We start from the raw sequence: 57671 nt of genomic DNA on the forward strand, positions 1-57671 counted from the left end.
ATTCCGGCATCAGGCAGGTCGCGGCGGCTGCACATATTGATCATAATTATTCATCTCTTTTGGAACAAGCGCAAAATTCTGGGGTCGAAGTTATCTGTTACCAGGCCAACATGACAGGAAAAGGGATGGTTTTAGGCGATAAGTTAACTTTTGTACTAAAATGATTAACTTACCGATTCACCTAATATTTGCAGCCAAGTTGTACAAGGTGTAAAGGCATGCAATACATTTGCTTCCACACCATTGTGAAACTAATGGCAGGAACAATTGCCAACCCTTGCTCCATCTGCTATTTATAACGGCCTATTTTTTTCCCCGCTAGGGGTTCGTTTGATAGTGCGTGTGTTAGGAGAAGTATTATGCAAGAAGGGCAAAAACGTAAAACCTCGTCCTTAAGCATTCTCGCCATCGCTGGGGTAGAACCTTACCAAGAGAAGCCAGGTGAAGAATACATGAACGATGCCCAGTTGGCGCATTTCAAGCTAATTCTTGAAGCATGGCGCAATCAACTCAGGGATGAAGTAGATCGTACTGTATCTCATATGCAGGATGAGGCAGCGAACTTCCCTGATCCAGTTGACCGTGCGGCGCAGGAAGAAGAATTCAGTCTTGAATTACGTAACCGCGATCGTGAGCGTAAATTGATTAAGAAGATCGAGAAAACCCTGAAAAAAGTCGAAGATGACGATTTCGGTTTTTGTGAATCCTGCGGCATTGAGATAGGCATCCGTCGTTTGGAAGCCCGTCCAACCGCAGATTTGTGTATTGATTGTAAGACGCTGGCCGAAATCCGTGAAAAACAGATGGCTGGCTAATTAATGGTGTTCCGAATACGGCGTCTTTATGACGCCGTATAAACAACCCCACTGATCTCCACTATGATAAAATCTGAACGTCCCCAGGCTTATATTGGGCGTTTCGCCCCATCACCTTCTGGTGACCTGCATTTTGGTTCATTAATCACTGCCATTGGCAGCTATTTGCAAGCCCGTGCTTGTCAGGGAAAGTGGCTGATACGTATTGATGATATTGATCCGCCCAGAGAAGTTCCCGATGCTGCCAGCCGGATTCTTCACGCACTTGAACATTACGGTTTACATTGGGATGGTGAAATTCTTTATCAATCTCAGCGCCATGAGGCTTACTGTCATGTCCTTAATCAATTGCAACAACAAGGTTTAAGTTATTACTGCACCTGTACCCGTCAACGCATTCACCAGATTAATGGTTTTTATGATAGAAACTGCCGTGAATTAAATTTGCCCATTGATCATGCAGCAATTCGATTCAAGCAGCGTCATCCGGTTTACGGTTTTGAAGATAAATTACAAGGATATCTGAACGCCGATCCGGTCATGGCTGAAGAGGATTTTATTATTCACCGTCGTGACGGTTTATTTGCCTATAATTTAGTGGTTGTTATTGATGATGATTACCAAGGAGTGACTGAGGTGGTAAGAGGGGCAGATTTGATTGAACCAACTGTCCGCCAAATTGCGCTTTATCAGCAGTTAAATCTCAAAATACCTGACTATATTCATTTACCACTCGCTCTGAATAAGGACGGCAATAAACTTTCCAAACAGAATCATGCTCAGCCGATCCCATTGGATGATCCCCGGCCATTACTGATTGAAGCATTATCTTTCCTTAATCAATCTGTTATAGAAAACTGGCAAGATCTTTCTCGTGATCAATTGTTGCAAAAAGCAACAGCACGTTGGGATCTGGATCAAATTCCACGACAAGGTAAAATGCACGTAGATAACATGAATAAAGTTACGGTTAGTCATAACAACCATTCTCAAAAAATACACAGTAGGCTATGATTAGCCGCTGTTTTTTATTTGTTTTATATGATTAGTTACTTATCGAGGTGTACCATTTTTAACCGAGTAGCAAATTTCTGCCGTAACTTATTGATCCGCGAAGGGAAAAATAACCGCGAACTACAGGCAGCCAGTGAAAGGCCAGTCACCGGATCTGACCGTTCTGCTCAGGAAGAGTACATAACTCTTCACTCTAATCGCCAAAACCCTTATCAACCCTTATCCAATGTGGAGACACCAAGGAAGGTTGAACAGGAGAATCCTCATTCGGATTTATCGATAACGATAATTCCACGGGAACAACATTGTATTTCCCGCAGAGATATCAGTGAAAATGCACTGAAAGTCCTTTACCGTTTGAATAAATCCGGTTTTGAAGCCTATCTGGTTGGCGGTGGTGTCCGTGACTTATTACTCGGTACGAAGCCGAAAGATTTTGATATTGCCACCAATGCCACTCCAGAACAGGTGCGTAAATTATTCCGCAACTGCCGTCTGGTTGGACGCCGCTTTCGCTTAGCTCATATTATGTTTGGTCAGGAAGTGATTGAAGTCGCAACATTCCGTGGTCCACATGAACAAACGGGTTCTGATGATAAAAATCAGTCACAACAAGCACAAAGCGGCATGCTACTGCGGGATAACATCTTCGGCTCAATTGAAGAAGATGCTATGCGCCGCGATTTCACCATAAACAGCCTCTATTATGGTATCAATGATTTCTCTCTGCGTGATTATGCCGGTGGCCTTCATGATCTGGAAACCGGTGTTATCCGCTTGATTGGCGATCCTGAAACCCGCTATCGGGAAGATCCAGTAAGAATGCTGCGCGCGATCCGTTTCGCTAGCAAACTGAATATGACCATCAGCGAAGGTACCGCCGAACCTATTTCTCGTTTGGCTTTTCTGCTGAGTAATATTCCACCTGCCCGTCTGTTTGAAGAATCTTTAAAACTTTTACAAACCGGTCAAGGTTACAGCACTTATAAACTTCTGCGCGAATACCGCCTATTTCAACCACTTTTCCCATTGGTTCAACGCTATTTCACCGAAAATAACGATTCGCCAATGGAACGTATACTCAATCAGGTTTTGAAGAATACCGATTACCGGTTACAAAATGATAAACGGGTTAACCCGGCGTTTTTGTTCGCCGCAATGCTCTGGTATCCACTGGTTGAACATGCGGAAAAGCTGTCTCAAGAAGGTGGCCTGGCTTACTACGATGCTTTTGCATTGGCGATGAATGACATTCTGGATGAGCAATGCCACTCCATTGCCATTCCTAAGCGCCTGACAACCATCATGCGTGATATCTGGCAATTACAGTTACGTCTGCCACGCCGTCATGGTAAGCGGGCGAATAAACTGATGGAACACCCTAAATTCCGTGCTGCCTATGACTTACTGGAACTGAGAGCCAATGTTGAAAATCGCAATGAGCTAAAAGATCTTGTCGATTGGTGGGGAGAATTTCAGCAAGTCAATGCATCACAGCAACGGAGTATGATTTCTGAACTGGGCAGTGAGATTGTTCGTCGTCGTACACGGCCTCGCCGTCACTATAAACCAAGACTGAGCAGGAACAGCTAATAAATTATGGCTCGTGTTTATATCGCTGTTGGTAGCAATCTGGCAGAACCTATGCAGCAAGTAAAAAATGCACTTGCTGCATTAAACGATTTACCGGAAACAGAATGTATTGCCTGCTCCTCACTGTATCGTACTAAACCGATGGGGCCGCAGAATCAACCTGATTTTCTGAATGCGGCAGTCGCACTGGAAACCTCGCTAACACCGGAAGAATTACTCAATCACACTCAGGCGATTGAACTGGCCCAAGGACGGGTAAGAAAAGATGAACGCTGGGGGCCAAGAACACTCGATCTGGATATCATGCTATTTGGCGATCAGGTGATTACTACCGAACGATTGACTGTTCCTCACTACGGACTAAAACAGCGCGAATTTATGCTCTACCCGTTAGCTGAAATTGCCCCTGATCTTATATTTCCTGATGGGGAAGCTTTATCTGAAAGACTGAAACACATCCCAGAAAACGGCCTGACACTCTGGCTGCAACCGCAGTCCTCTGATTCTAATCACTACATATAGGGATCTCAGTTCAGTCCGTGGCCGATTTCTGTACATAACAAGAAAAATTGCAGGAGAAGGAAGATAAATAATGAAACCAATAACCATGACTGATCTGAATCAGCTCAAAAAAGAAAAACGTAAATTCGCGACTATTACCGCTTATGACGCCAGCTTTGCTCACGTGTTTGCCGAGCAAGGTATCAATGTCATGCTGGTTGGCGACTCACTGGGTATGACTGTGCAAGGGGCTGATACCACCATTCCAGTGACGGCTGAAGATATTGTCTATCATACTCGTTGCGTCCGTGCCGGAGCACCTTATACTTTTATCATTGCCGATATGCCTTTCATGAGTTATGCCACACCAGAGCAAAGTTGTGAAAACGCAGCCAAGCTTATGCGTGCTGGCGCTAACATGGTGAAACTTGAAGGCGGTAGCTGGTTATACGATACCATTAGCATGCTTACCGAGCGTTCTGTACCTGTTTGCGCTCATTTAGGGCTAACTCCTCAATCAGTCCATATTCTTGGCGGTTATAAAGTTCAAGGACGTGATGAAGTATCAGCGAATCAATTGATAAAAGATGCAATTACCTTAGAAAAAGCAGGCATACAACTGCTGGTGCTAGAATGCGTACCCGTTGATTTAGCTAAACGTATCACCGATGAATTACAGATCCCGGTAATTGGTATTGGCGCTGGTAATGTGACTGATGGGCAAGTTTTAGTGATGCATGACGCACTAGGCATTACCGTAAGCCCCCCTAAATTTGTGAAAAACTTCCTTGAAGAAGCAGGAAATATACGTGATGCCATCCGCTTATATAAAGAACAAGTGGAAAGCGGCGCCTACCCAAGTAAAGAACACTCATTTTATTAATAAATTACCCTTGTTAGCCCGAAGGCTGTATACATTCTAAGGAGTATTAAGCAATGCTGATTGTCGAAACTGTACCGATTCTACGCCGTGAAATCCGCCGCTGGCGTCAGGAAGGAAAACGCATTGCACTGGTGCCAACAATGGGTAACTTGCACGACGGCCATATGACGTTAGTCGATACAGCCAAAGGGCAAGCAGATATTGTGATCGTCTCTATTTTCGTCAACCCGATGCAGTTTAATCGTCAGGATGATCTGGCAAGATATCCCCGCACTTTACAGGAAGATTGCGAAAAACTTCATCAACACGGTGTCGATCTGGTATTTGCTCCTGCTGATAAGGAAATATACCCTGATGGTATGGAACATCAGACTTATGTTGAAGTTCCTGGGCTTTCTACCATGCTGGAAGGGGCCAGTCGTCCCGGTCATTTCCGTGGTGTTTCAACCGTGGTGAGCAAACTATTCAATCTAGTGCAACCAGATTTAACCTACTTTGGCGAAAAAGATTTTCAACAATTACAACTTATTCGCAAAATGATCGCCGACCTGGCTTATGACATTACGCTGGTTTCAGTACCTACTGTGCGCGACAAAAATGGCCTGGCTCTCAGTTCGCGTAATAACAATTTAACAGCCGATGAACGTCGAATCGCCCCAGAACTCAGCAAGATCATGCGATCTATCGCTGAAAAAATGGCACAGGGTGAATGCCACACAGAACAATTGCTCATTCAAGCTTCCGTACAACTACACGAAATGGGTTTTGTACCTGATGAGTTGTTTATCCGTGACGCCGAAACATTGGCGCCGTTAAATACCGAAAGTAAAAAAGCCGTTATTCTAATAGCTGCCTGGTTAGGGCAAACCCGTTTGATCGATAATCAGCAAGTAGATTTAACGCAATAATCGCCGTTGTATCAGGCGTTATTGATGCAAAAAGGTTCTAAGTTGTCATCGAATCAGGAGAAAAACCATGTTGCGTACGATGCTACAGGGGAAATTGCACCGGGTGAAAGTCACTCAGGCAGATTTGCATTATGAAGGTTCTTGTGCAATTGATCAGAATTTCATGGATGCAGCCGGTATTCTGGAATATGAAGCTATTGATATCTATAACGTGGATAACGGCGAGCGTTTTTCCACTTATGCTATCGCCGCTGAACGTGGTTCTAGAATAATTTCAGTTAACGGAGCAGCAGCACGCCGTGCTGCGGTAGGTGATAAGCTAATTATTTGCTCATATGTACAAATCCCTAACGAAGATGCCCGTCATCATAAGCCTAATATCGCTTACTTCGACAGTGATAATATTATGAGCCGTATAACTAAAGCCGTGCCAGTTCAGGTAGCGTAAATATTAATTTAAGCGCCCAATAATGGGTAGGTTGTGAAGACATCGCAAATGAATTCCCCCTACCCATTCATCACCACTTAATAACAAAAAAATCTACAATTAAGTCCTCAATCCCCGCCCTGTTTCAATTAAATACCAGGCAACAAGATAAAAAGCCACAATAAATGCAGTCAAAACACTCAACGTAATTATCAAAGAAACATCAGTAATCCCCAGGAAACCATAACGGAAACCACTAATCATATAAACGATCGGATTCAACTTGGAAACCGCTTGCCAAAATGGGGGTAATAATGTCAATGAATAAAACACCCCACCAAGATAAGTCAGTGGCGTTAATACGAAAGTCGGAATAATGCTGATATCATCAAACGTTTTAGCAAAAATCGAATTCAGCAACCCCCCTAGTGAGAACAAAATGGAGGTCATCAACAACGTGACAACAATCATCCACCACGCATGAATATGAAGCGGCACAAAAAATAGAGAAACCAATGTCACCAGAATACCGACGCAGACACCACGGGCAACACCACCACCAACAAACCCCACAATAACTATGTGTGTCGGAACCGGCGCTACTAATAATTCCTCAATACTGCGCTGGAATTTCGCACCAAAGAAGGAGGAAGAAACATTGGCATAAGAGTTAGTAATCACCGACATCATAATAAGGCCAGGGACAATAAACTGCATATAATCGACACCGCCCATTTCCCCAATACGCGAACCAATCAAGCTACCGAAGATAATAAAATAGAGCGACATGGTAATAACCGGTGGTAATAAAGTCTGTACCCAGATACGACCAAAACGGGTAATTTCTTTAATCCAGATAGTTTTTAGCGCCACCCAGTACAACTGAATCATTTACTATCTCCTTACTTATTGTTCACCAAGCTGACAAATAACTCTTCCAGACGGTTCGCTTTATTACGCATACTTAAAATATGAATACCCTGAGCACTTAATTGGGTAAATACGCTATTTATTCCCTGACCACGCTGAACATCCACTTCCAAAGTAGAGGCATCCAGCAGTCGATAATCATATCCTACTAGTTCAAGAATTGGGTTTTGTGTCGCCAGATCGAAGAAGAATGTTTCAGACTCCACCCGACTGAGTAAATTTTTCATACTGGTGTTTTCCACCAATTCACCATGCTGAATAATGCCAATATTACGGCACAGCATTTCTGCTTCTTCCAGATAGTGAGTCGTTAGAATAATTGTCGTTCCTTGGGCATTCAGCTCTTGCAAAAAATTCCACATAGAGCGACGAAGTTCAATATCAACACCAGCAGTCGGTTCATCAAGGATCAATAACTTAGGCTGATGCATCAACGCTCGTACAATCATCAAGCGTCGTTTCATCCCACCAGACAGACGAATCGCCCGTTGGTTGCGTTTTTCCCACAGATCTAACTGCAACAGATAAGTTTTCGCTCTGGCTTGCGCTACTTTTCGCGGTACACCATAGTAACCGGCCTGATTGAGAACAATCTGCAACACCGTCTCAAACGGGTTAAAGTTAAATTCCTGCGGAACAAGACCTAACTGGCGTTTAGCATTGACAATATCAGTATCAATATCATAGCCAAACACCTTAACCTTACCGCTGCTTTTGTTTACCAGAGAGCTAATAATGCCGATTGTGGTGGATTTCCCTGCACCATTCGGACCTAATAATGCGTAGAAGTCTCCAACTTCCACATTCAGATCTATCCCACGCAGTGCCTTAACACCATCAGTGTAAGTCTTAGTAAGCTGCGTTAACTCCAATGCATAAGTCATAAATTACAAAACACCTTTATTATCTGGTCGCTTTTGCGTGTAATGTGGAAACATAATGCTGTTTTTCTGCCTGACTTGCTTTACAAAAACAGTAGAAAGATTAAAAACAAACAGCAATAAAATATTAAAATTTCAATTGATGTTGTATATGATTCTATCTTAAAGAAACACTACCAGGCTATGAATCATGATGAAAAAAATAGAAGAGCTGCTTGCCAATAACAAGCAGTGGTCAGAATCGGTTAACGAAGAAAATCCAATTTTTTTCAAAGAATTAGCAAAATCACAAAAACCTCATTTCTTATGGATTGGTTGTTCAGACAGCCGGGTACCAGCAGAAAAACTAATTGATGCCGCCCCCGGTGACTTATTTGTTCACAGAAACGTTGCAAACCTGGTTATTCATACTGACTTAAATTGTCTTTCAGTTATTCAATATGCAGTAGATGTACTGGAAGTTGAACATATCATTATCTGCGGACACTACGGTTGTGGTGGTATCGAAGCTGCAATTGATGGCACCGAACTGGGATTGATTAACAACTGGCTGCTACATATTCGTGATCTTTGGTATAAACACAGTTCTATGCTAGGTGAATTACCCCCTAATGAGCGTCTGAACCGTCTGTGCGAAATTAACGTTGTTGAGCAAGTATATAACCTTGGTCACTCAACCATTATGCAAGCAGCATGGAAACGAGGCCAAAAAGTGATGATCCACGGTTGGGTTTACGGTATCCATAATGGTCAATTGCAAGATCTGGAAGTCACGGCTGACAGCCGTGAAAAACTGGAGCTTGCCTATCGCCAGACAATATCCAAACTGACGCATAAGAAGTGATTTTTTAGATCATTCATAAAATACGCTGTAGAAAAGGTTATATTTAACTTTTTCTATAGTGTAATTAAACGAAGATTTTCAATTTATAGATTATAGATTATAGATTATAGATTATAGATTATAGATTATAGATTATAGATTATAGATTATAGATTATAGATTATAGATTATAGATTATAGATTATAGATTATAGATTATAGATTATATTAAAAATATATTTTAATTTTTTCTCAGACTTAAAAATTATATTTTACCCTTTAAACTCATGATAATATTTTTCTCCAGAGATATTATCTAAACTAGAGTGGAAAGTTTACAACATAGGTTCGCGAAGCATTCTCTTTTTGATTTTTTAATGCTCTGTCTGTTAACCAGTTGTCCAGGGTGTCAATTCCTGAAGTAAAACTATTTAAATTGTGATCATCTGTTAACAAGGTTGGATCATTAATCATTCTATCACCACGGTTTTTTCATATTTTCCGTTTTGATAAGACGCTCATTTGGAGCAGCCGGAGCATCAAGTTTAGCAATAAAAACATTAAAAATTTCTGGATATACAACCATAAAGGAGTGTTCCAATAAAGTATTTTCAGCATCACGTTTGATTGTATCAAGGACATATTCAGTAACGGTTTTTCCCTTCACTTTTGCCGCTCTATCTATTAAATCCCGATCCTCTTGCCTAATCCTCAAGTTGAGTGTCTTATTTTTACGATTCTCACTTATTACGTTCATTTCAAATCTCCTTATGCTATAGGTGAGCTAAATAATACACAAACGTAACGCCATTATCATCACATTTCTAGAGGAGAGAATTCCCATTAGGCATAGAGGCTTACATCGGCTTTCGCTAATAAAAATGCAATATACCCGTTATCTTTCAAGTTGCCTCTTTGCTGGCTGCACCTATTCACCCCAGTCATATAGTTCGCTACGCTCCCGGGGATTTGCTCCCTTGCCGTCACGATGCATCTTGAAATCCTAGGGTATATAGCGTAATTAAACGAAAGTTTATGCAAATTTTTATTTTATTAAATCGCTACCTATTTGAATATCAACTATCTATTTTAATTTCTTTATTTTACGAATGTACGAATACGGTAATAAAAAGAAGATTTTTATGAGCGATCAAATCTCATTACCTGTAATAACAATGTTGACACTTAGGCAGAACCACTCTAAAGTGTTAACAATGTGATAACCGTTACTTGCGAGGAAAGTTCTATGCTTACTCATGTCAGAAAAATTGGAAACTCTGTTGGTACTATTATTCCAGCTCAACTATTGAAATCCCTCCACCTGAAAGAAGGTGACCAATTATCAATTGTCGAAGAACAAGGGAAAATCGTAATCTCCGCAGTAAACCATCGTCCCAAGTACAAATTAGCCGATCTACTAGCTCTATGTGACTCAGAAGCACCAATGCCTGAAATCTTAAAAGAATGGGATACCAGTAAACCTGTAGGGAATGAAGTGTAATGGCAACATTTCAACGAGGGGATATTGTTGAGGCGTGCTTAAACCCAGTCGCGGGTCAAGAACTGCAAGGTGACAAAAGGCCATGCTTAGTAATAAGTCCATACAATTTTAACAAATTAGGTTTAACAATTATTATTCCTATAACACAAGGAGGAAATTATGCCAGGTTTGCGGGTTTTGCCGTGACATTGATGGGCACTGGAACACAGACTCAAGGAGTTCTATTAGCGAATGGCATTCGTTCCATCGATCTAAATGTAAGACAAGCAAGAAAAATTGAAGAGGCCCCGACGTCTGTAGTTAATGAAATTTTAGCCGTAGTGTCCAGCATATTGGAATAAATTCTGCTGCTAAGTATGGTTCCACGACTGTAAGCCATATTAAGCACCGTGCCAAAATGTAGATAGGAGCGCAGCTCTATATATCATACCTGAATCACAAAGCAAAAACGGCAACCGAAAGTTGCCGTTTTCAAATACGAGAAAACTACTCTTCTAGCAAAACCACATGGCCGATATAAGGCAGATGACGGTAAAGTTGCGCATAATCGATACCATAACCCACCACAAATTTATCCTCAATTGAGTAACCAATCCACTCAACCGGAACATCAACTTCACGGCGGGAAGGTTTATCCAGCAAGGTACAGATTGCCAGTGATTTTGGCTCACGCAACGCCAAAATTTCACGCACTTTATTCAGGGTATTACCTGAATCAATAATATCTTCCACAATCAGTACATGCTTACCACGAATATCCTCGTCCAGATCTTTCAGGATTTTCACATCACGAGTGGAATTCATACCGCTACCGTAACTGGAAGCCGTCATAAAGTCGACTTGATGAGGGATCTGAATTTCACGGCATAAATCAGCCATAAAAATAAATGAACCTCTCAGCAACCCGACCAATACCAGCCCACTACCACTGTCACAATAGTGTTCAGTAATCTGTTTTCCCAGTTCAGCAATACGTTGTTTAACCTCCTGTTCGGAGATCATAACTTCTACAGTGTGTTTCATTATAAAGTTAACCAATTGTTTTTAATGAATAAATATATAAAAATCAATAAAAGATTATAACCAGTTGATATGCCAATTAATACGCCATTCTTCTAGCAATATTATTGAACAGTTCCTTTCCCTTAGGATATCTCAAGGCAAGTATGGCATAAGATAAGGATATTCATGGGAAACCAATCTATAGATCATACACCAAAACTATTATTCAGTAATAATAGCTCACAGCAGCAAACCAACAGATATTTTAACTTTGGCGGCGTTGTAAAAGGTCAGTGAAGATAAAAAAATCCGCCCTAAAAGATGCGGAAAATCTGTCACCAAAATTAGTCATCAGCTACTCAGTAGAAATCAGATAAGCAACTAACTTGTCACCATCCTTACAACTGGCAGCTATCACATCCAATGGAATCTCTCTATTCTGGTTAGCCGTCATCCAAACACTATCGTGGCTGATATCACGTATTTCTTTAAACGAGAGATTCCCATATTTTTCGATTGCTTCATTTATGCAATCAATATCCGAATCACTAAATACATCTTCATCGAAATCACGCAAAGCACGTATTTGATGATTTCCATGACGTCCCTCTACTGACAACAATGACCGAATGACATCAACATCACACTTATTTGGAATAAAGCGCCCGTCTCCCCTGGCTACTTTTATAATATCATAGGCATTCACTGCAACAGGGCCATCTTTCATTGCAAGATAGTTATCACCCGTAATTAACCGACCATAACGCTCCAAATGCAGCCGGTCAGCAAAATACAGAATTTTACCCACATGATAAACGTCAGAAATTGGCGCTATAGAGGCAACGTACAGAATAGCCTCTATAGCCTTTTCTGAGTCAAATCTTGCACTAATCATCTCAATTACCTTCATTTAAATATACCCGTTATCTTTCAAGTTTCCTCTTTGTTGGCTGCACTCACTCACCCCGGTCACATCGTTATCTATGCTCCCGGGGATTCGCTCCCTTGCCGTCGCGATGCATCTTGAAATCCATTGGGTATAAATAGTATTAATCTGTTATTTTAAAAACCGTTTTTAAATCCTTTAGCGTGATCATTAACGTCATTGGATTTAAAAGCGAATCACTAAAACCCACAGACTTATAAAATGCCTTAGCATTCTCCGAGATAGCATGGACAATCAACCCCCTAACACCCACCAAATCTGCCGCTTGAGCGACACGTATGGAAGCATCTCTAACTAAATAGCGACCAAACCCTCTTCCTTGATAACGCTTATCAACAGCTAAGCGACCCAAAATAATCGTCGGAATAGGATTTGGCATATTACGCTTAAACTTGCTTATCGCCTCTTCTGACATAATTGAGCCGGTCGCTAACGAATAATAAGCAATAACATCTCTGTCTTCGCTTACAACATAGGTTCGTGAAGCATTCTCTTTTTGATTTTTTAATGCTCTGTCTGTTAACCAGTTGTCTAGGGTATCAATTCCTGAAGTAAAACTATTTAAATTGTGATCATCTGTTAACAAGGTTGGATCATTAATCATTTTATCACCACGGTTTTTTCATATTTGCCGTTTTGATAAGACGCTCATTTGGAACAGCCGGAGCATCAAGTTTAGCAATAAAAGCATTAAAAATTTCTGGAGATACAATCATAAATGAATGTTCCAATAACGTGTTTTCAGCATCACGTTTGATTGTATCAAGGACATATTCAGTAACGGTTTTTCCCTTCACTTTTGCTGCTCTATCTATTAAATCCCGATCCTCTTGCCTAATCCTCAAGTTGAGTGTCTTATTTTTACGATTCTCACTTATTACGTTCATTTCAAATCCCCTTATGCTATATATGGTCTAAATAATACACAAATGTAACGCCATTGTCATCACATTTATGGGGGGGAGAGAACTCCCATTAGGCATAGAGGCTTACATCGGCTTTCGCTAATAAAATGCAGTGGTAATATTTCAACAAGGGAACATTGTTGAAGCCCGCTTAAGGCCAAAACGGCAACCCAAAAGTTGCCGTTTCCAAAATATGATAAAAACTACTCTTCCAGCAAAATTACATGGCCGATATAAGGCAGATGACGGTAAAGTTGCGCATAATCGATACCATAACCCACCACAAATTTATCCTCAATTGAGTAACCAATCCACTCCACCGGAACACCAACTTCACGGCGGGAAGGTTTATCCAGCAAGGTACAAATTGCCAGTGATTTTGGCTCACGCAGCGCCAAAATTTCACGTACTTTATTCAGGGTATTACCTGAATCAATAATATCTTCCACAATCAGCACATGCTTACCACGAATATCCTCGTCCAGATCTTTTAGGATTTTCACATCACGAGTGGAATTCATACCGCTACCGTAACTGGAAGCCGTCATAAAGTCGACTTGATGAGGGATCTGAATTTCACGGCATAAATCAGCCATAAAAATAAATGAACCTCTCAGCAACCCGACCAACACCAAATCACTACCACTGTCACGATAATGTTCAGTAATCTGTTTTCCCAGTTCAGCAATACGCTGTTTAACCTCCAGTTCGGAGATCATAACTTCTACAATATGTTTTGGTTTACTCATAACTATATATTTTTAAACGATAACTAAAATAAAATCATGTGTCTTTTTACAAAAAGTGATACACCGATTGATATACCGTTCACCACACAAAGACGCACACACAAAAACATGAGAACAAAATATTTTGCAAAGCATATCAGAATTCACCGCCTACAGTAAAAGAAGGATATATGACTCGTTGCCAGTGAGTAGATAAGTACACTAAACGTTCTGGCCTCGTGATAGAAAGTTGCGACGCATTTCGTCGAAAGGTATTAAAGATTACGGTGATGGATAACCAATTATTCTACCTCATCAATCAAACAACACAGTAGGTAATGAGATGAAGTGAGGTGACTATTTCCCTGATATTTTACGGTATTAGAATAATTATTCTGCTGATTTCTCGCGAACTTTGCTCTCAATAAGATTACTGTCCATATCAAAATAACGACTAGGCCAGATTTCAGATAAATGAATGTTGAGATAATTAGCGATAATCCATTCGCCTTTAGGCCAAGGACGTGACAGCGTGTTGGCTAATGTGGAAGAACTCAGTCCCGCTTCACGGGATACCGCAGCTAAGGTTGGACCACGCTTACGTAGTGCAGCAATAATATCGGCTTGATGCCAGTCATTTCTAACATTATTCATTCCTGCTACCCCTTCCATTAATTGAGAAAATTGATGATGGTGATTCAGACAGGGTTCACAGTACCGGTAGCTACCTTCCGGCAAGGCCGAAGCCTCCCCCGCCTGAACCACCATTACTCTTTCAATCTATAAAATGCCGTGTCAGATTCACTGCGCTGCTAGCAGGCATGAGCCTGTAATCGTCGTACTGCCCTTTTGCTGCGGCGTCAAGTCCGCAAACAGTCAGCAAAAGTGGTGCAAACGTTGAAATACCAACAAGCACAGCAAAACGCCGCAACGTTAAGGATCAAACGGTAGCAATGAGCTAATTATTTAGGTGTAGAGAAGCCGCCCGCTAAATATTTTAAGCAAACATAGCTAGGCATGAGCGAGATGCGCAAAAGCAATCCTGCTCATTGAAGTGAAATGAGATCGAGACGTAGCTCAATCCCATTGTGCGAAAGGCTATCACCTAACGCTAATGTGAAAAGTAAGCGAGCGCATGTTTCATGCCCACTTGAAATCAGATAAAAGTAAAGTGGATCTTCCCCACCTTAAATCCAGCTACGAAAGGCAATGAAAACCATAACCTCACACGCCGAAGTACCGTTGGTACTCTATTAGCTAAAAAGACCGTCATCACCAAACTAGCTAGGATTGTTCATACTAGCAATATATGCTTCCAAAGGTGTGCAGATGTACCGCAATTCTTGCTTTCACTTTCAGGCTACAGAAGTTTTTCTAGTCGTTTAAGCGCTTCCTCTCAGACCTACGGAAACATTGATGACCATCTGTGATGGTAATTAAACAGATTTAGACTAACGAATGCTTTTACTGACAATAAGAGAAAGTAATGACTAAATAAATATATCAATAAGTTTTTATTTATATCATCCAATAGATTTAGCGCATTATCATGATAACTTTAATTATAGTTTCTCTTGAAAAGATTAGAGGTTTAATATTTTCTTTTAAAATTTAATTCATCCCTATATTTTCAAGATGTTAGGATAATTACCACATTTGGTTATTTTATTTATTTAAAAAAAAGACATTGACATAAAAAAAAACAAAAAAATATAATCAAGACAAATCAAAAACCCTATAAAAATAATAAATAAGAATTTATGAAAATAAAAAACCATAAAAACACCTTATTGTACAGAGCCAAAGAAATATCAAAATTATCTAAAAAAACCTTTAAAAAAGAGGCTTTATTTTTTAATTTTTTTATAGTTTATATTGTCTCGGTATTTATACTTAGATTAGACACCCCTATTCTTGAGTATATAGATTACAGTATGTCAATAATTTTATTGATTATCATGTTCAGCACTGCAAATAAAATATCCAATGAATTTTCTTTATTGAAAAAAAGGTTCAAAAAAGAATACTCACATGATAAAAAACCAAATTTTTTTATAAGATATTTACTCTATCTATTATAACTATTTTACTGATATTAGTATCGATTCCTTTTTTGTATATATTAAATCATATCCATTATGATTTTTCGTTAAAATTATTTTTGAATACAATCATAAGTTCTTATATATATTTGATTGTTATTATTTTTAGTAAACCTGAATGAAGGTAAATTTATTATGCGTGAGCTTACCATTCAAGAGTTTGATTTAGTTGCAGGTGCAGGAGCAGGAGAAACCGCTGGTGAAATAGCAGGAGCAGCCGCAGGGGGAGCTGCTGGAAGAGTAGCTGGTAGTGTAGCTGGAGGATATGCTGGAGCCGCAGCTGGTGCAGCAATAGGCTCTGTAATAGCACCGGGCCCAGGTACTGCAGCTGGTGCAGTAATTGGTGTTGTTGTTGGTCGATTTGCAGGTGGTGGTGCTGGAGCTGCCGGAGGAGCTGCAGCTGGCCGCTACATCGGAGGAGAGATAGGAGGTAGAATTGATTCTGGAGGCAATAGCAATGGTGCTGGGACCAATTATTGTAATTCAAGTGGATCTAACTATTGCCACTAATAAACCGTGATATTTTTAGATAAAAATGGGTGTAATTATACACCCATCAACCAAAAAAAAGAGGCTACGTAAACAAAAACCTTTTATTTTAATAACCTCTTAATAAGATAACTTATTACTCACTTATAGAGCCATAATCAACAATCATTAACATTAAATATGAATCCAATTAATTTTCCCATTGATAAAAAAGACTTCCTAGAAAATTTCTTCGAAAAGAAACCGTGTGTTTTTAAACAAATATATGATGATGATTTTATAAAACATAGTGAAATAGAAAATATATTTAATCGTTCCAACCTGCCTTCATTTGAAGGTATTAAATTAATGTACAATGGTATTATTGATAAAGCAGAATATATTGAATCCTATAATGATTTAGGCACCAAACGGTATAGATATATATACTCTAAGTTATATGACTATCTAAACTCAGGTGCAACACTAGGTTGTGTCCCTCAATTAAATAATGACCTTAAGAAATAAGCGGATACAACCTAATTTCACCATAGCGATATAATTTCTTGCTGTCTTTTCATAACGGGTGGCGATGCGACGATGCTCTTTGAGTCGACCAAAACATCTTTCTACAACATTTCTTCTTCGATACGTTTTATGGTCGAATTTAACCCGTCCATCTGACCGCGCTTTTTCGTTTGATTTATAGGGAATTATCACTTTTATTCCCTGACTTTTTAACCGGTTACGTAATATGTGGCTGGAGTAACCTTTATCAGCAATCACCGCTTTTGAACGACGTTTCATAAAACCATTTTTACGCTGAATACCCAGACCATCCAGCAGGCGTACTGCATATTGACTTTCGTGACATTGACCTGCACTGAGTACCACATTCAGTGGATGGCCTTTTCCATCGACAGCCAGATGGATTTTGGAACCATAACCACCCTGAGAGCGACCCAGGCCATGGTCTGCGGTGACATCAGGATGTTTTTTGGGGCGCCAGCCGCACAATGTGCCGCACGAATGTTACTGCCATCCAGTGATATGGCTGACCAATCAACCAAATCTTGTTCATCCAGTATTGACAATAACTTATTGAAAATGAGATTAATGATCCCCGATTTTGACCACCGATTAAAGCGGTTATAGACGGTTTTCCAGGAACCATAACGTTCGGGTAAATCCCGCCAGGGGGCACCGGAACATAGTACCCAAAACATGCCGTTGATAACCCGGCGGTGTTCAACATAAGGATGTCCCGGCCGTTGAGAATGTTCGGGGGGCAATAAGGGGAGCAGTAACTCCCATGCTTCATCAGGAAGGTCGTAACGAGCCATAACAGGTTTTTTCCGAAAGTCAGAGCCAGGGGATTATTCTATCTCAATCTATTGCGGGACACAGCCTAACAATATTGTTGCACAATTCCTTTCCCTTAGGATATCTCAAGGTAAGTACGGCATAAGAATAAGGATGTTTATAGTATCCAGAAGAGAAACCAATCTATATACTCATTATCTTTCAAGTTGCCTCTTTGTTGGCTGCACTCTCTCACCCCAGTCACATCGTTATCTATGCTCCCGGGGATTCGCTCCCTTGCCGTCGCGATCCATCTTGAAATCCATAGGGTATAATCGAATGGTAATTATCAAAAGTTCTTCGAAAATATGGGGTATCTCAAACAAAGATTAAAGATGGTTTCTGATGATCACTATGTCTATGGCAACATCTTTAATTTGGGATTAGGTTGTAACAAAACATTAGCGGCAACTCTGTAAAGCTTAGTTTCTTCATCATAAGTTTTACTTATATTTTTCCCACTCACAAAATATAACGTCATCCCATCAGCACAAGGTAGAATTTCTATTAATTTTTTCCTTTTAAGAGTTCTAAGAGCCTTATGTAAATCATCAATGCTTATTTCCAATGTTTCTGCAAGGATTTCATCGGAACAAATAACCGAACTTTCAATAAAACAGCCAGAATTATATGCCAAAAACGTATATAGTGAGGCTGAGTGAGGATGACTTACTGCTAAAACTTTAAGCTTTTTTTCTTCATCAATGATTCCCTGACTCAAAGCAACACATTCATTGCAGATGTAAACGCTTGGACCAGCAATTAATTTAGCTACTTCATCTTGCTTTTTCCCACAAAAGGAGCAGTACAAACATTTTTCAGTCATGATGCCTCCACCATTCAATAACTCATGACAAACTGAAATACTCCAGGTAGCGCCAGTTGTTACTGCTATTCTTTACTCATAGAAAACGCAAAGTTTCTATATTCTATCTGCCATGTATTGAACAACATTAAAAAAAGAGACTACCAAGTCTATCTTGTTAAATTTCTTCGGACTGATGAACTACAAAACCTATTTGAGACGTTTTACCTCAATTAGATTTATCTTTAATAACTTCCTGGAACTTATCATAGGTTTCAGGATTAAAAAGCGATAGAGACTCTATCTGCTCAAGCGGAAGAACATGACGAAACTGATACACACTCAAAGGCTTTGAAGTTAGTGTAATACCTTCATTCCTGTAATGATCAGCATAATTATGCTCGGCACAAAATGTCAGCGTATCTTTATCTCTGTAACCACTCATAAAAGGAATGATAACGATAGTATCGGTATCCAAATGATGAAATCTCGCTTCATCAACCATTCCAACATAAACTTTTCTCGACTTTAAAGTAATTAACAGCAACAGACCACTTTCAATTGATTCCAAAAGAAGGCTTTCAATAGCACTATTAGATGCAATTTCTTTAAAAATACCATTGCGCTTTTCAGGATTTCTAAAATCTTTCTCTGCGTTATAGGATGCACTGATACTGATCAACACGGTAAAACTTAACAATAACCACAGCTGCCCACATTGATAGTTATCCCTCTTTTTTAGTACTCAACCACTCAACGTTTAAAGCGAAAGCCCGCTGAACATCAGGATTACAACGATTCAGAGTAACCGTTCCAGAACGATTAATGATGAACTTTTCATCTTTCTGATCAGCATCAGAACAAGTTTCTTTATGTGCGCCAACGAGGCGTGCCATCACCCTTTCCGGAGAAACAAGAGCATATCCCATATTCTTGAAAAAACTAGACATTTCACCGCTCCTTCACTGAGTAACAAACAAACAACTGTATCATAGTCTAATACCTGCGGTAATCACTGACAATACTTTGTTGTGTCCATTTACTGCTGATTAAGCATCTATCAACACCAGTTCATAGTAGAAGCAATTGCGTATAACCTTTGTTCTATAATGTACATCCTATAACAATAATTCATTGAAAAGACTACATAACTACGGACTATAAGGCACAGTGAGGCCGACTCTGATAAGCCAAACCAGAGTCAATCTGTTAACAAAATTATTTACTAACAGTAAAACCTAGCATCATACCGGTATCTTCATGTTCTAGTAGATGACAATGCGCCATAAATGGGTGTTTCGCTCCCGCAGTATGCTTGAACTGGACCAGCACTTCGCTCTCCTTACCTTCCACATGAACAATGTCTTTCCAACCACTACGATGAGCAGCAGGCTTGCGGCCATTTTCACTCAAAATACGAAAACGGGTGCCGTGAATATGGAACGGATGCAGCATCATATCGCCAGCTCCTGAAATCACCCAACGCTCATACTGCCCCTGTTTCACATCAAAAGCGGGTTCTGTTATGGAGAAAGCCTGCCCATTAATGGTGTTCGCATGATGGAAATTTAATTCACCACCATGATGCATATCTCCGTGGTTCATATTCTCATGATGCATTCCCATACCCGCCATAGCCCGCTCACCGTAGCGCTGAGACAACATCATCATTCCCTGCATATCCAGACGACTATCCATAGCCAGATGTAAACGACGCTTATTCAAACCGTTAAAAGAAGGCAATGCAGGAAGCGTGACAAGCTGCTCCGATAGTATAGTGCGGCTAGAGAAAAGCTGAGGTCGAATGCGTAAAACAGGCAGTGACCGATCAAATGGCGGTAATGTCATTCCTATCTGAACCACAGGTAACGTCACCAGATCGAAAGATTTGCCATCCGAAGCATCTATCACTACCTCAAAACGTTCTCCCGCCAGAATCGGTAACTCATTAACCGCAACCGGTTCTGCTAACAAACCACCATCACTGGCAACAACATACAATTGACGGCCATCACTGGTCGCAATATTGAGGCTGCGAGCATTACAGCCATTTAGCAAACGCAAACGTAACCAGCCGCGTGGTGCAGTATGTTGGGGTAAAACAATACCGTTGGTCAGCATCATATCGCCAAACCAACCAACAGCAGCACTCATTACATCCAACTGATAATCAATCTGCCCCTCGTTATTCAAGCGCTTATCCTGCAATATCACAGGAATATCATCCACACCCCATCGGTTTGGTAAACCCGTATTGATGCTGTTCTCATCTTCAATCAAGACTAATCCACCAAGCCCCATTGCAACCTGATAACCCGTCTTGCCATGCGTATGCGGATGGAACCAACAAGTCGCTTCCGGTTGTTCAGGCGTAAAACTGACCGTCCGGTTCCCTCCTGGCGCAATCATCGCATGCGGGCCACCATCGGCTTCCCCAGTAATTTCCAAGCCATGCCAATGAACAGTGGTCTCTTCGGGTAGATGATTACGAATATCAATAGTGACAGGTTTACCTGACGTCAATTTCAGTGCCGGACCGAGTAAATCACCGTTATAACCCCAAGTTTTAGTCACCACTCCTGCGTTAAAACTGGATTGTCCTGCTTTGATTTCAATAATGATTTTACCTACCGCATCTGGCTCTAGTTGTGGAGGGATAGGTAATCCCGGATAAGATTCAGCAAAGGAGAAACGACTCCATGCAGGCAACATACTAGATAGACCCATAATGGCACTGAATTTAATAAAATCACGTCGTTGCATATTCACCTCCTAGTCAAATCAACCAAAAAATCGCTATACCCTATGGATTTCAAGATGCATCGCGACGGCAAGGGAGCGAATCCCCGGGAGCATAGAGAACTATGTGACCGGGGTGAGTGAGTGCAGCCAACAAAGAGGCAACTTGAAAGATGACGGGTATAACAAAAAACATCTCATAAAGAAAACATAAGGGCTACCCTTACAGGAAGGTCAAGCGAAGGGAATGTGATTTAAGTCGATCTTTACAGTAATTTTAAAAAATAAATTTTTCCTAACAAAGATATTAATATGTTAACGTAATATGACACTGAATGATTATAATAATACAAATGCGAAAATTAGCTCTCTTGACTTACATACTCGTTCTTTTCGGTCTTTCCCACCCCGCAAAAGCGCTGACAGAAAATGAAGCTGAAGATCTGGCCGATCTGACAGCAGTGTTTATCTACCTGAAATATGACTGTGGTTACAGCCAAATTCCTGACCGGGAAATTAAACGAGCCATTATTTATTTTGCTCAACGCAATAAGTGGGATTTAACTAATTACAACAGCCAATTGATGGACAAGCTCAATGAAGAAAGCTACCAAGACCTCAAAGGAATTTACCTGTCCAATGCGATAAAGTGCCATGCTCTCGCCAGAGATTCGCTGAGTTTATTCGCCTACGTTAAATAGTCCTTTTCCTCATCCCTCTAAAGGGGTAAATTTCACCGTGCAACTATGAGAATTGTTGGCTATTATGTGCACCCAATTTTCATGACTGTCACAGTGGAGGAAAAGCCGGGATATGTCACAAAAAGAAATTTGGTACGAAACCCTGCACGCCAACTTTGGTCAGTATTTTTCCGTCGATAAAGTGCTTTATCACGATAAAACTGAGCATCAGGATTTGATCATCTTTGAAAACGCGGCATTAGGCCGCATTATGGCGCTGGATGGCACAATACAAACAACTGAACGTGATGAATTTATCTACCACGAAATGATGTCTCATGTTCCTTTGTTCGCCCACGGGAACGCCAAACGAGTACTGATTATCGGCGGCGGTGATGGCGGTATGTTACGTGAGGTCTGCCGTCATCAATACCTTGAAAGCATCACTATGGTTGAAATCGATGCTGGGGTAGTTGAATTCTGCCGTCAGTATCTGCCTAACCATAATGCCGGTGCTTATGATGATCCACGCTTTAATCTGATCATTGACGATGGTGTTAATTTCGTTAATACCACCGATCAAAAATTCGATGTCATTATCTCTGACTGCACGGACCCGATCGGGCCCGGTGAAGGATTATTTACATCTGAATTCTATCAAGGTTGCCAACGTTGTCTGAATGAAGGTGGCATCTTTGTTGCTCAGAATGGTGTTTGTTTCTTACAACAGGACGAAGCAGTCACCAGCCATAAAAAATTGAGCAACTATTTTGCTGACAGCGGCTTCTATCAAGCTGCCATTCCAACCTATTATGGCGGAATGATGACCTTTGCCTGGGCAAGCCAGAACCCGGCACTACGCCATGTGGATCTGGCCACATTGCAACCGCGCTTTGACAACGCAGGTTTTACCTGCCGTTACTACAATCCAGCCGTTCATGTAGGTAGCTTTGCTCTACCACAATATCTGCTGGATGCACTATCTGAGAACCCATAATCACCCATTAGCCAGGAGGTGAAATAAATTGCACAAGCTGAAATTGCACGGTTTTAATAACCTGACAAAAAGCCTGAGTTTTTGTATTTACGATATCTGTTATGCCAAAAGCCAAGCTGATCGGGATAGTTATATCGCTTACATTGACGAACAATATAACGCTAACCGTTTAACGGAAATCCTCAGCGAAACCTGTTCGATCATTGGTGCAAATATTTTAAATATCGCCCGCCAGGACTATGACCCACAAGGGGCAAGCGTTACCATACTCGTCAGCGAAGAGCCGATGGACCCGAAGGATGTAGACAACACGGAAAACCCAGGTCCGTTACCTGATTCTGTCGTTGCCCATTTGGATAAGAGCCATATCTGTGTTCACACTTATCCAGAGAGCCATCCGGGCGGCGGCATATGCACTTTCAGAGCTGATATTGAAGTATCAACCTGCGGTGTTATTTCACCTCTCAAAGCGCTGAACTATCTGATCCACAAATTAGAATCAGATATTGTCACAATGGATTACCGCGTCCGTGGTTTCACCAGAGATGTGAATGGCATGAAACACTATATCGATCATGAAATCAGTTCTATTCAGAATTATATGACTGAAGAAGTGCAATCGCAGTATTACATGATGGATGTTAATATTTATCAGGAAAATCTATTTCATACAAAAATGATGCTAAAAAGATTTGACCTGAATGATTATCTATTTAATGCCACACCAGAGCAACTGAGTGAAACTGAAAAGCAGAAAATTACCCATCTTTTGAAAAAAGAGATACAAGAAATTTATTATGGCCGTAATTTACCCGCTGCTTAGTTAATATTTAGCTGGCAGGTGCCAATATTCACCGGCATCTGCCAGATCAATTTCCAACTGTATTAACACATTATCCCAATTTACATGCCTAACGCGGTACTCATTATAATTTCAGCACCATAAATGGTTTTAAGATAATTAAGGGCATCTTCCTGATCGACACCGGGAAACACACACACAGCATCTGACAAGACTTTGATTCGATAACCGCGTATAAACGCGCCATAGGCCGTATGCCTAACACAACAATGGGTATGTTGGCCGGTTAACACAACTTCCGTCACACCATATGCTTTCAAAACCTCTTCCAGATCGGTTCCATCGAAAGCCCCATAAAATCGCTTAGGCAAAACAATTTCACGATCTGCTCCAACAGGAGCCAATGCTTCAATGACATTAGCGCCTGGCGTTCCAGCCATTGCATGCCTGCCCCAAATACTCATTTCCCGATCACCGGATCGATGAGCATCATTAGCATAAACCACCAGCCAATCACGATGGCCCCGAGCATGATCAATCAGCCGTTTAATTACCGGTACGATCTTCATCGCATCCGACTCATTGGCGAGTGCTCCTGTGACAAAATCGTTTAACATATCGATCACGATCAACGCTTTCATTAGTTTTGTCCTTTAAATGGATTCTTAAAAAAATAATCACTGCCCCGAATAAAGTCGTTTATTCAGGGCAGTTTAATAACACTGTGATTATTTCGATGGGGTCAAAGAAAAGGTCAGTGTCTCTAACGGTTGAAGGGTAATCAACGCCGTTTTATTAATAAACTTCGGCAACGAGTTGTTCTCGCCATAATCGATATTAACGTCATATACCGAAGGTTGATTATCCGGTAACTCAAGATCACTTTGCAGATCCAGATAATATTGTTTCACTTCATCAGCAGGATTGCGCAAAGTAATAATCGACTTTTTCGGACTCCAGGCTCCCCAACCGTACACCGCTAGATCGGTAGGATCTTTACCAATCCAATGGGTATCAAACAGCACATCTTTATTTTTCTCTGACCATTTCGCCGCGTTTGCCAGCATATCCCAATCCTCGGTGGTCAACAGTTCAGGAGTAACATACATCTCTTGTAACTGAGTGCCGCTGCCAAAATAGCTCCAAACCTGATCGGCAAAATCTTTAGGTGACTGTTTATCCAGATGCTTAGCCTGTTTAGCATAAACAATGCCATGCAGCATCAACGAATTCAGTGGGAACAGCGGCCCCTTTCTGACGACATTACGATAAGTTTCTGCATCACGATAGGTAAGCCACTGCTGCACTTTGGAACCTGTACCGTGAAACTCCACATCATAGCCGCCACGCCAAATAGAGTCGGCGAAAAATAGCCAAGAAGGCGTGGCTTTGGTGCCTGTGGTCAAGTTGATAAACAGCTCATTGCCTGTACTGCGCATATCTTCAATCAGATGGATAGCGGCATCAAAATCACTGGTGAATGAACTCCCCTTAATCACACGATCAGCATTGCCGGTGCCATCCAGCTTAAACATGGATACATTTTGTTGTTGAATCAGGTTGAGTACCCGGTTATGGAAATTGGCGTAGTAATTAGGGCCTGAGAGCGCAAATCTGCCATCTATCACTTCATAACCAAACTCCTCCGCATGAGAAACACGCTGCTCACCCGGTTTACCATAACCGCCCCAAGGAGAAAGCCAAATACCTAAACGAGCACGATATTGATCTGCTTCCTGTTTGAGATTTTTGAACTCATGGGGAAATGCCTGACTAAAACCCCAATCGCCTTTAAGATTATCCCAACCATCATCAAACAGATAACCACCCAACTTCACACTGCGCTTAGTCACCAGCTCCTGCCCAAACTGCTTGATACGGGTCAACGCCTCTTGTTCGGTATAAGGCGTGAAATAACCAATATCGTACCAAGAGTTGTAATGTAGGTAAGGACTATATTTTCGCGGACGCGCATTGTTCAAAAACTCATTGACGTTGCGCCGCAATTGCCCTTCCTGATAAACACCAATATACGTCTTATAACTTAACGTTTTCCCCGGCTCTAACGGGATAGAGAGCGCAATTTTTTGCGAAGCGCTCCCTTTATAAGCCTCAGTAGTAATCAATGGATTACCGGGAACAATAAAGAAGCTATCGCTGACAATCGGTGAACTGACGATAGAGCCGTGAACAAAAGGGGTTTTAGTGCGAAATGGCATCAACGAGACAGAGCTGAGCTCCAACGGGTTTTCCTGCGGTGTAATAGTGATTTCAAACGAGCCGTACTTATCTTTATCCTCCACAGTAATGATATTTTTTACCTGAATGTCGCCATGTTTCAGGGAGACAACAATACGATTGCGCTTTTTGCTAATGTCAGTAATCTGAAAATCTTTAGCCGTGAGCTTTTCTCCCGATTTCAACGTGATTTCAAACAGATTGTCAATGATGATTTGATCGTGGTTTGTTGGATTTTCAAATTTTAATTGCGTCACTTTACCGTGTTCGTCGCTAACCGTTGCATGGTAATTGTTACCGTCCAACAGCCAGCTATCTGCCCAGACTGGGGTGTTATACAACATGGAACTCGCTAATAAACTTAACGTGATTTTATTTAACGTTCTTATTTTCACAGCAGTTTCCTTAATAGTCAGGATGAAAAAATAGAACCTTCACGAATACAGCTTACCTGCACTGCCACAAATCCGGATTTTTTCTTCTACTACTGCCTGCATAGCCTGTTTTCCTGGCGCGATATATTTACGTGGATCATTCGCATCTGGATGCTGAATGAAATAACGCTTTACCGCATCAGAAAAAGCAATTTTCAGATCGGTCGCCACATTGACTTTGCATACACCAAGACCAATCGCCTGCTGTATCATCACTTCAGGAATACCCGATGCACCATGTAGCACCAACGGAATATCCACCTGTTCACAGATTGCCGCTAGCCGATCAAAATCCAAATGCGGTTCACCATGATACAAACCATGCGCAGAACCAATCGCTACCGCCAGAGAATCAATACCGGTACGGGCAACAAAGGCTTTTGCTGCCAGCGGATCGGTAAAAAAACTATCGGCACTGGAGACCTGCAAATCATCTTCCTGCCCGCCTAGCCGCCCCAATTCCGCCTCAACGCTAACATCGTAACGATGGCAAAATCGTACCACCTCAGCCACCTTACGAATATTCTCTTCAAAGGGTAAATGCGAGCCATCAATCATTACCGAGCGCACACCTGCGGTCACTTTATGACTGATATCCTCCAGTTCCTCATGATGATCGAGATGCAACGCTAGCGGCAGATTGTGGCGACGAGCAGCATCCTGACAGATTGACACTAGGTAGTTAGTCCCCGCATAACTGAAAGTACTCGGCGTACCTGCCAGAATAACCGGTGATGACAAGCGTGCAGCGGTTTCCGCTACCACCTGGACAGTTTCCAGATTATGGACGTTAAAAGCAGGAACCGCATAGCCTTCACGCAGGGCCTTTTTCAACATTTGACGACTGGAAATCAGATACATATAAGCTCCTCAAATGCCATCCAGATTCGGGCTGTCATGCCCTCGTTTCTGCTGTTCGTGCCACAGGCTGGTTAATCCCCGCCGCCCACACTCCAGCGCCGTATCACGAAATGTTTCCAGCGTCATACCTTCACGATCTAGCACCATCTCTACCGCCAATTGCATATTCGTACCGGCAATAACTTCATAACATGGATTAGCTATTGCCAGTTGCGCCGCCTGCCGAAACGGTGATCCACCCAGTAAGTCACTGAGAATAATGATACCCTCACCACTATCACAGGCTGTGCAGGCCGCCTCCAACAACACCAATAATTGTTGCGTACTGATTCCCTCAGGAAAATCGACAGCACAGCACTGCGGTTGTCGTCCGACAACTTGTTCCACTGCCTGCAACAACCCACTGGCGAAATGTCCATGACCGGTGATTACAATACCTAACATTCCCTCTCCTCGGTGCCGTTTATTAAAGAAAACCCACAAACTTCCCTACAATACCGATCACAACCGTCAAACCAATTAACTTGACCGGGGAAAATCCTTTTTTCATCAACCAAAACACTAGCAGGGTGAAACACAACGGCAACAAATTAGGCATTAGTTTGTCCAGCACATCCTTCTGCAACGCCACACTGGCCTTACCGGCGTTTATCACCACCGGCGTCGAGAGATGAACATAGGAAGCCACTAACGCCCCGATTACCGTCATTCCTACTATCGAAGCGGCATGGGAGATCTTTTTGGTATGCTTTTTCAACAATGCCAACGCACTGGTTCCTGCACGATAGCCATAATGCGCCAGACCAAAACGCAAGCCAAAATGCACAATGTTGAACAACAACAGGAATATGATGGGACCAAACAGACTGCCCTGTAGCGCCAGAGAAGCCCCAATACCTGCACAGATAGGTAACAGAGTCAACCAGAACAATGCATCGCCAATCCCACCTAGCGGCCCCATTAGCGCCACTTTCACGGCGCGAATAGTGGAAATTTTCTCCTTATTTCGCTCCATTGCCAGCACCAAACCAGACAGGAAGGTGGCATCAAACGGATGCACATTAATAAACTCCATATGCATCTTCATAGAATTCGCCAGATCTTGCGGATGCTTGTGGATCTTACGCAGACCCGGGATCAAGGTGTACAACCAGCCCCCCGCCTGCATACGCTCATAGTTAAATGACGCCTGTAGCAACAAAGAGCGCCACGCCATACGATTCAAATCGCCTTTGGTCAGATCCTCACTCGGTATCGTGTCCTGATAGTCATCCTGCTCAACCTGGCTGGTTGCCAGCGCCTGCGCCATCCTGTTCTCAGCTTTAGCAGCCATCGCCGCATCGGTGCCGTTAAATGCCATCTTCCATCTCCTGAGATTGAGTGGTAGGCACGCTGCGTTCAGCGGCCTCCTCCATACGGGAACGGTTAAAGAAATCGATCAATGCAATCGCAAAAGCGCCAAGAGCTACAGCAATAATCGGCATATTGAGGAATGTGACTGAAATGAAACCTAAAATGAAATAAGCGATATAAGTCTTTTTCATCATGATTTTCATCAGCATAGAAAAACCGATAGCAGGCATCATGCCGCCCGCAACCGCCAGACCATCCAACAACCATTGCGGCGCCTTTTGTACCATGACGCTGGCAGCATCGGCACCGAAATAGACCGGTAGAAATGCCACGATAAAGTAGAAACAAAACAGAATGGTGATACCCAGATAGTTCACACGCTCCACGCCGCGCCAGTTCAACGCTTTCACCATTTGATCGCACTTATGCATCATGGGTGAAAACAGGGTAAACAGCAGGGTGATGCAGCCTTGCACCGCAATGGAAAATGGCACCGCGATACCAATCGCTACCTTAGGATCAGCATGAGTCAAAATAGCAAATGCCGTACCAATCACGCCACCAATCACCACATTTGGCGGCTGAGCACCTGCCAGTGGCACCATTCCCATCCAGACCAGCTCCAGTGTCCCCCCGACCAGCAAACCCGTCTGCACATCCCCTAAAATCAGCCCGACCAACGGCCCAATCACCACTGGACGATGAAAATGAGTCAACCCGTCGAACAGATCCACCCCGGCCAATCCAGCCAGTAACCCAATCAATATCGCATCAATCAGCATAACTCCCCCCTCAAACCAGCAATTTGGCGATAGGTTCTCCCGCTTCATCCGGCACTCGCCGAATTTCGCAAGTGACGCCCAGTTGTTCCAACTCACGAAACACCACCACGTCGCTATCATCAACCGAAACCGTCTTATGGATTTGACGCTTTCCCTCAGCAAAATGCATATTACCCACGTTAACGAAGCGGATCGGTACACCGCCTTTTACTAACGTCAATACATCCTGCGGCGTTTTACAGACGATAAAAATTTTCTGGCGCTCAGCCGCTTTATGAATCACATCAATGGTTTTTTGCAGGGTGAAATAACGCGTCTGAACCCCATCAGAAACCACCATATCCATCAGATTTTGCTGCATCAAATCACCGGCAACGTGATCATTAGCCACCAATACCAAATTGGCCCCCAGTGAATTGGTCCAGGTCACACCGACTTGACCATGCACCAACCGGTTATCAATTCGAGTCATTAAAATGTTCGGTATCGACATAATCACTCCTGATACATTTTATTCTTGGTGAATACGATGGATGATAAGGATAAATTTCCACCCCCTTCACCACGCGGTTGACTTCCCCTGTCGGACATGGATTGTCTGGCGTTATGCCCAGTGCCAGCGAGGTTTCAAACGCCAGCATCTGCAAAAATATCAAATAGGGGAACAACAGCCAGATATCGTCTTGTTCACTGTTAACCACCGTGAACCCTTTCCCCTGTGTGCCACTCAGTGCAACAATTTGACACGCCAATCCGTCATGATTCAGCTCATGCCACAGATCGAGATCATAACGACGACGATACTGATCAGCCGAAAGCATCATGACCACCAACGTATCGCGTTCGATCATAAACTTCGGCCCATGACGCACCCCCATTGACGAATCGTAACGCGTCGTGACGTGCCCGGCAGTCAACTCCAGCATCTTGAGCGCTCCCTCCTCTGCTACCCCAGTAAAACAACTGGAACCCAAACACATCATGCGTTTAAAACCACAACGGGCCAGCCGCTTAATTTGTGCCTGCCACTGCCCCCTTTCCCGCTCACACAACGCGGTCATCGCCATCAACGACGCCCTACTCTGTTCCAACGTCAATGGCCCTAGCAGCAGCACTGTTGCTAACGTCATGCAGCTAAAACTGGACGTCATAGCAAAACTTTGGTCATGAGAACCCTGTGGCATATTCAACGAACAGACGTGAGAGCGCCCTTCGGCATAACACGCTAACGCACCGCCGGGATTACAGGTCAGCATCAGGTGATAACAGCGTGACAGGAGCTGATCCGCCAGTTTTACCGCCGCCACGCTCTCTGGACTATTGCCCGATCGCCCATAGGAAATCAGCAATGTCAGACGCGTTGGATCGAGATATTGCAAAGGAGAAGGCACAATGTCTGTGGTGCTGTACGCGACCACATTCAGTCCACACTGCTCACGCAACCAAGGCGCCAATGCGCGCCCGATAAACGCGGAGGAACCTGCGCCACACAGCACTATCTGTAACTCTGGATCAGACAATAAAGGCTGCAAAAAGGGTCGCCACAACGCTTCCTCACGTTGCAGATTTTGATATAACTGACGCCAAAGCTCAGGCTGTTGATGAATCTCTCTGGCAGTATGCAACGCATGGTGCTCACGCAACCAGACTTCGGCATAGGAAAACAGCTCATTCATGCTAAAACTCCTTGTACCCCAAGCTCACAAGCCTGCGCATAGCTCAAGAGCACAGAACGAATTTTATCCAACACCCAGGCATGTGGGTCATTATCCAACCTTCCGGCATTAACGGCCTGCGCCTGCTCCGGCAGGTACTGACTCAACAGTGAAAGGGAAACCGGACGACAACGCAGATTATCCATCAAGGTATTCACTGCCTGTTGTACCTGCGGATGCGGCCAGTAGTAACGAATGCGATCACTCAAACTGTATTGACGATCAATAAACTGTTGATGCGATGTACCGTGGTAATAGCGATTCCAGTGCTCCGGCTGCTCAAGCATGACCTGTTCTAACGTAGCACACAGATGAGCCGCGTCTTGTTCCCCATTCCATTCACCATCGATTTTATCGAGTGCGAAAAGCGCCTCACGTAAAGCAAAAGTCAAAGCTGGGCCGACTTTCAAAATGGCAAAGTGATCACGTACCAATTCACGGTAAGCTTGCGCCGTTTGATAATCAGTAGAATGAGCTTCATAGACTAAATAGGGTTGAGATTCGATATATTGACTCAGTGCCGCTGCACGTTTAGGTTGATAATGTTCAATATAATGGTGATCGAACTCCACACCCGGTTGCACCACCAGCGCAATCACCCGCGGCCATACCGGTTCCAGTCCAGCCAATCGCCACGCTTGTTGATGTACACTCAACGTTGTCGCCGCGGCCTGAGGCGTCGTGACTTGCACTCCTGCCAATGCTTCCTTCGCTCCGCCCGGTACCGGCACTTCGGTACCTATCACATAAACAGGCGGGTCTCCCCCCACCTGTTGCCAACAACGTTCCGCCACCTGACACAAACGAGCCGCACGTGCCGCAACCTCCTTGTCGCCAAGCGGCGTTGGATCATCCAAACAGGACATTGAGCAATCGAGATGTATCTTACGAAACCCCGCCGCCACATAATCGTGTATCAACGTTTCAGCCAGTTTCATTGCCTGTTCAGCGGGAAGATCCTGCCAGACATTGGGTCCAAGATGATCGCCACCTAACCAGACACGATCACGCGATAAACCAATGCGATCGGCCTGTTGCCAAACTGCATCCCGGAATTGAGCAGGTTGCATCCCAGTATAACCACCAAACTGATTGACCTGATTAGAGGTTGCTTCAATCAATACCGAGGTCTTACGCTCTTTAGCGACGCGCAAAGCACTTTCCAATACCCAAGGATGAGCGGAACAGATCGAATAGATCCCCACTGCTTCACCTGATTTGTGACGACGGATAAGTTGTAATAGTGACTGCATGGTGTCTCCCATGCGGGCAAGAATCTCGGTAAGAACTATTCGTCGGCAATAACCACATCCACGCCGAGTTCAATTAATGCCCGCCTGTAGTTATCGGGGATCCGACTGTCAGTAATCAGCCGATGAATCTGTCCAGCTTGACGGATCATACAAAAACTTCTGCGCCCAAATTTACTGGCATCCGCCACCGCGATAATTTCATGCGCCACCTCACACATTACGCGATTAAGGTGGGCTTCACCGGGGTGTGGCGTGGTTATCCCTGCTTCCAGATCAAAACCATCGACGCCAAGAAATAGGATGTCAAAGCGATATTGACGCAATTGCTGTTCCGCCGCCGGACCATAGAGAGAGTAAGAGTTCTGACGCACACTCCCGCCAAGCACCATCACCTCCATCCGGTCAAATCCCGCCAGTTCATAGGCGATATTCAACGCGTTAGTCATGACGACCAGATCACGTCGCTCTTTAAGAAATGGTACGATTTGCGTGGTAGTCGAACCGGAGTCAAGGATCAAGGCATCACCATCCTGAACAAACTGTGCCGCCCTAGCCGCAATGCGCGATTTCACATCACGATTCATCCGGCCTTTATCTTGCAAAGGGCGATCAAAGGCGAATTGCTGATTTAGCATGGCACCGCCATAAGAACGCAGTGCGCAGCCTTTTTGCTCCAGATAACGCAGGTCATTACGGATAGTGACGCTGGAAACCCCAAAACGGGTGCTCAAATGTTCAACACGTACGCTGCCCTCATGGCACAGCAAGTCGATAATCTGTTCACGTCTTTTTACGGTATCCACAGCCATTCCGTTATACTCCTCAGATTTTCAGCGACAAATTTATGCCGCCTGTGATGAATTGCTTTCCCTCTCTTTCGATTTAATTACAGCAAAAGCAACCAAACGAAATTGTGATCGCTATTACAGTCTATTATATAACCAAAAACTGGCATAAAAGGTTTCGATTAGAAACAAAGCGAAAGAAAATATTAAATTCTCTGGTTACTGGCTATTTACCCAAAAAATCAGTTTTCATCCACATTTTGGGTAACAATTGACATAAAGAAACGAAAGCCCTTGGTTTTCAATCATTTAGGCATCTCCAGGCCCAGGGTGACTTCACGCCAGGCGTTGAAGCGGTTGACTAGCTGCGAGCTAATGAGAAATTCATCAACTACATCAAGTGGCATTTTACGCCAAGCATTTCTGGCTAAATCTGTAGGCAAAGTATCTTCTGGCACTTTTAAAGGTGCACCGGAATCAAAAGCCGCAGCATACATTTCATGCAAAGCAATTTGTGATAAAAGGAGACCATCTGTTTTACCTATTGACTTGCCCTGTTCACCTAGTGGATAACCGCCGCCCAAATCAGAATGCACCCCAGGATAAATTACCTCAGTACTGCCTGTCGGATAAGTGCCGTCCGAACGGCGAATGGAGTCCATCGGGAAACTCAACCGCTGTTCATGGGTCGAGACCAGATGCACACAACGTTTCACCAACCCGCCGTAAGTATCCTCCGATGGCAGCTCCTGCGTGCCGTCTGCCCAGGCCATATGGCCTTCAACGACAGGAACCACATGGCTCACCCCGACCGACGCCACCGTGTCAAACAGCCCGAGAAACTCCACACTGATGGGCAAGTTACACTCCGGGTCGGTTTCGTTTTTCGCTTGCAGACACTGCGACGGCTTCGAGTTATCCTCTTTGGGGGGCGGCAACAGTTCAGCCAGCCAGTTGACAAAGGCCCGTGCCTCTGCTGCCCCACGGGAAAAACCATACACATACAACTTCATCCCCAGCAGTTTGGATTTGCCCCGTCCCGGCTGGCTGCGGGCTATGACTAGCTCACGTTTTAAGCCAGAAAATTGCTTATAAAACTCGGCATAACGGTTATGTGCGCCACCCAAACCCAGCGTGTGCCATGTCGTGGCCATCGCCTCAAGGGATTTTTGACAAGCAGTATCATCAATTTTGTCGTTTGCTAATACGCGTTTTAATACATCAATCAACCGCAGCAACGCCCAGTTGATCCGGTCTTCACCCCGGTCAGCAGCGGCCAGTCCTAAAGTGGTGTAATCCAGATCATTAATTTCCGGGAAGGGGGTGCCCACACCGGGAATATAATACTTAAAGTACTTTCCACCGGTGCTGTCGATATCATCCAGCAACGGCTTACCTGCCGCGCCACCCGCATAACCAGCCCCAATCGTCGCCTGGAAAAGGCGGACAATATTGGTCGGGTGGTTAGGAACGGCCTGATAAAGGTCGTTATATAAATTATTGCCGGTCCCGTCAAAGAACAGGCTGACATGCAGGGTCTTACAGCAGGGCGGTGCCACCCGACGATCCGCAGCCAGACAGAGCTCCTGATGGTAAGCTCTCTCTTGACTAATTTGTTGGCGGCAATTTTGCCTAATCAGGTAATCCCGAGCTGGCAACCGTCCCTGAGCCGGGAAAAGGGCGGGCAACCAGACAGCATCGTTATGATTTATTTCGGACATACTTTGGGCTCCTTCATTTGTAAAGGTTCTTTTATCGGATAATTGGGGCTGTTATAGGTGTTGCAGGAGGTAGTGACTTTAACCTGATCACAGGGTAAAAAATGCACCGTAATACCGCAGGTGCGCTGCCCGGTATAATCGGGTACCGGCACTACCTGGCTATGCTGGCGATTATTAGCCCGTAATTTATTACGCCAAGCTAAATATTTTTCTTCATCAGCAAAACCGGGAAACCCCTTTGTTGATGCCTCACCTGCCTCCCAATCCACTCGGACCGTCATTCCCGGTTTCCATTTCGCTGGTACGCTATAGCAGCAACCACCCCCACCACCCTGATACGGTCCGATAATATCGATACCCGGTGTATCATCCACACTGAACCGGTTAATCGCCCATTTGGTATGGTTAATCGCAATAATCACGCCTGCCTGCGCCGGAAACTGGCTACAGACAGCCAATAACAGACACAAAACCGCCAGCCTAAGCTGTTGTTTTTTCATCTTCGACTCCTTCACATGCGGGATAATTTGGACTTGAGATGCCTGTATGTGTTACTTCGGACATACTTGAAGTTCTGTCATTTTCATTAGTTTCTTAATCGAATAATTGAGACTGCGCATAGCACAAGTTGATTAACCAGATCACCAACACTTAAATTTTCAGATAAATAAACTAAACTGCCTGAAGTGTAAAACGAACAGAAAATGATATACAACTAAACTAGCGGTTAATAATTGTAAAAGTAGGTAAATCTTACCGAGCAGATCATATGGTTGATAACAAAGAATTTTACTAAAATGCCCATTCAATTCTTATGGCATAATGCGTTGAAAATATCTACGAAAAAGAATAACAACCCCAAACAATCATAATTCAATCAATTTAGGATTATTCGTTATTTTGAACTAAAGCATGAGAATGAATTGATACTGGATAAAATACGCCTCAGACATGATGGGATACAGACAATCACTTTATTAACAAGCAATCCTTTTCATTCGTTATTCTTTAATTCATACGAGTTTTACGGGCGGATCGTATTCCCACCACTACTGTGCTCTTTGGGAACTCTCCCCCAAATAACGGGCAAAATGACAGCCATTTTTGAATTCAGAACCGTTACTCAGGGCTATCACTAGGTGAAGAAAGGAGGCTATTGTGCGATAAAGCGTTGAGCTTCCCACGGGGAATAATCTTAGGACACCTCTTTTTACCTTGTTACCTCCTGCTGGCGTGTAAATCCTGATAGAATCCAAGACTGAAAGCTCTCACTGTAATTGAAGGACACGCCACATGACAAAACGATTTTCGGTGCTGACTGGCAGTTTGCTGCTTGCCGCTTCTCTCGGCACTCAAGCCTCGAATACACCCGATCAGCCCCATCTGACAAATACCGTTGATAAGACCATACACTCCCTGATGCAGGAATATGACATTCCAGGAATGGCGATTGCGGTGACTTTCCGCGGTCAACATTTTTTCTATCAATACGGTGACGCATCAAAAGAGAGCAACACGCCGGTCACCAAAGAGACCCTCTTTGAAATAGGATCGGTCAGCAAAACCTTTACCGGCAGCCTGATTTCTTGGGCGCAGGTGACGGGAGCCATTTCCTTCTCCGATAAGGCCAGCCAGCATTTTCAACCGCTTGCAGGCAGCGCCTTTGACAACATAAACCTGCTGAATATTGCCACCTACACCGCGGGAGGCCTGCCGTTACAATTCCCTGATGAGATCGACAGCAATAACAAAATGGTGGACTGGTTTCAGCACTGGCAGCCAAAGTACACGCCCGGAACCTACCGCCAGTACTCCAATCCCAGCATTGGCCTGGCGGGCTATATCGTTGCCCAACGCCTTGAAAAACCTTACTCAATACTGGTGAAAAACCAAATCCTTTCACCACTTGGTCTATACCATACCCGGTTTAACGTGCCCGAACAGGAGATGAAAAATTATGCATTGGGTTATTCAAAAGAGAATAAACCGATTCGCATCACTCCCGGCGTACTGGATGAGGAAGCCTATGGTCTGAAAACCAGTGCACAAGAGCTGATCGGCTTCGTGGATGCGAATATCGATCCTTCCCGCGTAGGTGACAGCAAACTGGCACAGGCCATTCGGGCAACCCATACCGGCTATTACCGGGTGGGGGAGATGACGCAAGGGCTGGGCTGGGAGCTTTATCACTGGCCCGTTACCCTTGAGCAGGTACTGAGCGGCAACTCGGCGCAGATCGCTTATCAGGCCAACAAAACCACGGAACTATCGCCGCCAGAGCCGCAAACGGATGCGCTTTTTATCAATAAAACCGGTTCCACCAATGGCTTCGGAGCGTATGTCGCGTTTGTGCCGCAAGAGCAAATGGGTATTGTGCTACTGGCCAACAAAAACTACCCCAACGAGGCACGCATCAAAGCAGCCTGGCAAATCCTCAAGGCACTGAAATAAGGTGCAATTGCGTTAAATACAGTTGTCTATTGGCAGCAACAGCGCCTCCCGCAGGAGGCGCTGTCCTAACATATCGAGTCATTAAGCCAGTAAGGCTTCCAAACCTGCGGTCACCGACTCCATACGGTGACCACCTGAATGCTCAATTACATAACGCTTACCTACCTGAGAAGAAGCATCCAGCCCCCAAATACCATGTTCGACCTTCTGACTCAGCGGATCGCTACTGGTATTGATGTGGGTGACGTTGGCACTATCCAACTTGTCGGCCAGCCGATCCCGTAATCCTACATGCAATCCCATGCTGTTGAATGCGGTGACCTTGATCCCATGTTTGATGCCCGCATATTGCGCCAGCCCGCCGCCCAAGGAGTGGCCTAGAACCTCAACCTTGCCGCCATATTGTTTAGTAAAAGCCTTGACCAAACGGTCAGCATCCTGAAACGCGCTGTCCTTGATCCCCAAAGCAGCGCCGACATCACTCTTCACCGTACCAGGACGCTTAGTTGGCTGGGTGCCCACGAAGGAGAGCACCATAGTATCGTCACGTTTGTAAACAGCAACCTTGAGCGCAGACCAGCCGTCTCCCTCAAGGATTAAAGGATCATTCTCCCCCTTGCTGGGGCGAACATGCAGAGTTAACTCACTGCCAGTTCCGCCACTGCCATCCTCCCGGCGAGCCAGTATTGAGGACGGGATATCAGCTAAAGTGGCATGACTGTAACTCGCAGGCATATCCCGATAGCTACTGGAGCAACTAATTCTCGCCAATTGAGCCGCATCCATCACTGCCTTAGCTCCCACAGCATTCAACGGCTCTTGCTCCGCTTTAGCCACAAACGCAGGTTTGGCGATCACCTTGGCAGAATTCAGCAATTGCTCGGCACGCGTTCCAGCCTGCAAACGATCAGATGCGCCAAGCGGTAGGTGCGAGACCCCCTTCGCGCCCGCTCCAGCCAGCCCCAAGGCAGAAGATGCCAGCAAACGCCCTGTGGATTCCGCCAGGTTTTTAACGCCTGTAACACCGACTGAAATTGCACCACTCGTTACACTACTGGCACCGCCCGTGATATTAGCCAATCCCTTGATAATGGCCCCAGTCCAGTAACGCGCCTTACCTTTGGCACTCTGTGCATGGGAGTCATGTCCTCCCTGTATGGCAGTGCCAATCTTGCGAGCCGGGGCACTCAATGTCAGATATTTCAGTGTGGTGGTCATCACCTTGCCCGGCGACACCTGAGTACAAAGACCAGTACTGGTGTAATGAGAGGCAAGATGATGATGAACATTATTATTACGAGATGGTGTCTGTACTTCTCCGTTCGAAAGGGGCGCCAATGCCGTGGCGCTGGGAGTGTGCCCAATACCTTGAATAGACATCTTATTATTCTCCTTGGTTATTCAGATGACCGAAATTCAGCATACGATGGCTGAGCCGGGTAATGGATGCAGCACAGATGATGCGCCATTCTGCTGGGTGCTGATCACCTGAAACTGAGACTGTAAGCTGATCCCAAGATCGAGAAACTCTCCCAGAATCTGCATAAATGTCGTTTCGTCGAACATCTCGATCAATGCAGAGAAGCTCAACACCAGATAATTAGTACGACTGTCCAGACTGATCTGACTGCCGCCCGTGGTAAGACCGAACATATTCAACTCAAGGGCAGCCCGGGTCAACATCAACTGGCCCGGCTCATCTGCTGGCAATCGCAACAAAGGAATATAGAAATAAAATGCCTGAACGTCATCATTACCCGGCACTTCGATGATGCACTCACCACCTTGGCCGAAAGGTACTGTACAGTGACCATCGCTGCCAATGCTCAAAGCTACACCTTGGCGTTCACCAACAAGGCGCAACCATTCAGATACTGTCTGTTGATATGCTTTCACTATGATGTTCTCCGCTCGTTATCCCTTACAGACCAAGGGGTTGGCACGCAATAGAAAGTGTGAGCATGTTAACAATCACTGACAAGCCGTGATTTATCTCTAGGGCGAAGTTTTTTATATCGACGTCGAAGTAGCGCCTTATCGGCAGTTGGGTTGCACCGTGCAAATGCGGTTCGAATCCACCGTACCCAACTTGGCCGACAGGTGTTGTCCAGTAGCACGGGTTAATTCATATGAGTTTTACGAGCTGGATCGTATTCCCACCACCACTCAAAAGAGGGAAGCCCCAGTGATTCGAAACTTTCCGAGGGCAGAATATCGGTGCACAATCCTCCTTCAAATAGATTGTCGTAGGAAAGACCACTGATGGAACAATAACGCTTAGAAGTCTGACCCCAGAACAAACCACCACTGTAATAGGCAGTCAATCCATTAATGTAATCACGAACTTCAGGAGATGCGGTAATCAATACCTCTTTTTGTAACCGCAAGAACAAGCTAACTACCCGCCAACGGAGTTCCCAATAATGCTCCATGCTCTGTTCAACCGTATAACCATATTGTCGACATATGACACTAATAACATTATGTTCCTTATCATCTATCGCCCGTGCTTGTTCCTCCGCATAAGCATAGGCTTCACAATCCCATGCAGTCAGGCAGTCCATCATTTCTGATAATGCACGGATGCGGCGATCTTCAAACTCATCCTGACTAATATTAATACCTGCGATAATATGGCTTAACACAGGATATGCCCAAGCGCCACCACCATACATACGCATCACCAAATAATCATCAAACGAAGGTTTTGGCTCCACCGCCTTCCACATTTCAGTCATAATGTAAGTACGTATCACCTCAAAAAAACGACCTGCTAAAGCAGGAGATGAATAGCGTTCCAATCGAATACGTAAGTCACGCATTGCCATCGCGTAACGGTCGTTGTTTACCGGATTTTCAGGAGACTCAAGTGCGCGTTGTAATTGAGCCGCATTATGAATATAAGCGGTAAGATTCATGCTTAATGGCCCTTCATCGCAATATTCATCATCATAGGCAAAACCCCACATCACGAAATCTGAACCTACTTGCAACAATTCCTTACTCCCCTTTGGATAGAGTAACCCCGCCAACCGTGCACTCTCCATTTTCCATAAACGTTGCCGCTGTGTTTCGTTACTATATAGATGGAAACGATCCGCATATTCACGCGTAGCTATTTCAATCTCACAATTTTCCGGCTCTCCCGCATTGACTAACGGATGTAACATATATGGGAATGGATTGGGCAGAGGGGGAATTTTAATAATATTCACGAATAATTGGCTCCATAAAGTAATTTATTAACAAATGATGATTCGGTGGCAATTAAGTTATAGATGGGCATAAGATTTTTTACCAATCTTACTAACTCGTTTTCTGCCAACACTTACACTGCTACCGAAATTACCGGCACAGAGGCAACTATTACACAAGGAATCATTGAGATTTTGGCACAAAGAAGGAAGTAAATTGGTTTGTAAAAATGCGGATCACAAGTAAGTTTGTCGTTCCATAGGCAAAATATGTACTACGTACACCAATATACTTGCAAAAGTGTACATGGTACACATACAATCTACATAAACGATAATTGATCAGAGGACACCATGTTTACGTTCATTGAACTACAAGGTTTCAGTAAAAGACGACAAACGCTGCTAACTGATGATGAATATCGAAAGTTTCAAGAAGTTCTGATTAATGACCCCGAAGAAGGGGACACTATTTCTGATACTGGTGGATTTCGCAAAATACGCTGGGGCCGTCAGGGAACAGGAAAACGGGGTGGTATTAGAGTTATTTACTATAATGTCACCCGTAAAGGTCGTATTTATTTGGCATTAATCTACCTAAAAAGTGAACAAGATAATTTAACGGAAGAGCAGAAGAAAGCATTAAAGAAAGTATCTACTTTCTTGGATTAAATTAATTGGTGAAACAACAAGCAAGGCTAAACTGTATGATAAAAATATCATATGCAAGTTACTGAGAAAGCCAGCTGAGGTATTTATGAAAAATGAATTGTTTGCTGATCTTCTAGCTAGTGCAGAAGAAATGGTGAAAATTGAAAAAGGTGAATTGACGCCAAAACCGGAACATGTTCACACTTTTGCCGAAATTGATGTTAAAGCAATACGCGAAGCAACTGGCCTGAAACAACAGGAGTTTGCCATAGCAGTTGGCGTAAGCTATGACCTGGTAAAAAGCTGGGAAAGTAAACGCCGCTATCCCACTGGCGCAGCAAGAAAGCTACTTATCTTATTGCAGGTTAACCCTTTTATTATTAACCAAATTAAATCTACCTGATATTATTTCAACGCGCTAAAACGGGCGCGTTGTCATTGTGCCAGATATTTTAATCCCCATTTTTCTGGCTTTCGCCACGCCAGTACTCAGAGCATAAATTCATAGCTAAATTTGTTAGCTTTCTTGCAGATTTAGTTGATTAATTTGCACAACCTGCCTTTCCTGCACATCATGTAACTTATTGTATTTACCATTTATTCGTTAAAAAAATTATGATTAGAGTTGCACTTATTGACGACCACGTAGTTGTCCGTTCCGGTTTTGCCCAATTACTCATGCTTGAAAATGATCTTGAAATCGCCGGGCAATACGCCAATGCCAAAGAAGCTTGGTTGGGTTTACTCAGAAACCCGATTGATGTTGCCGTGATGGATATCGCGATGCCGGATGAAAGTGGTTTGCACCTGCTCACTCGGTTACGGCAAAAACGACCTGATTTTCGTACCATTATTCTCAGTATTTATGACACCACCGCATTTGTCCAAAGTGCGCTGGATGCCGGCGCCTGCGGCTATCTCACCAAACGATGCGGCCCGGAAGAATTAGTTCAGGCAGTACGCTCCGTACATCAAGGCGGCTGCTATTTGTGCGCTGATGCACTAAAAGCACTGCGTCAAACATCACAGAAGGTTACAGCACTGCAAGTGCTAACCCCCAGAGAACGGGAAATATTTGATCTGCTGATCAATGGCATTAATGTCAAAACTATCGCAGAACAACTTTATCTCAGTCACAAAACAGTTCACGTGCATCGTGCCAATATTCTCTGCAAGCTCCAGTGCGATAGCACCATTGATCTGGTTCATTACGCTCTGCAACACCAGATTCTAATGGGGAATCCATGAACAGAGGATCACGATTTGGCCTGTTATCACTCTTTCTGATGATTTTTTATTCGCTGAGCTGGCTTGCTCTGTGGACCATCAGCTTTTACCTGAATGACAATGGACAACAAGCTACACTACTTCTGCCACAAGGGTTACGGCTGGCACTGTTTATCCTCCTGGGACGTCGTTACTTGCCCACCTTATTAGCCACTGAGATTATTATTCTGCTATGGCTCGGCAGCGAACAACTTATTACTCACAATATCATTCTGTTATCACCCTTTCTCAGCCTAATACCCACCCTTATCGTGCAACAATTCTGGTGGCGCTATCCCCTGTATTGGCAACGGCTCTCGATTCTGCTGGCTGGCGTAGCCGCCAACAGCAGCTCGCTGAAAATTTACAACGTTACCATGAACTCTTAGAGCAGGAACTAACCGCCCGCCATACTCTGATGAAGAAGCTGGTTCACACAGAAGAAGATATTCGTAAAAGTATTGCCCGCGAGTTACATGATGAAATTGGTCAGAATATTACTGCCATTCAAATTCAGGCAACGCTGATAAAACGTACCGCCATCACCCCGGCAACAGAAATGATCGCGGAACAGATCAATAACCTGGCCCAACAGATCCACCAATCCACCCGTCAATTATTACGCCAATTGCGCCCACCGGTTTTGGAAGAGATGTCCTTAGAAAAAGCGCTTCACCATCTGATCCATGAATTTGCGTTTAAGGAACAACAGATTGATTGCCGGTTGGACTACCAGCTTCCTCAAAATCCAACCAATGAAACGGTGGTTTTTACCCTTTACCGTCTGGTTCAAGAGTTACTGAACAACGTCAGCAAACATGCCAAAGCGACTCGAATCGCTATCATCCTGCGACAGCACCGGGATGTGATCGAACTCAGAATCAGTGATAACGGCATCGGCATTACAGAAGATAAAAGAAAAGGTGGATTTGGCCTCCAAGGTATTGAAGAACGTATCCGCGCGTTAGGTGGAGATTGGCAGTTAAGCAATGATAACGGCACGCGTATAATTGTTAAGCTGCCCACAAATTCTGATGAAAATCAGGCATAACTAGGAATTATTCCTAGTTGCCTAAAACCTTATCCCATCCATTTTCATCAACCTTTCTTTATATTTCATTTTCATGGAGGAGCCGGGTATGCAAGCCACCAGCCAGAAACAGATTTCACAACACTATCGCCGCTGGCGCAGCCGTTTGCTGATTTCCATGATCATTGGCTATGCCGCATTTTATCTGACACGAAAAAGCTTCAACTTTGTTATGCCGGTTATGCAGTTGGAACTGGGATTGGATAAAGGGCATATTGGCTGGATAACCACTCTGTTCTATCTGGCTTACGGCAGCTCAAAATTTATTTCCGGCGTATTTCATGATCGCACCGGCTATCGCTGGTTTATGGGGGCCGGATTAGTGATGACAGGTGTGTTAAACATTATCTTCGCTTTCTGTTCATCATTTTCTGCACTGCTGATCATCTGGACACTGAACGGCTTCTTTCAGGGCTGGGGATGGCCCCCCTGCGCCAGATTGCTGACACACTGGTACTCCCGCAATGAGCGCGGCTTCTGGTGGGGATACTGGAATATCTCCATTAATATTGTTGGCATTACCGTGCCAATGTTGTCCGCTTTTCTGGCGACAACTTACGGCTGGCAAACAGCGCTGATGATGCCGGGGATTATCGGCATTTTATTAGGCATCTGGCTCTGCCATCAGTTATGCGACATACCACAACAGCACGGTTTGCCCAGTGTGGGGCAGTGGCGGCAGGATTTACTGGAGCTTCGACACGAACAGCTATCATCCCCCATGCCGATGATGCAGATATTGCGGGATACCATCTTAACTAACAAAACTATCTGGTTGCTAGGATGCTCCTACATTCTGGTCTATCTCATCAGAATGGCAATTAACGATTGGGGAAATCTGTGGTTGTCGGAAACACATGGCGCCAATCTGCTCAGTGCCAATGCGACACTTTCCCTGTTTGAACTCGGTGGTTTAACCGGCGCGCTGTTTTCTGGTTGGGGATCTGATTTACTGTTCCGCGGCCAACGCGCTCCAATGATTCTCCTGTTTGCGCTTGGGCTATTTATAGCTGTCACCGCATTGTGGCTGACTCCCATTCATCACTACGCGCTGTTGGCAGTCTGTTTTTTCAGTATCGGCTTTTTTGTATTTGGCCCGCAAATGCTGATTGGGCTGGCAGCAACGGAATATTGCCATAAACAAGCTGCCGGCACCGTCACGGGTTATCTGGGATTGTACGCCTACCTGGGCGCAGCAATCGCAGGCTGGCCACTAAGTCAGGTGGTTGCCCACTATGGCTGGTCAGGGATGTTTGCCCTACTCACCGCCGCAGCCGCCATGATGGGTTTGCTGTTGATGCCACTATTAATGGCAGACGTTGGTAAAAGGGAACATATGGCAGGGGTAACCTCGCTACTTTCTAATAATAAGCAGTTTTGAATACAAATAAGGACAAAATAATGAAACTGAAACCTTTCTCTACACTTATTGCAGCCGGTCTGGCCGTTGCTGCATTTACCAACAGTGCTCAGGCCGCCGGACGTTTGATCGTTTATTGCAGCGCCACTAACGCCCTGTGTGAAACTGAAACCAGAGCATTCGGTGAAAAATACAATGTAAAAACTACCTTTGTCCGTAACGGTTCAGGCAGTACTCTGGCAAAAATTGAAGCCGAAAAACGCAATCCACAAGCGGATGTCTGGTACGGCGGGACTCTGGACCCGCAATCTCAAGCGGGAGAGATGGATCTGCTAGAACCTTATAAATCCCCTAATCTGACGCAAATCATGCCGCAGTTCCGCGACCCGGCCAAACGTAAAGGCAACTACAGCTCCGCCGTTTATGTCGGTATTCTCGGCTATGGCGTCAACACTGAACGTCTAAAAGAGAAAAATCTGCCGATTCCAACCTGCTGGAAAGATCTCACCAAACCGATATATAAAGGCGAAATTCAGATTGCCGATCCTCAAAGTTCAGGTACCGCTTACACCGCGTTAGCAACCTTTGTTCAGTTATGGGGCAAAGATCAGGCATTTGATTACCTGAAAAAACTAAACGCCAATATTTCTCAGTACACTAAATCCGGCATTGCGCCAGCACGAAATGCCGCCCGTGGCGAATCTGCGATTGGTATCGGTTTCCTGCATGATTACTCATTGGAAGTAGAAAATGGCGCACCACTAAAACTTATCGCGCCATGTGAAAGTACCGGTTATGAAATCGGCGGCGTAAGTATCATCAAAAATGCCCGCAATATGGACAACGCTAAACTGTTTGTTGACTGGGTGTTATCCAAAGAAGCACAAGAATTGAGCTGGAAGAAAGGGAAAGCTTATCAGATCCTGACCAATACCAAGGCGAAAGCTTCTCCTCTGGCGCTTAAATTATCCGATCTGAAACTGATCAATTACGACATGGATAAATATGGCGCCAATGATGTACGCAAAGAGTTAATTACCAAATGGGTGACAGAAGTGAAAATGGCTAAATAAAGCCAGTCAAGGGCGGCTCACCTCCGCCCTTAGACGCTATCCGTCAAGCTGCCTTATGTTCCCCCACCAATAATGCCTTAGCGGATAGCTGTTTACTGTTGCCACCACACAATAATAATGGAAGGAAATTATGTCTCACGCATTTACCCTGCCTATCAGACAGAAGCTGGATGCCGTGTTCTGGTGGATTGCTCTAATGTGGCTGGCCTTCGCGCTTTTGCCATCATGGAGCCTGGACTACGGCCTATTCGAATCTACTCAAGATGAACTGCTCGCCGCTTATGGCTGGAATGGATTAAACATCAGCTTACTATGGTTCCTGTTACCCTCAGTGCTACTACTACGTCCACTCACACCAGCAAACCGCAATCAACATCGACGCCACTATTTTGACGCGGGTTATGCCTTACTATGCACGCTATTTGTCGTTATTAGCGCCGCCATTATTGGTCGTGGGCTGGGCTACTCGACGATTTTCCTGTTTATCTCACTGGGCGCGATGATTACTCTGGCCCTGTCTCGCCTTGAATGGCTGGGTGGTGACAGTTTTGTTATCGGTTCATTAGTCGCGGTTATTGCCCTAATCGGCATATTTATCCTTTATCCGAGTATTGCTATCTTTATTCCGATGTTTACAGATGATGCCGGTCAGTTTGCCCCATTTGCTTTTATATCGATCCTGGGGCAGGCACACATTATTCAGGTTATCATCAACTCCGTTTTGCTCTCTCTAGCCGTGGGTGTCGGTTGCACTTTCTTCGGGCTGGTGCTGGCAATTTATACCGCCAGAATCGCCCGCCGTTCCGCCATTATTGGCCGGGTATTCTCTATCTTACCCATCGTAACGCCACCGTTTGTGGTCGGTTTAGGCGTCACCCTAATGATGGGCCGTTCCGGTTATATCACTGAATTTATGGCAACCTGGTTTGGCCTAACCAACACCAACTGGCTGTATGGCTTTACCGGCATCTGGCTGGCGCAAGTTCTAGCCTTTACGCCAATGGCATTTATGATCCTTGATGGCGCTATCAAAACCATCCATCCCTCATTGGAAGAAGCTGCTTATACTCTGCGAGCCAATCGCTATCAGACATTCTTCAATGTTTTTATTCCGCTGTTAAAACCAGCACTGGCGAACGCTTTCCTGATTGTCATTGTCCAGTCGCTGGCCGATTTCAGTAACCCATTGGTACTGGGCGGTAGCTTTGACGTACTGGCGACCCAGATCTATTTCTATATCACCGGTTCTCAACTCGACTATCAGGCCGCCAGTACTCTTGGCGCTTCACTGCTGGTTTTCTCGCTGCTGGTCTTCTGCGTGCAGTATCTGTGGATTGGTAAACGTTCCTACGTCACGGTTTCCGGCAAATCCTACCGTGGTGACGTACAACCGTTGCCAACGTCACTGGTTTGGGGGGTCTGTGCCATCCTATTTATCTGGGTTGTGTTCAACATTTTGTTATACGGCAGCATCTTCTACGGCAGTTTCACCGTCAACTGGGGAGTGGATTACACACTGACCTTAGATAACTTCATCAAACTGTTCGGTCAAGGTCTGCACGATGGCGCATGGCCATCATTACTGGATACCCTGCTCTACGCCGGTATCGCCGCCCCCATTACCGCGATCCTCGGTCTGCTGATTGCTTACATTGTTGTACGCCAGGAATTTCGCGGTAAAAAAACCATCGAATTCACCACCATGCTGTGCTTTGCTGTACCGGGTACCGTCGCCGGGGTTTCCTACATTCTGGCCTTCAACGATTCACCTTTTTATCTCACCGGAACCGCAGCCATCGTCATTATCTCCATGACCATGCGCAATGTACCAGTGGGTATCCGGGCAGGCATTGCCGGTCTTGGACAAATTGATAAATCACTGGATGAAGCTTCACTCAGCCTGCGTGCCGGATCGATGAAAACCATCTTCCATGTTCTGTTACCCTTACTGCGCCCGGCGATTTTATCTGCACTGATCTACAGCTTCGTGCGTGCGATTACCACCGTCAGCGCGATTGTCTTCCTGGTCACACCAGACACCCGCGTAGCAACCTCTTATATCCTGAATCGAGTGGAAGATGGTGAATACGGGGTTGCTATCGCTTATGGCTCGATCCTGATTGTAGTTATGCTGGCCATTATTTTCTTATTTGACTATCTGATTGGCGAAGCGCGGATCTCTCGTTCCAAAGCCAAAAATGCACAGTAATCACGGAGTGACAATATGACACAACACAATTTTGTCGAACTGAAAAATGTAACCAAACGGTTCGGTAGCAACACCGTGATCGATAATCTGGAACTATCTATTCCTCAGGGACATATGGTTACACTGTTAGGACCCTCCGGTTGCGGTAAAACCACCGTATTACGTCTGGTTGCCGGGCTGGAGAAACCGAGTGAAGGTAAGATGTTCATTGATGGTGAAGACGTTACAGATCGCTCTATCCAGCAACGTGACATCTGTATGGTGTTTCAGTCCTACGCCCTGTTTCCGCATATGTCGCTAGGGGAAAATATTGGCTACGGGCTGAAAATGCTAGGGCAGCCTAAAGCAGAAATACGCGAACGGGTTAAAGAGGCGCTGGAGCTGGTGGACTTAGGCGGCTTTGATGATCGTTATGTGGATCAGATCTCCGGTGGTCAGCAACAGCGTGTTGCTCTCGCTCGCGCACTGATCCTTAAACCTAAAGTGTTACTTTTCGATGAACCGCTGAGTAACCTTGATGCCAATCTGCGCCGCAGTATGCGCGAGAAAATCCGCGAATTACAGCAGCAATTTAATATCACCTCACTATACGTTACTCATGATCAAAGTGAGGCATTTGCAGTTTCCGATGCGGTGCTGGTGATGAACAAAGGTAAAATCATGCAAATTGGCACGCCACAAACACTCTATCGCCAGCCAGCATCTGAGTTTATGGCAAGTTTTATGGGAGATGCCAATATCTTCCCGGCGACTTTGGGTGCTGATTATGTCGAGATTTTTCAATATCGCCTGCCACGGCCAACAAACTTCACCACTAACCGACAATCGGTAACGGTAGGCGTCAGACCGGAAGCTATCACCCTGAGCCGTAATGGAAATATTAGCCAACGCTGTACCATCAGCCATGTGGCTTACATGGGGCCACAATATGAAGTCACCGTAGATTGGCAAGGGCAAACTCTGCTATTACAGATTAACGCCACCCAATTGCAACCCGATGTTGGCGATAATTACTATCTGGAAATTCATCCGTTTGGGATGTTTATTTTGGCCGAGAAAAGCAGCGGTTAATTTGATTGCAAAAGATTCCTGACTTTTATATCAATAGGCCGCCAGATGGTGGCCTATATAATGAAAATACAGACACGAAAGGAATAGCAGAGGTTATCACAGGTAAGCAGCGCAACAACCTGATAGGTACGGTTCGACTGATGTTTAACAGTCAATGGTCTCGATTTGATAACTACTCTGACCCAGCTTATACCCGTCATCTTTCAAGTTGCCTCTTTGTTGGCTGCACTCATTCACCCCGGTCACATAGTTATCTATGCTCCCGGGGATTCGTTCCCTTGCCGCCGCGATGCATCTTGAAATCCATAGGGTATATATAGATAATATCGATTAAAACTTGCACAAGACCATAGCAAGGATTACTATAATAAAAATTACCATTTCGGGGATTTCGTGGCTGTTTACTTAACAAAACTTTTTAATAAAAAGGCCAAAAAACTAAAAATCACCACAGATACCTTACTTAAAGCAGCGTCTGAGGTCATGAATGGTGTATTTGAAGCTGATTTAGGCGGTGGTGTTATCAAGAAGCGGGTTCCTTTAAAAGGCACGGGTAAGAGTGGAGGCACACGAACTATCATCTTCTTTAAAAGTGGAACTAACCTGTTTTTTTTCGATGGCTGGTCAAAAAGTGAAGTCAGCGGAAAAGGAGCTAAGGAAATCGAGGACGATGACTTGGAAGGCTACAAAGACGTTGCCGCAGAACTTCTAAAGTATGATGATAAAAAAATAAAAAAAATGCTCGAACTAAAACTTTTGGTAGAGGTGAAAGATGAGCACTAAATTGAACGAAATGCTTGGCTTTGCAAAAGAGCTGGAAGAGGCTGGTATTTCTAACGGTGATTTAACCAAAAAACTTGAAGCTAGAATTCAGGTTCGCAATTTAAGTAAACGTATAGCTAAAGCTCGCCCGATGTCTGGAGATGAAATCAAAAAATTACGCGACCGTTATAACATTTCTCAAGCTAGTTTAGCTCTGGCGCTTAATATGACGAAAGAAAGCGTATCGAAATGGGAGCGTGGTGAAATTAAGCCCAATGGGGCAGCATTAAGAATGCTAAACCTCATTGATAAACAAGGATTGAAAATTATCACCGCTTAACATAACCATTAAAGGTACCTTTCGGGGTGCTCTGACCGCTGACAAACCTCGTTTAAGGTACTGATACAGGGGCGGATTCCTGATTAAATATTAAATACAAAAACAGCGACAAATATACCCTATGGATTTCAAGATGCATCGCGACGGCAAGGGAACGAATCCCCGGGAGCATAGATAACTATGTGACCGGGGTGAGTGAGCGCAGCCAACAAAGAGGCAACTTGAAAGATAACGGGTATAAACGTATTATTTAAGCAATTCTCTTACCTGACCAGCAAATGCCTCACCACCATCCTTCGCGGTATAACGTACATGCAAAATAATATCTGACAAATTATCCAGAATATCTCGCTGTATACTGTCTGTTGCCGCTGATGGGAAAATGAGTTTCCAGTCAGAAACCGCCCCCGTTCCTTCAAAAGGTAAATAGCGATCATCACCGAAATTAAGATTAAATGTACCGCTATCATTAATCCCTGATGAAAGTGCGATTTGTTGGCTCGCTCTCAAATTCGTGACAATTTGTTTATTATCGCCTTCCTTATTTGAAAGTAAATATTTCACACCATTAATATCCGGCATTTTCAACGTATAACTTTTAGTTTGAGTTAAAGTCGCTTTAATATCCTGATAAGGACCAATTAATGTTGGCAGCGTGACCGATACAGACGTGATCTGGCGTAAATAATGCCCGGCATAATCTTGATCAAATAATTTCTCATTCAGTATAAATGTAATTCCTTCACCAGTTTTAAGTTCAGATTGAATATCTTGCCATTTTTTTGTATCAGATAATAGATTTTTTAACGAGATCGTTTTAGTTAACTCTAAACGACGTTCATTACGATTCAAATAAGCCGATTCCATTTTCAGTAGATTCAGTTTAATCTTTTCTCCTACCAATAAACCATTATGATTATCGTCCCAACCATTTTGCACAATAAACTGTGTAGCAAAATCCCCCATTTCATATTGCCAACATGCTTGTGCATTTAAACATAGCGAAAGCACTGCATCGTAAGCCTGACGATATAATGACATCATCTGATCATTCAACCATTGATAAAGCGAAGATTTCGTTACCCTAGTCACAGTAAGAAACTGATACATATCCTGCTCTTTTTGCAGTTGTGTCTGAGATTGCTGTAATGTTGTATTCGCAGCGGAGATTTGTGCCTCTTGCTGCTCAATCTGTTTTTTCAACATTTCCAGTTCACTTTCCGCCTGTTTATATTGAATCTCCCACTCTTCACGTCGCCGGTTATAACCCGCTTTAATACTCAATGTATCACTCGCCATTTGCATAATTAACGATGCAGTACGTGTAATACCCGCAGAACAAATAAGCGGCATATGCCATCGTTGTCCACCAAATGATGTTCCCGCAATGCTAGGTATCAGCGAAGCGGCACCAGCGACGGTTAACATTCCTTCCTCAACAGAAGAAATAATTTTTGCCGTACCTTGTAAATTCAGCGCATTGGTTTCATCTGTAGAAATGTTTTCATCATAAAGCGCCTTATAATGATCAATCCGCTGTTGTAATGTCTGCTGACTTTTTAATAATGCCTCTTTCCCTTTTTCAGCGATTGCGACAGCATCTTTCTGCAATGAAATGGCGAAAATAGCTAACTCTTTCAAATGCAATTGATTCAACTCTTCCTGTTCCGCACGATCTTTACGTTCTTGCGCACTCAAGAGTAAATCACCAAAATGACTTAATGTATCTACCGCATGATAAACACTGGGTAATAATGCCCGGAAACGATAAGGTGGTATATTCAAAATACCCGTACTACCTGCTGCCAATAATGATCCACCATTTGCCAATAAAGCGAGCAAATTTTTTGGATCGACAGGTGTTGCATATAATGGTAACGACAAAGGTTTACCATCTAAAGTTAAATTATGGCGCAAATTATAAAATCTGCTGGATAAAATATCCCAATACCACAGTAAATCATTGTTCAAAGGCACTCTGAATATCGCATTATCGACCGCCGTATGAGCACTGACTTTAGCCGCTGGAAGATCAATTAATATATCAGGATCAATATTACTCTCAAATTCGCGTAATTTATTATTCTTTGAAGAGGTGACATCTGCCAATTCAATCGGCAGCCAATGACTAACTAAATCAAAATCAGGTCTGGGACCAAGTAATTGCTGTGCTTGAAGATAGCGTAATTTAGCATTATTAAGTCCGTCATTGGTCAGAAAGCGATAAAAACTATCACCAAAATCAATTAAGTTCTGCACATACATTTGAAATATGGCTTTTTTATAATGTACTGGCTCGGCATAAGCTATCGCATCTGGATCTTGTAATTCTTTTAATTGTACTGAGCTATCTTGAAAAACCTCTAACAGGCTGCAATGCCAATAACTTGGGCTACCATTAGCCTTATTTTTCACTGCTGGGTTGAAAATATAGTGCAACCAGTTTTGGGCATCCTGATATTGTTGTGAAGCATTGAGTTGATACGCAACTAAATAAGGTACATGGAAGAAAAGCTCCCAGAAATAAATACTATTTGCCCCGTTAAGCGCAGAATCATTATTTTCATCACTACCCGGAATAGGCGGTTCATTAATATGTTGTGCCTCCCAACTCAGTACATCAGCAATAGAATGGTTAGCCCGTGCAATAAGCTCCCTGCCAAATAGGGTATTTAATCTGATAGATCGATATTTAAATTGCAATTCAGTAATATCCAGATACTGTGCTTGCGTTTTTTTATTATAGGCCAACAGCAAATTAGGATAGGGAATTTTACTGAATTTAACTTCATAATGGTTATAACCTAAGTCCGCATCTTCGCCCTCTTTCTTATAACCTAATTTTAAAAATACACTCGAATCCTTACCCTTTATTTCATCGAGATCAAGTTCTACAGTAGGAATAATACTCTTTCCATTGAGTAATTGGCGTTTTGAATATAACAGACTATCGCTCCCCCCTTCAATATTCCATAAACAGAAATCAGCCTCCCTATGACCTGAATGATCAATATCTACTTTTGGCGTTCCATCTCCAGAAGCAACAAGCTTACCACCAGATTTATTGAGTTCTGAACTAAATACTTTAGCTTCTTTTAGTCCAGACAGTGGCACTTCCATTTCTTTGGTAAAATGATAGGCATTACCTTGCTTTTGTCCCCATTCAGAAAAATTAACTTTCAGCTCAGGATAGCCACTCTGACTAGAATTAAACATAATATAAAAATAGTCACCTGATTCATAACTATTATCATTGATAGTCACCACGACAGAAACTGTTACTTTTCCATTATTTTCTTTAGCGCCATCAGCGAGTGAAATATTAACCTTTCCTGCTTCACTAGATTTACGTTTAAGATCAATATCACATGCTACAGATTTAATAATCTCTTTCCCAATCGACAAACTATTATTACCATGGAGACGTAGTTTTCTACTACCCATTTCAGCAAATAGTGTCATTTTCCCTGTCACAAGCCCAGGATAACTTTTTGACTCCAGATAAATAGGCTTGTCAACTAATTTATATGCATCCCCAAAATAGGCTGACAACATATTTGATTGTGTAAGATCTTTCGTAGAATTAGATTTAATTTGTTGATAAATATAGAGATCTAATGACTTATCACCAACCAGGGGCACAGGAACTTCGTTAAATAGTAAATTACAGGAGTACGGATAATTCTTTTCTCCTGATGTATTATTTTCTGTTTTTACTGGCTTACAAATAGCAGAAATAACTAATACCGGTTCAGCTCGCAAATCCATTAATGCAATGAGTTCAAAGTCATCATTAACTTTATTCTTATCACCAGTAAAAGTACGTAATTTATTTGGAAGACTCCATTCACCATTAAATTTTCGATATATTAAATTAATACTATAATAATTTTCTTCTTTATTATTATCAGCTTCATGTGCCAACCAAACGATATGAAGACGACCATTAATAACGACTGGGCGGATCTTAATCACTTCCCCAGTAGCAGGAATACCAATTTTTTCCCATTCTTGCCAAGCTGTAGGGTTAATGACATCTTGCATATTTCGATTAGCCATATTTAGCGATCGCCAGTAATATTGACCTGGCGTAATACTCATCTTACCAATGAAATAATATTCAGCCTGAGCGGGTGCTAATTCTTTAGTCGTATTGATATAGCCACTCATTAACTCTAAGTTACTTATTTCTTCAAATTTATTTAAATAATTCAATATAACTTCTTGAACAACTTCATCACTCAATTTCCCTTTATTTAAATTATCCTCCAACTCTTTAAAATCACTTGTTTTACCATGACGTAATATAGGGCTAATATAATTCTCTGGATAATTCCATAACTGTTGAAAACCAGCCCAAATATTATATTGGCTTAAAATATCATTCCATTTTTCTACTTTATCTTCATATTGATAATCATATCCTGGTTCCATGTTAAGCATAATGCCATTAATATATTGCTGAACACTGGAAATCGCTTGTGCAACAACACTAGTATTAACCTGACTCGATACCTGATTATCAATAAGTAAATATTGATACAAATCATCCGGCGTTTTTAAATCGAGTACATTAGCTGTTTTTGAAATATTCCCCAAGTAATAACTAACCAATCCATCACGAACATTCTCAGCTAATTTTTTAGAAACAATATTTTTCATATTCTGAACCTCTATTAAAATTTTTTATTCCACCATGAAAATTATACCCTATGGATTTCAAGATGCATCGCGACGGCAAGGGAGTGAATCCCCGGGAGCATAGCAAACTATGTGACCGGGGTGAGCGAGTGCAGCCAACAAAGAGGCAACTTGAAAGATGACGGGTATATATTTACAGAGTTGCTACCATCGCTATACCAACCTGTTTATAATCCTCATAAGAGGAATGAGCATTGATATTTATCGTCGCTAATAATGAACGCATGGAAAGTGCCATTTCCTCGGACCAAACTTTAAGTCTCATCATGATATCTATTTCAGCTAATGTTTTTGCCGTATTATCTTCCTTGCCGATAATATATGAATTAGCTAATAGTACTTCATCACGCTGCCATGACAATAGTTCAGTTAATATTTTCACCCTATTAATTTTATCGTTATTTTGATTATTCGTATTGACTAGCTCCAAATAACGCAATATTTTGTCTTCCGCGTTATCTAAAGAAGCAACTAATTGCATCCAATCTCGGTAGCGACTGAAATAATAAATACCCGATAAAGAAAGTTGCGTGTTCTGGCAGCCAAACCGTTCAGGATGTTCAGAAAAATAGTTCAACATCACAGTACTCAGTCGGAAAGTTTTAATCACTGAAATATATCGCGACAAATCATACATCAGTATCAAATAATCCTGACTGATCATCTCTGGCTGTAAATTTTTATTATCAAACAGTTCAAATGACTTCAATAAAAAATCATAACTACTTGAGCCGATCCAGTTTAAAATAAATAAAGGAAATGGTTGTGATAGCTGAAATGCATTTACTAACATACTGGCCGATATTGCATTTTGTGCAGATTGAGCTTGAGTAATAATTTCAGCCCATTGTTCAGTAATAGATACTTTGACTTTATCATCAAGTAATATACTTTTTATCGCTTTATTAATTTCATCAGTAATATTAACATCAGGCTTAACTAAACCATATTTTTGATGAGATACTGCATTTAAAACAGTATGACGTAGAGTTAACCAATCAATCAAATTACCATTATCATCTAATACTGGTAAGATATTTGATGATAAACTTTCCAGGGTTAAACTCTCTGAATTACGATGCAATCCAACTTGATTAATAAAGGCCACCTGCGCCGCATTGCCGGTCATAACAACTTCATTAGCTGGTAATAAGAATAGTTGAAGAGTACCAACAGATAATTTATTTATTCTTAACCATTCAGTGGTTTGCTCCATTGCAATCATAATATCCAGAATATCTGTTTGCCTATTATTTCCTGGTTGCGATAAATAAGGCATACCCGTGACCTGTTTTAATACTTTATTTCCACCTATCAACGTTAAAAGAACCACACCTTCCTGTGGTGTTAACCCCAAAATTCTCGACAGTTGCACAATACGATAAAACGCAGAAACAACAGGAAGTGAACATGTTAAACTTTTTTTACCCATCGATTCAGCAACTAATGGTGCTAATAAAGAAAAATCCTTCGCTTCAATTTTCAATCCAGCACATAACTTACTAATGATATTATTATCCTGTTTTTTTTCTGAATAAAACTCACGATCATCAATCACCAATGGTGCATCAAATAACGAAGATGAATTGAAAATCTGATCGAAGAAAGGAATAGCTGTACCCGTCGAGAAAGGAGTAATTTGATATATCAACGCGGCAAAATCATCAGGTGAAATATGATATTTTTTGCTCCAATGATGGAAAATACCTAACATACGTAAAGTATTTTCATTCATCTGTAATTGCTTATTTGCATCCCCTTCTGCCCGCATCGTGGCAGTCACCAATAAATCAATTTTATCTACCGGCAAATTAACCCATCTCCACAACCGTATCATGCGATTTAATCTATCAAAGCGTTCATGATTCACACCGGATAGCTTATTTATCTCTTGTGGCAAATGATCACTTGAGGCAAATTCACGATACAAATGTAAAAAATCACTCTCTTTTGCATTTGGCCCATTAATAAAAACAGCGCCATAACGATAAGGAGCCGCAGGTATACCTAAATTAAGCACATTCTGAGATAATCTCACGTTATTTTGTTCTAATGCCTTCCCTTTATTTGTAGATATTCCTTTTATACATAATAATTGCTCAACTTCTGCGACAGAAAGAGTTGTTTGTGTAGTGAAAGTTGATAACAATTCAAGTAAGTCTGCACTATTAACGCCATAATTATCCTGATAGAATTGGCTATTAGATGGGTTTAATGGCTCATTAATTATTTTTTGTTGGCAAATACCTAATTGATTTGCTAAAGGCGCGATAAATTCTCCATTAGCAGTATTCAGGTTGGATTTAAGAAAATAAGGATAACTCTTATCTGTCTGTTGCGTCATTTCCAAACAAAAAAGTTTTTTATTATCAAATGTTAGATTAATTTGGTTTTGCGCATGATCATAAGGGAGTTGGAATGGATAACGTACATTGGCTAAAAGATCATAACTAGATAAATTTGTCTTTCCTTGTTGTCTTAGCATAGCTTCCAAACGTTGATTTAGCATAGCATTAACCAATGACAATGTTGAAATCTCTTGATTGATA

The 57671-nt window shown here is 43.1% G+C and carries 55 protein-coding genes and 4 pseudogenes (2 of these 59 cut by a window edge); 28 read left to right on the forward strand and 31 right to left on the reverse strand.

Annotation, left to right across the window (positions count from 1 at the left end; genetic code table 11):
- From sfsA to panD, 8 genes are all read left to right on the forward strand, one after another.
- Nucleotides 1–164: the 3' portion of a DNA/RNA nuclease SfsA gene (sfsA, locus tag LGZ98_RS03845; RefSeq protein WP_113042292.1), read on the forward strand. Its footprint begins 544 nt before the window's first position; 164 of the gene's 708 nt are visible here — the last part of the coding sequence; its start codon lies off the left edge, out of view; its stop codon occupies nt 162–164.
- A 195-nt stretch (nt 165–359) separates the two neighbouring features.
- Nucleotides 360–815, forward strand: a complete 456-nt coding sequence (gene dksA / locus LGZ98_RS03850; RefSeq protein WP_011145244.1) for an RNA polymerase-binding protein DksA — start codon at nt 360–362, stop codon at nt 813–815.
- 63 nt (nt 816–878) lie between these two features.
- A complete protein-coding gene (gene gluQRS, locus LGZ98_RS03855; RefSeq protein WP_262977744.1) occupies nt 879–1829 on the forward strand; it encodes a tRNA glutamyl-Q(34) synthetase GluQRS in 951 nt (316 codons plus the stop codon).
- A gap of 90 nt (nt 1830–1919) precedes the next feature.
- On the forward strand, nt 1920–3422 hold the full coding sequence (gene pcnB, locus LGZ98_RS03860) for a polynucleotide adenylyltransferase PcnB (protein WP_262405145.1): 1503 nt from the start codon (nt 1920–1922) through the stop codon (nt 3420–3422).
- 6 nt (nt 3423–3428) lie between these two features.
- The gene (gene folK / locus LGZ98_RS03865) at nt 3429–3944 is read left to right on the forward strand and encodes a 2-amino-4-hydroxy-6-hydroxymethyldihydropteridine diphosphokinase (RefSeq protein WP_262977745.1); all 516 of its coding nucleotides are present in this window, start codon (nt 3429–3431) and stop codon (nt 3942–3944) included.
- 70 nt (nt 3945–4014) lie between these two features.
- Nucleotides 4015–4806, forward strand: coding sequence for a 3-methyl-2-oxobutanoate hydroxymethyltransferase (panB, locus tag LGZ98_RS03870; RefSeq protein ID WP_262977746.1), 792 nt, complete (start codon nt 4015–4017; stop codon nt 4804–4806).
- Between the two features lie 53 nt (nt 4807–4859).
- Nucleotides 4860–5714: a pantoate--beta-alanine ligase gene (gene panC, locus LGZ98_RS03875; RefSeq protein ID WP_113042299.1), complete on the forward strand. Its 855-nt coding sequence runs from the start codon at nt 4860–4862 to the stop codon at nt 5712–5714.
- Between the two features lie 67 nt (nt 5715–5781).
- Entirely contained in the window at nt 5782–6162 is a 381-nt protein-coding gene (gene panD, locus LGZ98_RS03880) for an aspartate 1-decarboxylase (protein ID WP_262977747.1), read from the forward strand.
- Between the two features lie 99 nt (nt 6163–6261).
- Here panD and LGZ98_RS03885 read toward each other — a convergent pair whose 3' ends face one another.
- Nucleotides 6262–7032 carry an ABC transporter permease gene (locus LGZ98_RS03885; protein WP_011145237.1) on the reverse strand — a complete coding sequence of 257 codons (771 nt, stop codon included), beginning with the start codon at nt 7030–7032 and terminating at the stop codon, nt 6262–6264.
- A gap of 11 nt (nt 7033–7043) precedes the next feature.
- Entirely contained in the window at nt 7044–7955 is a 912-nt protein-coding gene (locus LGZ98_RS03890) for an ABC transporter ATP-binding protein (RefSeq protein ID WP_011145236.1), read from the reverse strand.
- 187 nt (nt 7956–8142) lie between these two features.
- Here LGZ98_RS03890 and can point away from each other — a divergent pair, with 187 nt between their 5' ends.
- A complete protein-coding gene (gene can, locus LGZ98_RS03895) occupies nt 8143–8796 on the forward strand; it encodes a carbonate dehydratase (protein WP_011145235.1) in 654 nt (217 codons plus the stop codon).
- Nucleotides 8797–9253: 457 nt separating this feature from the next.
- Here the strand turns inward: can and LGZ98_RS03900 are convergent, their stop codons facing one another.
- Complete coding sequence (locus LGZ98_RS03900; protein ID WP_113042301.1) at nt 9254–9532, reverse strand: type II toxin-antitoxin system TacA family antitoxin; 279 nt, start codon at nt 9530–9532, stop codon at nt 9254–9256.
- A gap of 489 nt (nt 9533–10021) precedes the next feature.
- Between LGZ98_RS03900 and LGZ98_RS03905 the strand changes: the two genes are divergently transcribed.
- Both LGZ98_RS03905 and LGZ98_RS03910 read left to right on the forward strand, forming a co-directional pair.
- Nucleotides 10022–10276, forward strand: a complete 255-nt coding sequence (locus LGZ98_RS03905) for an AbrB/MazE/SpoVT family DNA-binding domain-containing protein (protein ID WP_036782605.1) — start codon at nt 10022–10024, stop codon at nt 10274–10276.
- Nucleotides 10276–10617: a type II toxin-antitoxin system ChpB family toxin gene (locus LGZ98_RS03910; RefSeq protein WP_036782608.1), complete on the forward strand. Its 342-nt coding sequence runs from the start codon at nt 10276–10278 to the stop codon at nt 10615–10617. Before LGZ98_RS03905 ends, LGZ98_RS03910 begins: the two co-directional genes overlap by 1 nt.
- A 145-nt stretch (nt 10618–10762) precedes the next feature.
- On the opposite strand, the gene hpt (LGZ98_RS03915) is transcribed toward LGZ98_RS03910, so the two are convergent.
- From hpt (LGZ98_RS03915) to LGZ98_RS03940, 6 genes are all read right to left on the reverse strand, one after another.
- A complete protein-coding gene (hpt, locus tag LGZ98_RS03915; RefSeq protein WP_011145232.1) occupies nt 10763–11299 on the reverse strand; it encodes a hypoxanthine phosphoribosyltransferase in 537 nt (178 codons plus the stop codon).
- A 334-nt stretch (nt 11300–11633) separates the two neighbouring features.
- Nucleotides 11634–12173 carry a Panacea domain-containing protein gene (locus tag LGZ98_RS03920; RefSeq protein ID WP_229015775.1) on the reverse strand — a complete coding sequence of 180 codons (540 nt, stop codon included), beginning with the start codon at nt 12171–12173 and terminating at the stop codon, nt 11634–11636.
- Nucleotides 12174–12327: 154 nt separating this feature from the next.
- Nucleotides 12328–12828 carry a GNAT family N-acetyltransferase gene (locus LGZ98_RS03925; RefSeq protein ID WP_011145230.1) on the reverse strand — a complete coding sequence of 167 codons (501 nt, stop codon included), beginning with the start codon at nt 12826–12828 and terminating at the stop codon, nt 12328–12330.
- A 4-nt stretch (nt 12829–12832) separates the two neighbouring features.
- A complete protein-coding gene (locus LGZ98_RS03930; protein WP_011145229.1) occupies nt 12833–13111 on the reverse strand; it encodes a type II toxin-antitoxin system TacA family antitoxin in 279 nt (92 codons plus the stop codon).
- Nucleotides 13112–13332: 221 nt separating this feature from the next.
- Nucleotides 13333–13878 (reverse strand): hypoxanthine phosphoribosyltransferase, encoded by a 546-nt coding sequence (gene hpt, locus LGZ98_RS03935; RefSeq protein WP_011145228.1) that lies wholly within the window; start codon nt 13876–13878, stop codon nt 13333–13335.
- Nucleotides 13879–14247: 369 nt separating this feature from the next.
- Nucleotides 14248–14511, reverse strand: a complete 264-nt coding sequence (locus tag LGZ98_RS03940; RefSeq protein WP_058588659.1) for a helix-turn-helix domain-containing protein — start codon at nt 14509–14511, stop codon at nt 14248–14250.
- Nucleotides 14512–16094: 1583 nt separating this feature from the next.
- On the opposite strand from LGZ98_RS03940, the gene LGZ98_RS03945 reads away from it, so the two are divergent.
- Both LGZ98_RS03945 and LGZ98_RS03950 read left to right on the forward strand, forming a co-directional pair.
- The gene (locus LGZ98_RS03945; RefSeq protein ID WP_011145225.1) at nt 16095–16469 is read left to right on the forward strand and encodes a hypothetical protein; all 375 of its coding nucleotides are present in this window, start codon (nt 16095–16097) and stop codon (nt 16467–16469) included.
- 159 nt (nt 16470–16628) lie between these two features.
- Nucleotides 16629–16955 carry a cupin domain-containing protein gene (locus LGZ98_RS03950; RefSeq protein WP_113042309.1) on the forward strand — a complete coding sequence of 109 codons (327 nt, stop codon included), beginning with the start codon at nt 16629–16631 and terminating at the stop codon, nt 16953–16955.
- Here LGZ98_RS03950 and LGZ98_RS03955 read toward each other — a convergent pair.
- The 5 genes and pseudogenes from LGZ98_RS03955 to cueO all read right to left on the reverse strand — a co-directional run bounded on the left by LGZ98_RS03955 (nt 16932) and on the right by cueO (nt 21357).
- A protein-coding gene (locus LGZ98_RS03955) for an IS5 family transposase (protein WP_262977748.1) occupies nt 16932–17770 on the reverse strand; the annotation gives its coding sequence in 2 pieces (ribosomal slippage) (nt 16932–17428 and nt 17428–17770; 840 coding nt in all). The genes LGZ98_RS03950 and LGZ98_RS03955 overlap by 24 nt on opposite strands.
- A 707-nt stretch (nt 17771–18477) precedes the next feature.
- A pseudogene (locus LGZ98_RS03960) lies at nt 18478–18615 on the reverse strand (ClpX C4-type zinc finger protein); the annotation flags it as partial.
- 208 nt (nt 18616–18823) lie between these two features.
- On the reverse strand, nt 18824–19279 hold the full coding sequence (locus LGZ98_RS03965) for a hypothetical protein (RefSeq protein WP_191214861.1): 456 nt from the start codon (nt 19277–19279) through the stop codon (nt 18824–18826).
- 40 nt (nt 19280–19319) lie between these two features.
- Complete coding sequence (locus tag LGZ98_RS03970) at nt 19320–19544, reverse strand: hypothetical protein (protein WP_011145218.1); 225 nt, start codon at nt 19542–19544, stop codon at nt 19320–19322.
- Between the two features lie 268 nt (nt 19545–19812).
- Nucleotides 19813–21357, reverse strand: coding sequence for a multicopper oxidase CueO (gene cueO / locus LGZ98_RS03975; RefSeq protein ID WP_113042717.1), 1545 nt, complete (start codon nt 21355–21357; stop codon nt 19813–19815).
- Nucleotides 21358–21686: 329 nt separating this feature from the next.
- Here cueO and LGZ98_RS03980 point away from each other — a divergent pair, with 329 nt between their 5' ends.
- The 3 genes from LGZ98_RS03980 (at nt 21687) to speD (ending at nt 23833) form a co-directional block, all read left to right on the forward strand.
- Nucleotides 21687–22034, forward strand: coding sequence for a YacC family pilotin-like protein (locus tag LGZ98_RS03980; RefSeq protein ID WP_011145216.1), 348 nt, complete (start codon nt 21687–21689; stop codon nt 22032–22034).
- 112 nt (nt 22035–22146) lie between these two features.
- Nucleotides 22147–23010 carry a polyamine aminopropyltransferase gene (speE, locus tag LGZ98_RS03985; RefSeq protein WP_113042716.1) on the forward strand — a complete coding sequence of 288 codons (864 nt, stop codon included), beginning with the start codon at nt 22147–22149 and terminating at the stop codon, nt 23008–23010.
- A 28-nt stretch (nt 23011–23038) separates the two neighbouring features.
- A complete protein-coding gene (gene speD, locus LGZ98_RS03990; RefSeq protein WP_113042715.1) occupies nt 23039–23833 on the forward strand; it encodes an adenosylmethionine decarboxylase in 795 nt (264 codons plus the stop codon).
- Nucleotides 23834–23913: 80 nt separating this feature from the next.
- On the opposite strand, the gene LGZ98_RS03995 is transcribed toward speD, so the two are convergent.
- From LGZ98_RS03995 to LGZ98_RS04050, 12 genes and pseudogenes are all read right to left on the reverse strand, one after another.
- Nucleotides 23914–24453 carry a cysteine hydrolase family protein gene (locus LGZ98_RS03995; RefSeq protein WP_262977749.1) on the reverse strand — a complete coding sequence of 180 codons (540 nt, stop codon included), beginning with the start codon at nt 24451–24453 and terminating at the stop codon, nt 23914–23916.
- 87 nt (nt 24454–24540) lie between these two features.
- Nucleotides 24541–26445 carry an enterotoxin gene (locus LGZ98_RS04000; RefSeq protein ID WP_315901978.1) on the reverse strand — a complete coding sequence of 635 codons (1905 nt, stop codon included), beginning with the start codon at nt 26443–26445 and terminating at the stop codon, nt 24541–24543.
- 39 nt (nt 26446–26484) lie between these two features.
- The gene (locus LGZ98_RS04005; RefSeq protein WP_113042709.1) at nt 26485–27345 is read right to left on the reverse strand and encodes a tagatose bisphosphate family class II aldolase; all 861 of its coding nucleotides are present in this window, start codon (nt 27343–27345) and stop codon (nt 26485–26487) included.
- A gap of 9 nt (nt 27346–27354) precedes the next feature.
- A complete protein-coding gene (gene agaF / locus LGZ98_RS04010; protein ID WP_262977750.1) occupies nt 27355–27789 on the reverse strand; it encodes a PTS galactosamine/N-acetylgalactosamine transporter subunit IIA in 435 nt (144 codons plus the stop codon).
- A gap of 22 nt (nt 27790–27811) precedes the next feature.
- The gene (locus LGZ98_RS04015; protein ID WP_113042707.1) at nt 27812–28705 is read right to left on the reverse strand and encodes a PTS system mannose/fructose/sorbose family transporter subunit IID; all 894 of its coding nucleotides are present in this window, start codon (nt 28703–28705) and stop codon (nt 27812–27814) included.
- Complete coding sequence (agaW, locus tag LGZ98_RS04020) at nt 28695–29480, reverse strand: PTS N-acetylgalactosamine transporter subunit IIC (RefSeq protein ID WP_113042706.1); 786 nt, start codon at nt 29478–29480, stop codon at nt 28695–28697. The genes LGZ98_RS04015 and agaW overlap by 11 nt, the downstream gene beginning before the upstream one ends.
- A gap of 10 nt (nt 29481–29490) precedes the next feature.
- The gene (gene agaV, locus LGZ98_RS04025; RefSeq protein ID WP_011145207.1) at nt 29491–29973 is read right to left on the reverse strand and encodes a PTS N-acetylgalactosamine transporter subunit IIB; all 483 of its coding nucleotides are present in this window, start codon (nt 29971–29973) and stop codon (nt 29491–29493) included.
- Nucleotides 29939–31156 (reverse strand): AgaS family sugar isomerase, encoded by a 1218-nt coding sequence (locus LGZ98_RS04030; RefSeq protein WP_262977751.1) that lies wholly within the window; start codon nt 31154–31156, stop codon nt 29939–29941. The genes agaV and LGZ98_RS04030 overlap by 35 nt, the downstream gene beginning before the upstream one ends.
- Nucleotides 31153–32448 (reverse strand): D-tagatose-bisphosphate aldolase, class II, non-catalytic subunit, encoded by a 1296-nt coding sequence (locus LGZ98_RS04035; RefSeq protein ID WP_262977752.1) that lies wholly within the window; start codon nt 32446–32448, stop codon nt 31153–31155. Before LGZ98_RS04035 ends, LGZ98_RS04030 begins: the two co-directional genes overlap by 4 nt.
- Before the next feature lie 35 nt (nt 32449–32483).
- On the reverse strand, nt 32484–33257 hold the full coding sequence (gene agaR, locus LGZ98_RS04040; protein ID WP_262977753.1) for a transcriptional repressor AgaR: 774 nt from the start codon (nt 33255–33257) through the stop codon (nt 32484–32486).
- Between the two features lie 284 nt (nt 33258–33541).
- Nucleotides 33542–34954, reverse strand: a pseudogene (locus LGZ98_RS04045) (T6SS phospholipase effector Tle1-like catalytic domain-containing protein); the annotation flags it as partial.
- Nucleotides 34942–35454, reverse strand: a complete 513-nt coding sequence (locus LGZ98_RS04050; protein WP_262977754.1) for a Tli1a family immunity protein — start codon at nt 35452–35454, stop codon at nt 34942–34944. The pseudogene LGZ98_RS04045 and the gene LGZ98_RS04050, both read right to left, overlap by 13 nt.
- A gap of 793 nt (nt 35455–36247) precedes the next feature.
- Between LGZ98_RS04050 and ampC the strand changes: the two genes are divergently transcribed.
- Nucleotides 36248–37405, forward strand: a complete 1158-nt coding sequence (gene ampC, locus LGZ98_RS04055) for a class C beta-lactamase (RefSeq protein ID WP_262977755.1) — start codon at nt 36248–36250, stop codon at nt 37403–37405.
- 81 nt (nt 37406–37486) lie between these two features.
- Here the strand turns inward: ampC and LGZ98_RS04060 are convergent, their stop codons facing one another.
- The 3 genes from LGZ98_RS04060 to LGZ98_RS04070 form a co-directional block, all read right to left on the reverse strand.
- A complete protein-coding gene (locus LGZ98_RS04060; RefSeq protein WP_262977756.1) occupies nt 37487–38785 on the reverse strand; it encodes a Tle-like phospholipase domain-containing protein in 1299 nt (432 codons plus the stop codon).
- Between the two features lie 36 nt (nt 38786–38821).
- The gene (locus tag LGZ98_RS04065) at nt 38822–39301 is read right to left on the reverse strand and encodes a CesT family type III secretion system chaperone (protein ID WP_191214863.1); all 480 of its coding nucleotides are present in this window, start codon (nt 39299–39301) and stop codon (nt 38822–38824) included.
- A 224-nt stretch (nt 39302–39525) separates the two neighbouring features.
- Nucleotides 39526–40620: a terpene synthase family protein gene (locus LGZ98_RS04070; protein WP_262977757.1), complete on the reverse strand. Its 1095-nt coding sequence runs from the start codon at nt 40618–40620 to the stop codon at nt 39526–39528.
- Nucleotides 40621–40953: 333 nt separating this feature from the next.
- Between LGZ98_RS04070 and LGZ98_RS04075 the strand changes: the two genes are divergently transcribed.
- From LGZ98_RS04075 to LGZ98_RS04125, 11 genes and pseudogenes are all read left to right on the forward strand, one after another.
- On the forward strand, nt 40954–41271 hold the full coding sequence (locus LGZ98_RS04075) for a type II toxin-antitoxin system RelE/ParE family toxin (RefSeq protein WP_113042689.1): 318 nt from the start codon (nt 40954–40956) through the stop codon (nt 41269–41271).
- Nucleotides 41272–41356: 85 nt separating this feature from the next.
- Nucleotides 41357–41653 (forward strand): NadS family protein, encoded by a 297-nt coding sequence (gene nadS / locus LGZ98_RS04080; protein WP_113042687.1) that lies wholly within the window; start codon nt 41357–41359, stop codon nt 41651–41653.
- Between the two features lie 212 nt (nt 41654–41865).
- Nucleotides 41866–42498 (forward strand): response regulator transcription factor, encoded by a 633-nt coding sequence (locus LGZ98_RS04085; RefSeq protein ID WP_113042685.1) that lies wholly within the window; start codon nt 41866–41868, stop codon nt 42496–42498.
- Nucleotides 42495–43567, forward strand: a pseudogene (locus tag LGZ98_RS04090) (MASE1 domain-containing sensor histidine kinase). The gene LGZ98_RS04085 and the pseudogene LGZ98_RS04090 overlap by 4 nt, the downstream one beginning before the upstream one ends.
- Before the next feature lie 73 nt (nt 43568–43640).
- The gene (gene uhpC / locus LGZ98_RS04095) at nt 43641–44987 is read left to right on the forward strand and encodes an MFS transporter family glucose-6-phosphate receptor UhpC (protein WP_262977758.1); all 1347 of its coding nucleotides are present in this window, start codon (nt 43641–43643) and stop codon (nt 44985–44987) included.
- A 20-nt stretch (nt 44988–45007) separates the two neighbouring features.
- Nucleotides 45008–46039 (forward strand): ABC transporter substrate-binding protein, encoded by a 1032-nt coding sequence (locus LGZ98_RS04100; protein ID WP_113042680.1) that lies wholly within the window; start codon nt 45008–45010, stop codon nt 46037–46039.
- A gap of 130 nt (nt 46040–46169) precedes the next feature.
- The gene (locus LGZ98_RS04105; protein WP_262977759.1) at nt 46170–48248 is read left to right on the forward strand and encodes an ABC transporter permease; all 2079 of its coding nucleotides are present in this window, start codon (nt 46170–46172) and stop codon (nt 48246–48248) included.
- A gap of 15 nt (nt 48249–48263) precedes the next feature.
- Nucleotides 48264–49319, forward strand: coding sequence for a ferric ABC transporter ATP-binding protein (gene fbpC, locus LGZ98_RS04110; protein ID WP_262977760.1), 1056 nt, complete (start codon nt 48264–48266; stop codon nt 49317–49319).
- A gap of 53 nt (nt 49320–49372) precedes the next feature.
- Nucleotides 49373–49510 (forward strand): annotated as a pseudogene (locus tag LGZ98_RS04115) (hypothetical protein); the annotation flags it as partial.
- Nucleotides 49511–49712: 202 nt separating this feature from the next.
- Nucleotides 49713–50102, forward strand: coding sequence for a type II toxin-antitoxin system RelE/ParE family toxin (locus LGZ98_RS04120; RefSeq protein WP_262977761.1), 390 nt, complete (start codon nt 49713–49715; stop codon nt 50100–50102).
- On the forward strand, nt 50092–50421 hold the full coding sequence (locus LGZ98_RS04125; protein ID WP_228900572.1) for a helix-turn-helix domain-containing protein: 330 nt from the start codon (nt 50092–50094) through the stop codon (nt 50419–50421). The genes LGZ98_RS04120 and LGZ98_RS04125 overlap by 11 nt, the downstream gene beginning before the upstream one ends.
- 246 nt (nt 50422–50667) lie before the next feature.
- Here the strand turns inward: LGZ98_RS04125 and LGZ98_RS04130 are convergent, their stop codons facing one another.
- A complete protein-coding gene (locus LGZ98_RS04130) occupies nt 50668–55083 on the reverse strand; it encodes a Tc toxin subunit A-related protein (RefSeq protein ID WP_262977762.1) in 4416 nt (1471 codons plus the stop codon).
- Nucleotides 55084–55255: 172 nt separating this feature from the next.
- On the reverse strand, nt 55256–57671 hold the 3' portion of the coding sequence (locus tag LGZ98_RS04135) for a Tc toxin subunit A (RefSeq protein WP_262977763.1). Its footprint extends 473 nt past the window's final position; only the last 2416 of its 2889 coding nucleotides appear in the window; its start codon lies beyond the right edge, outside the window; the stop codon is at nt 55256–55258.

The organism is Photorhabdus kayaii, from assembly GCF_025384895.1.
Lineage (GTDB): Bacteria > Pseudomonadota > Gammaproteobacteria > Enterobacterales > Enterobacteriaceae > Photorhabdus > Photorhabdus kayaii.

Coding starts and splice junctions, on each gene's coding strand:
- hpt (WP_011145232.1), bottom strand. CDS start 11,299: ATGAAACACACTGTAGAAGTTATGATCTCCGAACAGGAGGTTAAACAA.
- LGZ98_RS03940 (WP_058588659.1), bottom strand. CDS start 14,511: ATGAATAATGTTAGAAATGACTGGCATCAAGCCGATATTATTGCTGCA.
- dksA (WP_011145244.1), top strand. CDS start 360: ATGCAAGAAGGGCAAAAACGTAAAACCTCGTCCTTAAGCATTCTCGCC.
- LGZ98_RS04125 (WP_228900572.1), top strand. CDS start 50,092: ATGAGCACTAAATTGAACGAAATGCTTGGCTTTGCAAAAGAGCTGGAA.
- LGZ98_RS04015 (WP_113042707.1), bottom strand. CDS start 28,705: ATGGCATTTAACGGCACCGATGCGGCGATGGCTGCTAAAGCTGAGAAC.
- agaV (WP_011145207.1), bottom strand. CDS start 29,973: ATGTCGATACCGAACATTTTAATGACTCGAATTGATAACCGGTTGGTG.
- LGZ98_RS03980 (WP_011145216.1), top strand. CDS start 21,687: ATGCGAAAATTAGCTCTCTTGACTTACATACTCGTTCTTTTCGGTCTT.
- LGZ98_RS03920 (WP_229015775.1), bottom strand. CDS start 12,173: ATGATTAGTGCAAGATTTGACTCAGAAAAGGCTATAGAGGCTATTCTG.
- LGZ98_RS03930 (WP_011145229.1), bottom strand. CDS start 13,111: ATGAACGTAATAAGTGAGAATCGTAAAAATAAGACACTCAACTTGAGG.
- hpt (WP_011145228.1), bottom strand. CDS start 13,878: ATGAGTAAACCAAAACATATTGTAGAAGTTATGATCTCCGAACTGGAG.
- agaW (WP_113042706.1), bottom strand. CDS start 29,480: ATGCTGATTGATGCGATATTGATTGGGTTACTGGCTGGATTGGCCGGG.
- nadS (WP_113042687.1), top strand. CDS start 41,357: ATGAAAAATGAATTGTTTGCTGATCTTCTAGCTAGTGCAGAAGAAATG.
- LGZ98_RS03890 (WP_011145236.1), bottom strand. CDS start 7,955: ATGACTTATGCATTGGAGTTAACGCAGCTTACTAAGACTTACACTGAT.
- fbpC (WP_262977760.1), top strand. CDS start 48,264: ATGACACAACACAATTTTGTCGAACTGAAAAATGTAACCAAACGGTTC.
- gluQRS (WP_262977744.1), top strand. CDS start 879: ATGATAAAATCTGAACGTCCCCAGGCTTATATTGGGCGTTTCGCCCCA.
- can (WP_011145235.1), top strand. CDS start 8,143: ATGATGAAAAAAATAGAAGAGCTGCTTGCCAATAACAAGCAGTGGTCA.
- ampC (WP_262977755.1), top strand. CDS start 36,248: ATGACAAAACGATTTTCGGTGCTGACTGGCAGTTTGCTGCTTGCCGCT.
- agaR (WP_262977753.1), bottom strand. CDS start 33,257: ATGGCTGTGGATACCGTAAAAAGACGTGAACAGATTATCGACTTGCTG.
- LGZ98_RS03925 (WP_011145230.1), bottom strand. CDS start 12,828: ATGATTAATGATCCAACCTTGTTAACAGATGATCACAATTTAAATAGT.
- LGZ98_RS03970 (WP_011145218.1), bottom strand. CDS start 19,544: ATGTCTAGTTTTTTCAAGAATATGGGATATGCTCTTGTTTCTCCGGAA.
- panC (WP_113042299.1), top strand. CDS start 4,860: ATGCTGATTGTCGAAACTGTACCGATTCTACGCCGTGAAATCCGCCGC.
- cueO (WP_113042717.1), bottom strand. CDS start 21,357: ATGCAACGACGTGATTTTATTAAATTCAGTGCCATTATGGGTCTATCT.
- LGZ98_RS04030 (WP_262977751.1), bottom strand. CDS start 31,156: ATGAATGAGCTGTTTTCCTATGCCGAAGTCTGGTTGCGTGAGCACCAT.
- panD (WP_262977747.1), top strand. CDS start 5,782: ATGTTGCGTACGATGCTACAGGGGAAATTGCACCGGGTGAAAGTCACT.
- speE (WP_113042716.1), top strand. CDS start 22,147: ATGTCACAAAAAGAAATTTGGTACGAAACCCTGCACGCCAACTTTGGT.
- LGZ98_RS03910 (WP_036782608.1), top strand. CDS start 10,276: ATGGCAACATTTCAACGAGGGGATATTGTTGAGGCGTGCTTAAACCCA.
- LGZ98_RS04130 (WP_262977762.1), bottom strand. CDS start 55,083: ATGAAAAATATTGTTTCTAAAAAATTAGCTGAGAATGTTCGTGATGGA.
- LGZ98_RS03945 (WP_011145225.1), top strand. CDS start 16,095: ATGCGTGAGCTTACCATTCAAGAGTTTGATTTAGTTGCAGGTGCAGGA.
- LGZ98_RS04105 (WP_262977759.1), top strand. CDS start 46,170: ATGTCTCACGCATTTACCCTGCCTATCAGACAGAAGCTGGATGCCGTG.
- LGZ98_RS03995 (WP_262977749.1), bottom strand. CDS start 24,453: ATGAAAGCGTTGATCGTGATCGATATGTTAAACGATTTTGTCACAGGA.
- uhpC (WP_262977758.1), top strand. CDS start 43,641: ATGGAGGAGCCGGGTATGCAAGCCACCAGCCAGAAACAGATTTCACAA.
- folK (WP_262977745.1), top strand. CDS start 3,429: ATGGCTCGTGTTTATATCGCTGTTGGTAGCAATCTGGCAGAACCTATG.
- LGZ98_RS03885 (WP_011145237.1), bottom strand. CDS start 7,032: ATGATTCAGTTGTACTGGGTGGCGCTAAAAACTATCTGGATTAAAGAA.
- LGZ98_RS04060 (WP_262977756.1), bottom strand. CDS start 38,785: ATGTCTATTCAAGGTATTGGGCACACTCCCAGCGCCACGGCATTGGCG.
- LGZ98_RS03900 (WP_113042301.1), bottom strand. CDS start 9,532: ATGAACGTAATAAGTGAGAATCGTAAAAATAAGACACTCAACTTGAGG.
- panB (WP_262977746.1), top strand. CDS start 4,015: ATGAAACCAATAACCATGACTGATCTGAATCAGCTCAAAAAAGAAAAA.
- LGZ98_RS04085 (WP_113042685.1), top strand. CDS start 41,866: ATGATTAGAGTTGCACTTATTGACGACCACGTAGTTGTCCGTTCCGGT.
- LGZ98_RS04035 (WP_262977752.1), bottom strand. CDS start 32,448: ATGCAGTCACTATTACAACTTATCCGTCGTCACAAATCAGGTGAAGCA.
- LGZ98_RS04050 (WP_262977754.1), bottom strand. CDS start 35,454: ATGAAAAAACAACAGCTTAGGCTGGCGGTTTTGTGTCTGTTATTGGCT.
- LGZ98_RS04100 (WP_113042680.1), top strand. CDS start 45,008: ATGAAACTGAAACCTTTCTCTACACTTATTGCAGCCGGTCTGGCCGTT.
- agaF (WP_262977750.1), bottom strand. CDS start 27,789: ATGTTAGGTATTGTAATCACCGGTCATGGACATTTCGCCAGTGGGTTG.
- LGZ98_RS03950 (WP_113042309.1), top strand. CDS start 16,629: ATGAATCCAATTAATTTTCCCATTGATAAAAAAGACTTCCTAGAAAAT.
- LGZ98_RS04075 (WP_113042689.1), top strand. CDS start 40,954: ATGTTTACGTTCATTGAACTACAAGGTTTCAGTAAAAGACGACAAACG.
- LGZ98_RS03905 (WP_036782605.1), top strand. CDS start 10,022: ATGCTTACTCATGTCAGAAAAATTGGAAACTCTGTTGGTACTATTATT.
- LGZ98_RS04005 (WP_113042709.1), bottom strand. CDS start 27,345: ATGTATCTGATTTCCAGTCGTCAAATGTTGAAAAAGGCCCTGCGTGAA.